A 55,754-nucleotide genomic window follows, 5' to 3' on the forward strand; every position below is an offset into this window, starting at 1 on the left:
GGCGGGTGCACCGCGCCGGGAGCCGTGCTTATAAGCAAACCGGGGGAGGCTGTAAAGCCGGAAATGCGGCTATTTCTCGCCCTCGTCGTCGGCGGGTTCCTCGGTTTCCACACGGTAGACGCCGCCCAGCCAACGGTTGAGATCCACATCGGCGCAGCGCGCGGAACAGAAGGGGCGGCGCTTCGGATCGGACGGCTTGCCGCAGATCGGGCAACGGGTGACGTCGGTGCTCATGCTGGCATCCCGGTGTCTGTGCCGGCGGGCGCCAGGAGGTCGGCCAGCGCCACGCCACGGCGGTTGCGCGTCATCTCCACCAGCCCCAGCTTGGACAGGCCATAGACCTGGGCCTGCGCGGGGTCGTCCTCGACCGCGCGGGCGAGCGCCGTCAACAGCCGCTCGCCGTCGCTGCGTCCCTTCATGTTCACGAAGTCCACCACCACGATGCCACCGACGTTGCGCAGGCGGAGCTGGCGCGCGATCTCCGCCGCCGCCTCCAGGTTCACATCCAGCGCGTTGCCGCGCTCCCCGGCGTTGACGTCGATGACGGTCATCGCCTCCGTCCGCTCGATCACCAGCGACGCGCCGCCACCCAGCGGCACCCGCGTGCCGGCCAGCTCCGCGATGGAGCGGTCGAGGTCGCGCATCTCGAACAGGCCCGGCGGGCCATCATGGCGGCGCAGCAGCGGCGCCAGATCCGGCGCCTCGGACTCGCACCAGCGGACCAGCGCGTCGGCAAGCTCGGGCCCATCGGCCAGGATCACGTCCGGCCGGCTCGCCCCCGCCTCCACCAGCGCGCGGCGCGGAGCGTCGAGGGCCGGGCGCAGGAGCGCCGGAGCGGCACCGAAGACGGCAGCCTCGATCGCCCGCCACGCCACCGCCAGCGAATCCGCCTCCACGGCGATCAGCCCCGGATCGACGGCCGCGGCCCCGGCGCGGACGATCCACCCCTCCCCCACCACGGCCGACTCGATCCGCCGCAGCAGCTCCGCCCGCTGCGGCCCCGCACCCAGCCGCTTCGACACCGTGATGCCACGCCCCAGCGGCGCGTGCACGAGGAAGCGGCCGGGCAGCGTCACGTCCATGGTCAGGGTCGGGCCCTTGGCCCCGAAGGCGTCGGCCTTCACCTGCACGACCACCGGCTGGCCGGTGCGCAGCAGCGTGCCGATGCGCTCCACCCACCCCTTCGGCCCGCGCGCGTCGCGCACGCCGAGCAGCCCGGGCTTGGCGGTGCCGAGATCCACGAAGGCGGCGTCCAGACCGGTGACGATCCGCTCGACCCGGCCGAGGAACACCGCGCCGACCAGCGACGACCGGTCCGCGCGGTCGATGTGCAGGTCGGTCAACCGGCCGCCGGCCAGCACGGCCGCGCGTGTGAAGGGGCCGTCCCGGTCGACCAGAAGCTCCACCGGACCGCCGGTCGCCCGGGTCACGGCAAGCCCACTGGGGGGCGATACCCCACGCCGTGCAGCATGCCCGCGACCTCGTGCAGCGGCAGCCCGACGACGTTGCTGTAGGAGCCGCCCAGCCAGCGCACGAAGGCGCCGGCGCGGCCCTGGATGGCGTAGCCCCCGGCCTTGCCCTGCCACTCGCCGGACGCCAGATAGTCCGCCACCTCCTCATGGGAGAGGGGCTTGAAGGTCACGTCGGTGCGCACCAGTCTCTCCACGACTCGCGGCTCGCCGCCGCCGGGTGCCGGCACCAGCAGGACGACGCCACCGAACACGCGGTGACGGCGGCCCGACAGCAGGGACAGGCAGGTCCGCGCCTGCGATTCGGTTTCGGCCTTGGGCAGGATGCGGCGACCGCAGGCGACCACGGTATCGGCGGCCAGGACCAGCGAGTCGGGGTGGCGCCGGGCCACCGCCGATGCCTTTTCCGCCGCCAGCCGGGCGGCGTGCTGCACCGGCAGCTCGCGCGGGAGGGGTGATTCGTCGATGTCGGCGGGGTCGACCGCCAACGGTGTCACGCCGATCTGGCGCAACAGATCGAGCCGGCGAGGCGAGGCGGAGGCCAGCACAAGCCGGTTCACGAACATGTCTTCCATGTGGAACGTCGCCGTTTCCGGCGGTTACTTGAAGCGGAAGGTGATCCGGCCCTTGGACAGGTCGTACGGCGTCATTTCGACATTGACGCGATCGCCTGCCAGGACGCGAATCCGGTTCTTCCGCATCTTGCCGGACGTGTGCGCGAGAACTTCGTGGTCGTTGTCGAGCTTCACTCGGAACATCGCGTTCGGCAGCAATTCCACAACCGTTCCGGAAAACTCGATCAGATCTTCTTTTGCCATATGCTCCGGGGTCCACTCTTGAGTTCGCGGCAATAACTGACCCTCCGCGCCCGTCGGGTCAAGTGGGATGACGTCCGTCGCGCACAACCGCGTCATGCGCGCGACCGCCGTGGCACGGCGGAGGGTCAGCCCGTGGTGCGTTCGGCGCCGGTCTCGCCGCTGTCCACGGACTGGAAGGGGTTGAGCGGCGACGGTCGGCCGTCGATCACCATCCGCTTCTGATCGGCGCGGTCGATGGCCGCGAACAGCTCCCGCTGATCGTTCTCCATGCGGCGCGCAAGACGGGCCACGGTCTCCTGCGCGGTCAGCGCCCGCCCCGTAGCCTTCTCGTAGAAGAGCGGGCCGTTGGCCTTCGCCGCGGCCGGCAGCAGGTCGGCCGCCGGGGAGTCCGGCTGCGTCTCGGCGGCGCGGATCAGCTTGGCGGCACCGGCCACACCCATCACATAGGCGATCCGGCTTTCCGTCTCGGTCACCGGCCGCTTCAAACGGGCGGCGAGATTCTCCCGCCCTTCGGACAGGTAGCGGGCGGCCATCCCGGCGGCGATGTCCACATCGTGGCGCATGGCCAGGATCTGCTGCCGCACCGCGGCGTTCCTCACCACCGGCGCGCCGTCGCGCAGCTCGACTTGGCGGGCGAGATCGCCCAGCCCATAGGCGGCGCCATGCTGCCGGAACAGGTGCAGCCAAGTCCGCTCCAGGAACTGGAACGGCCCGGCGGCGGAGCTGGTGCGGCTCTTCGCCGCCGGGTCCAGGCCGCTCTCCTGGGTTGCCTGGGCCAGGATGGCGGTGAAGCTGTGGCCGGACAGGCCCGCCACCTGCTGGCTTGCCAGCACGATGCTGTTGGCGGCCGTGCTCTCGGCCGTTTCCACCGGCGGCGGCGCGTCGGGTTTGCGGCCGGGTGGTGGCGGCACCGACTGGCCGTTCGCGATGCGCACCGGCGGCACCTCATTCTCGGCCGTTTCCACCGGCGGCGGTGCGTCGGGCTTGCGGCCGGGCGGCGGCGGTGCCGACTGGCCGTTGGCGATGCGCACCGGCGGCACCTCCGGCTTGCGGGCGGGCACGGGCAGCGTGCCGCTCTCCGACAGCACGGCCTGGAAGTTCGGCCCCATGGCGGCGGGGGCCGGCGGCTCCGGCTTGCGGCCGGGAATCGGGGCGGTGGACGGATCGACGACCTTCATGGACCACCGGCACCGTGTCGCGGTACCGCCTGCGAAAAGGAAAAGGGCACCCTCTTGAATAGCACAGAAGGTTAAGAATGTGCTGAAATCGCGCATGCCGGGCCGGCCCCCGCGGGACGGCGTCAGACCGTCGGCCCCCGCGACAGGGGGAAGCGCTCGCGGATGCGGGTCAGCAGCCCGTCGCGGACCTGGCGGTAGGCCTCCAGCATGGCGTCGCGGCTGCCATCCACCAGCGTCGGGTCGAAGGTGTTCCAGAACTCCACGTCGCAGGCCATGGTGCGGGTCAGTTCCATCGCGCGGTGGTGCGCTTCCGGCGACAGGGTGACGATCAGGTCGAAGTTGTTGTCCTCCAGATCGTCGAAGGTCTTGCAGCGGTGGCGCGACAGGTCGATGCCCAGCTCGTCCATGACCACCACGGCGAAGGGGTCCACCTCGTCCCCGGCGCGCACGCCGGCCGAATCCACATAGATGCGCTGGCCGTGGAAATGCTTCATCAGCGATTCCGCCAGCGGCGAGCGCACCTGATTCATCGTGCAGGCGAACAGCACGCTGGTGACCGGCAGCGGCTGGGTTACCGGCGCCATGCCGTCCGTCCGTCCGTCAGCCGCGGATGTGCAGGACACAGATCAGCGTGAACAGCCGCCGCGCCGTCTGCAGGTCCATCTCGACCTTGCCGGCCAACCGTTCGCGCAGCACCTCCGAGCCTTCGTTGTGCAGACCGCGCCGCCCCATGTCGATCGCCTCGATCTGGGCGGGGGTCGAGCGCTTGATGGCGGCGTAATAGCTCTCGCAGATCATGAAATAGTCGCGGACGATGCTGCGGAAGGGTGTCAGAGGCAGCATGATCTTGGTCAGCCCGCGGTCGTCCTCACACCGGATGTCGAGGACGAGCCGGTTCTCCTCGATCGACAGGTGCAGATGGTACGGCCCGTCGTCGGCGTGGTCGCAGCAGTGGAACTGGTTCTCTTCCAGCAGGTCGAAGATGGCGACGGCGCGCTCATGTTCGACCTCCGGCTTGCGGCGCACGACCGAGCGCTCGTCGAGCGTCACATGGACGATGCGCCGCGTGTGCTGGCTCATGCACGCCCCCCCGGCAGACGCCCCGACAGACGCAGGGACACCGACAGTGCGTGGGCGTCCAGCCCCTCCGCCCGCGCCAGCGTCACCGCCGCCGGCCCGATGGCGGCCAGCGACGCCGCATCGCACCCGACGAAGGTCGTGCGCTTCATGAAATCCAGCACGTTGAGACCGGAGGAGAAGCGCGCGCTGCGCGCCGTCGGCAACACATGGTTGGGGCCGGCGACGTAATCGCCGATGGCCTCCGGCGTGTGGCGGCCGAGGAAGATGGCCCCGGCGTTGCGCACCCGCGCCGCCAGCGCGTCGGGGTCGGCGACCGCCAGTTCCAGATGCTCCGGCGCCAGCCGGTCGACCAGCGCCGGCGCGTCGGCCAGCAGGTCGCGCACCAGGATGATGGCGCCGTGGGTGTGCCAGCTCTCCCCCGCGATGGCCGCGCGCGGCAGGCTGACAAGGTGATCCTCGCACGCCTTTGCCACCCGGTCGGCGAATCCCGCGTCGTCGGTGATCAGGATGGACTGGGCGGAGGTGTCGTGCTCCGCCTGGCTCAGCAGGTCGGCGGCGATCCACACCGGATCGTTCTCGCGGTCAGCCACCACCAGGATTTCCGACGGGCCGGCGATGCTGTCGATGCCGACGGTGCCGTAGACGTGGCGCTTGGCCGCCGCGACGAAGGCGTTGCCGGGGCCGACGATCTTGTCCACCGGCCGGATGGTCGCGGTGCCGTAGGCGAGGGCCGCCACCGCCTGCGCCCCGCCCACCCGGTACATCTCGGTGATGCCGCAGCGGCGGGCGGCGGCCAGCACCAGCGGGTTGACCGTGCCGTCCGGCGTCGGCACCACCATGACGATGCGCTCGACCCCCGCCACCCTGGCCGGCAGTGCGTTCATCAGCACCGAGGACGGGTAGGCAGCGGTACCGCCCGGCACGTAGAGCCCCACCGAACCCACCGCGGTCCAACGGGCACCCAGCCGCACGCCCTGCGCGTCGCGGTAGTCGGTCGTCTCCGGCACCTGCCGGCGGTGGAAGGCCTCGATCCGCTCGGCCGCCATGTCGAGGGCCGCGCGCTGGTCGGCCGGGGCGCGCTCCACCGCGGCGTCGATCTCCGCCTCGGTGACGCGCAGCGTGCCGGGGGTCAGTTCCAGCCGGTCCCAGCGGCGGGTGTAGTCGATCAGCGCCTCGTCGCCGCGGCGGCGGACGTCGTCGATGACGCCGGCCACGGTCGCCTGCACGTCCTCGCTGACCTCGCGCTTGGCGTGCAGCAGCGCCTCGAAGGCGGCGGCGAAGCCGGCGTCGGTGGCATCAAGCCTGAGCGGCATGGGCGGCCTCCCGGAACTTCTCGATCCATCCCGAGATCTCCTCGGGCCGTGTCTTGAACGCCGCGCGGTTGACCACGAGGCGCGAGGTGACGTCGGCGATGTGCTCCACCTCCACCAGCCCGTTCGCCTTCAGCGTGGATCCGGTGGAGACGAGATCGACGATGCGGCGGCACAGCCCCAGGGTCGGGGCCAGCTCCATCGCACCGTTCAGCTTGATGCACTCCGCCTGCACGCCGCGCGCGGCGAAATGACGCCGGGTGATCTCCGGGTATTTGGTGGCGACGCGCACATGGCTCCAGCGTGTCGGGTCGTCCTGCTCCATCATCGCCTTCGGCTCCGCCACCGACAGGCGGCAGCGGCCGATCCCGAGGTCGAGCGGGGCGTAGAGCTCGGGATAGTCGAACTCCATCAGAACGTCGTTCCCCGCGACCCCCAGATGCGCGGCACCGAAGGCGACGAAGGTCGCCACGTCGAACGACCGCACCCGGATGATGCTGAGGTTCGGGATGTTGGTGTCGAACCTGAGGAACCGGCTGTCCTCGTTGTCGAACTCGGCCGACGGCTCGATCCCGGCATGGCGAAGCAACGGCCGCAGTTCCTTCAGGATGCGACCCTTGGGCAGCGCCAGAACCAGCGCGTCGTCGGCCGCCCCTTCGATCCCGTCGCCGGGCACCGGCGCGCCAGGGGCGTGTGTATCGGCGGGCAAAACACTCTCCTCGGCTCTTCCGCGCTCCGGATATAGCACATTCCGCGCCGCCGTCACCCATGCGCCTGCCGCTGAAAAAGAAGCGGCCGCCCCGTGGAGGGGGCGGCCGAAGGCGAAAACAGGGAGGGTTAGAGACGAGACGGAGGATAGGCCGAACGGACGATCGGCGCATTGACGTGCATCAATTCGCCGCAGGCCGAATTATTGGTATACGATCCGTCACGGTGCGGACCGTGGGTCCGGCCATGGCCGCGGTGCGCGCGAGGGGGAAAGGATCATGCCCGACAACCACATCCACGTTCTGGTGGCCGAGGACGAACCGCTGGCGGCCGAGGCGCTGGCCGAGGTGCTGGTCGAAGGCGGCTACCGCGTGACGGTCGCGCGCGACGGCCTCCAGGCGCTCGCCTGCATCGCCGCGGAACGACCCGACGTCCTGATCGCCGATCTGCGCATGCCCGGCCTCAGCGGCACCGAGCTGGTCCGCGGCGCCCGTCTCGCGCGCGCCACCCTGCCCATCGTGATCGTCACCGGCAACCCGGAGATCTGGAACGAGGCCACCGAGCCGGAGGAGCGGGAGGGCGTCACCCTGCTGGAGAAGCCCGTCAACCCCTACCGCGTGCTGGAAGCGGTGGCCGCCGCGGCGGCGACGGCCTGACCGCGGTCAGGCAATGCCGTCGTACACCACCTCCGTCATCATCCCGGTCGCCATGTGCAGCAGGTTGTGGCAGTGGAAGGGCCAGCGGCCGGGATTGTCGGCGTCGAACGCGATGGTGACGGAGCCGTTCAGCGGCACCAGCACCGTATCGCGCACCGCCCCCGCCAGCGGCACCCCGTCCAGCGCCACCACCTGGAAATGATGGCCGTGCAGGTGCATCGGGTGCGCCATCGGGCTGCGGTTCACCATCTCGATCCGCACGCGCTCGCCGCGCACCACGCGGATCGGTGACGCCTCGCCCCACACCTTGCCGTCCATCGACCAGACATAGGGCGCCATGCCGCCGGTCAGCTCCACCCGCAGAACCCGGTCGGCGGAGCGCGGGTCGGGCGGGGTGACCGCGGTCAACCGCCGTTCCAGCGACAGGTCGATCGGTCCCGCGACCTGCTCGGCAAGCCCCGGTACTTTCGCAACCGCGGCACCGGCCGTTGCCAGGATCAGGCCGGTGCGCTGGCGGTCCCCCTCCCGCCGGGCCAGAATCGGCCACGCCCCCTCCCCCGGCAGCGCCAGCAGGATGTCGAGCCGCTGGCCCATCGCCATGGGGAAGACGCGGCCGGCGACCGGCCGCACCGGCGTGCCGTCCACCGCCACCACCGTGCCGTCCAGCGCGCCGAGGTCGATGTGGAAGGCGGTGCTGGTCGCACCGTTGATAAGGCGCAGCCGCACCCGCCCGCCGCGCTCCACCCGCACCACCTCCGGATCGTCGAGGGTGCGGTCGTTGGCGAGATAGGCGTCGTACTCCACGTCGTTCAGGTCCATGGGCACCCCGCCGGACATCGGAGTCGCCATCGGCATGGCGTGACCGGCGTGGACCGAACCCTGGTCCATGGTCGCGTTTCCGCTTCCGTGTCCCATGGCACCGTGGTTCATTGTGCCATGGCTCATCGTGCCGTGGCTGCCATGGGCCATGGCGCCGCCGGTCAGCGCGGCCAGCACCTCCGCCGGGTCGCGGAAGGTGAAGTCGTGCAGCAGCACCGTCACCTCCTGGACGTCGGCGCGGCGGTCCTCCTCGCTGCGCACCACCAGAGGCGCCGCCATCAGGAGCTGCTCCTGCAGGCCGTGGTGGGAGTGCATCCAGTGCGTGCCCGGCCGCGCGGCGAAGTCGTAGGCGCGGGACTCCCCGGCGGCCAGCACGGGCCGGAACCGGTCGGCCACGCCGTCCTGCATCCAGGGCGGGGTCTGGCCGTGCCAGTGGATGATCGTGTCCTCCCCGGCCCGGTTCTCCAACATCACGGAGAACGGGTCGCCGGGCTGCAGCGTCAGGCCGGGCGTGCCGTCCGGCTGGCGGATGCCGAACACGCTGGCGGCGCGGCCCAGCACCTCGATGGCGCGCCGTTCCACGGCGAGGCGGGTCGGGGTCGCCGCAACGGCGCGGGACAGGGCGGGCATGGCGGAAAGTCCGCCCAGCGCGGCGGCCGAGGCGGTGGCCGCCAGGAACTGGCGACGGGTGTGCATGATCATGGGTGATGATCCGTCCGAAGGAATTCCAGGGACATCGGCGCGCCGCGCGGGCAGCGGCGCCGGGCGACCGGTTCCGGTCAGACGGTCAGGCGTGGCGGCGGCAGGGGCGGCGGCCGGTCGAGCCCATGCGGGGCCGGCATCGCCCGGACCGGCTCCAACACGCCGACCACGGCGCGGGGACCGGCCACCCACACCGCCGGCAGCGCGATGTGCATCATGGGACAGGCCGCGACCGTGCAGCAGGCCTTGTCATGGCTGGGGGAATGGCCGGGTGCCGGGGCGGGCGCGGTGACAGGGCCGTCGGCCGCATCCGCCACCGCCGCACCGTGATGCGCGTGCGCGGTTTCGGCCGAAGCCGTGGACGGGGCGACCAGCAGCAGCGCGGCCATGGCGAGACCGAGCCCCGCCAGGAGCATCAGCGCGGCGCGGATCACCCCGCCCCGCATCACGTCACGCCGCCACCGGCAGGGCGTCCCGCACCAGCGTCGACAGCCGCCGGATGCCCTCGCGGATGCGTTCCGGCGGGGTGGCGGAGAAGCTGAGGCGGATGGTGTTCCGCCCGGAGCGATCGGCGAAGAAGGCGGCACCCGGCACGAAGGCCACGTTCACCTCGCGGATGGCGCGCTCCAGCAGCGTCACGCCGCACATGCCCTCGGGCAGCTCGATCCAGACGAACATGCCGCCCTGCGGTCTGGTCCAGGTCACCCCCTCCGGCGCGAAGTCCGCGAGCGCCTGGAGCATGGCGTCGCGCCGCTCCTTGTAGGCGCCGCGCAGGCGCTTGACGTGGCTGTCGAAGATGCTGCCGACGATGTCGTGCATCACGATCTGGTTGATGGTGGAGACGTGCAGGTCGGCCGCCTGCTTCATCAGCACCATGCGCTCGACGGCAGCCTTCGGTGCGGCCACCCAGCCCACGCGCAGCGCGGGCACCATGGTCTTGGAGAAGGACCCGCAGTGGATCACCTGCGTCGGCGACCCGCCGTTGCGGGCGGCGTCGATGCCGGCCAACGACGGCAGGAATTCGCCCTCGTAGCGCAGTTCGGCGTAGGCGGCGTCCTCCACCACCGGCACGCCGTGCGCGGTGCACATCTCCAGGATGGCGTGGCGGCGCTCCAGCGACACGGTGGTGCCGTTGGGGTTCTGGAAGTCGGGAACGAGGTAGAGGAACTTCGGCTTGGCCGCCAGCGCCTCCTCCAGCTCCGCCAGCACCGGGCCGTCCTCGTCCATGGCGATGGAGACGTAGGTCGGCTCGTAGGGCGAGAAGGCCTGGAGCGCGCCGAGATAGGTCGGCTTGGTGACGGCGACGAGGTCGCCCGGCCCGATCAGCAGCTTGCCGATGAACTCCAGCGCCTGCTGCGAGCCGCTGGTGACGAGGATCTCGTCCATGCCGGCGCGCACGCCCTTGCGGGCCATGTAGCCGGCGATCCACTCGCGCAGCGGCCCGTAGCCCTCGCTGATGGTGTATTGCAGGGCGCCGCCGGCCCCGGTGTTGGACTGGAACACCTTCTCGTAGGCGCGCGCGATGGCCGCGGTCGGGAAGAAATCGGGATCGGGGATTCCGCCCGCGAAGGAGATGATCTCCGGCCGGTCGATCAGTTTCAGAAGCTCGCGAATCTCCGATGCGGACATCCCGGCCACCCGGCCGGCGAACGCATGACCCCAATCAACCGTCACGATCGAACTCTCCCTGGCTCAAGCGCGCAACACATGTTCCACCACGCTCAACATCGCATTGCTGTGTGACGCCGCAAAGAGAGAATCGAGAGTATGGCAGCCATGCACGGCACTCCGCGGCGGCCGCCCGGCGAGCTGGTGGCGGAACCAGGTCACCTGCCGCTTGGCGTAGTTCCGCGTGGACTGGCGCGCCTTGGCGACCGCCTCGTCGAGCGACAGGATCCCTTGCAGATGCGCGCGCAGCTCCGGCACGCCCAGCGCCTTCATGGCGGGCAGGCCGGGATCGAGACCCTGTGCGTCGAGGTGCCGCACCTCCTCCAGCGCGCCGCGCTCCATCATCCAGCCGAAGCGCCGGTCGCAGGCGGCGTAGAGCGCGTCGCGCGGCGGGTCGATGACGATGACCAGGAAGGCCAGACCGGGCGGCGCGTCCTCCGCTGCCTCCACCTGCCACGCGGTCAGCGGCCGTCCGGTCGCCTCCAGCACCTCCCACGCGCGGGTCAGGCGGGTGACGTCGCCGGCGTGCAGCTTGGCCGAGGCCGGGTCGCGTGCCACCAGCCCGGCGCGGAAGGCGTCGCCGCCGATCGCCGCGTAACGCTCCCGCGCGGCTTGGCGGATCTCCTCCGGAACCGGGGGAACGTCGCTCAACCCCTGCATCAGCGCGCGCAGGTACAGCCCGGTGCCGCCCACCACCACCGGCAGCCTGCCCTGCCCCAGCGCCTCGTGGATGGCGTCGAGCGCCATGCGCCGCCACGCCGCCGCCGAGCCGCGAACGGCCGCCGGCAGCACGCCGTACAGGCGGTGCGGCGCCAGCGCCAGCTCCTCCGGCGCGGGACGCGCCGTCAGCACCGACAGCTCGGCGTAGAGCTGCATGCTGTCGGCGTTGATGATCGTACCGCCGAAGGCCCGCGCCACGTCGAGCGCCAGCGCCGACTTGCCCGAGGCGGTCGGGCCGCCGATCACCACGACGGGGCTGCCGTGCTTGACCAGATCCATGTCCATGCGCACCCATCCCACCGCCGGAACCGGTCGGTCAAGCCATTGCGCGCGGGGACTTTGCGCGTGGAACGGGGTGTGCTACCCACCCGACGCCGCAACCAGCGCCCGGACCCGCCGCCATGACCGCCTCCTCCGCCGTCGTCACGCTGATCGCCAACCCCGCCGCCCCGGTCCTCGACGGCGACGCCGCGACCGCCGCGCGCTCGGCCCTCCAGAGCCTCGGGGCCGACACCGGCAGGCCGGACTGGCTGGCCCCCGCCGTCGCCTGCGACCTGCCCTTCGACGGGCTGGCCCCGGAGCAGGCGGAGGCTGCCGTGCGGCAGGCGCTGGGCGGCATGGCCATCGACGTGATCGCGCAGCCCACCGCAGACCGCCGCAAGCGGCTGCTGGTCGCCGACATGGAGTCCACCATCATCCGCCAGGAGATGCTGGACGAGCTGGGCGATTATGTCGGGCTGAAGGACCACATCGCCGCCATCACCGCCCGCGCCATGAATGGCGAGATCGACTTCAAGGGCGCGGTGCACGAGCGGGTGGCGCTGCTGAAGGGCCTGCCCGAGACGGTGCTGGACGAGGTGTGGACGCGCGCCGAGCTGATGCCGGGGGCGGCGGCGCTGGTCGCCACCATGCGGGCGAACGGCGCGACCTGCGCGCTGGTGTCCGGCGGCTTCCGCGCCTTCACGTCGCGCGTGCGGGCACTTCTCGGCTTCGACGACGACCAGGGCAACGAGCTGGAGATCGCCGACGGCGCGCTCACCGGCCGTGCGCTGGAGCCGATCCTGGACAAGGACTCCAAGCTCCAGGCGCTGCTGCGCTACGCCGGCGCCGCCCGCATCCGGGCGGAGGAGACGATGGCCGTGGGCGACGGCGCCAACGACCTGCCGATGCTGCTGGCCGCCGGGCTCGGCGTCGCCTACCACGCCAAGCCGGCGGTGGCGGCGCAGGCGCGCGCGCGCGTCGACCACGGCGACCTGACCGCCCTGCTCTACGCCCAGGGATACCGAGCCGGGGACATCGTTCAGACGGCGGCTGCCGCCGGTTGACCCGCCCTACCCCCGCGGTGGTACCCTGTCCGCCGGTGCACCAGGCCGCGAGTGTCCGCCCATGATCCGTTCCGCCCGTTTCCCGATACCGCTCGCCGCGGCGCTGATGGCGTGCGTCGCCCTGCCCGCCCTGGCCGACACGGTGTCGGAGACGCTGCACCGCGAGCCGCTGCTTCCCGTCGAGGAGGTGGTTGTGCCGGCGGCGGAGCCGGACCTGACCCAGCGCATCGGCTCGGCCGCATCCGCGGCCTACGACGCCCTGCCCGCCATGGACCAGGTGACCGGTGCCGCGTCCGACGCGTTCGGTGGCGCCCGCGACACCCTGTCCAACTGGTGGTCGGGCGCGCGGGAGACGCTGAAGCCGGCCACCGACCGGGTGGAGGCGATCGCCGCCCCGGCGATCGAGGCCGCGGCCCCGGCCATCGCCGCCGCGGGCACCCACGCCGACCGCGCCATCGCCGGTGCCGAGGCGTTGGCCACCGATGCCCGGCTGGAAGTGGAACGCCTCGCCGGCGCCTTCCACGAGAGCGCCGCCGAGCTGCGCCACCATCCGGTGGTCGAAGCGGCGGCCGATGTCGGGTTGCTGCTGCGGGTGGTGGAGGCCGTCGGCGTCTCCGCCGTGGTCGGCGGGCTGGCCTGGCGGAAGATCCGCGGGGCTTGACGGCCGTCAACCATCCGCCGCGGCGTCACCGGACGGCGGCGCGATGGCATCCATGATGCGGCGGAGCTCCACCGGCGTCACCGGTTTGTGGATGATGGTAAATCCCGCGCGGTCGGCGTGCAGCCCGGATGTCGCCGCGGTGTCGCCGGTCAGGAGGATCGCCGGCACCGACCACCCGCAGGACCGGCGCACGGCGTCGATCGCGTCCACGCCCGTGCCGCCCTCGCCCAGCCGATAGTCCGCCAGCACCACGCCGGGCCGCCGCCCGATCCGTGCCAGCGCCGCGACGGCCGCCTCCCCCTCCGCCTCGGCAACGACCTCGTAGCCCCAGCTTTCCAGCATGGCCGCCAGCCCCACGCGCACCGTCGCGTCGTCATCGACGACCACGACCAGACGCGCGTCGCCATCACCGCCCGCCGCCTTGGGGGCATCGTCGGCGGTGAACGCCTCCGGTTCGGCGTGCAACGGCACAGTCACCGCGAAGACGGAGCCGCGGCCGGGAATCGAGCGCACGGTCATGGGATGCTGGAGCAGCCGGGCCAGCCGCTTGACGATGGCGAGCCCGAGTCCCAGCCCCTGCGAACGGTCGCGCTCGGGGTTGGCGAGCTGGACGAACTCGTTGAAGATGTCCGTCAGGTGTCCCGGCGCGATGCCGATCCCGGTGTCCCACACCTCCAGCCGCAGCCACCGCCCGCGCCGGCGCGCGGCAACCAGAACGCCGCCGCTCTCGGTGTATTTCAGGGCGTTCTCGACCAGATTGCCGAGGATGCTGCCGAGCAGCGCCGGGTCGGTTTCGACCAGCGCGTCGCTGTGCCGGACCCGCAGGCGCAGGCCCTTGTCGGCGAAGCGCGGCGTGTACTCGGCCCGGATGCGGTTGAGCAGCCCGCCGACCCGCACCGGCTCGACCTGCGGCGTGATGACGCCGGCGTCCAGCCGCGACAGGTCGAGGATGCCGTCGAGCAGGCTCTTCAGCGCGTCCAGCGCCTGCTGCATGGTGCCGACGACCGAGGCCGCCGGGTGGTCGGCCAGCCGCTCCGACAGCACATGGATGAAGAACATCAGCGACTGCACGGGCTGGCGCAGATCGTGGCTGGCGGCGGCGAGGAACTTCGATTTCGCCAGATCCGCCCGCTCCGCCTCCACCTTGGCGTCGTTCAGCTCCTCCTCGATGCGCTTGCGGTCGGTGATGTCGAGATAGAGCCCGGTCAACCGGGTCGGCCGGCCGTCCGGCCCGAGGATGATCCGGGCGATGGCGCCGATCCAGCGCACGGCACCGTCGGGAAGGACGACGCGGTATTCCGCCCGGTAGTCGGCCGCCGACGCGATGGCCGACTGCACACCCGCCAGGAAGCCGGCGCGGTCGTCCGGGTGGATGGCGGCCAGAAGGACGGCCACGGTCGGCTCGCCTTGCGGGCCGTCATGGCCCAGCAGCCGCCACAGGCTGTCGGACCAGGTGAGCCGATCCGTCGGCACCTCCCAGTCCCAGATGCCGGCGTTGGCGAACTCCAGCGCGAAGGCCAGCCGCTCGGCCCCGATCTGGCGCGCGATCTCCGCCTCGCGCAGGTCGGTGATGTCGAGCATCACGCCGTCCCAGATGATGCTGCCGTCCGGCGCGGTCCAGGGCGTGGCGTTGGTGCGGAAGCGGCGTGGCCGGCCGGCCGGGTCGAGGATCTCCCCCTCGACCTGCATCGGCTCCAGCGACAGGGCGGTTTCCGCGAAGGCCGCCTCCAGCCGCGCGGCGGTCTCCGCCGGCATCGCCGCCATCAGGTCGGCGATCACCGCATCGCTGGCCGGCTGCGTGGCCCGCGCCACGCCGAACAGGGCGTTCACGGTGTTGCTGACATAGACGAAGCCGCCGCCGCCGTCCGGGCGGCGCACCCGCCGGTAGATCACCCCCGGGAAGTTGCGGACCATGTCGCTGAGGCGCCGCTCGGCGTCCTTCTTCGCGTCCAGCACGGCCAGCCGCCGTTCGGCGTCCTGACGCCGCTTCAGCGCGCGGATCTGGGTGACCGCGACGATCAGCGCGAGCAGGAGCGCCGCGGCACCGCCGGCCGCCGCGGCCATCTGCGAGTCGCGGACCAGCCCTCCCATCATCGCGGCCGGTACGCCCGCCGCCAGATGCCAGCCCGCCTGAGGCGTCGGCACATGCACCATCACGACCGGCACGCCCTCCAGGCTGACCGCCCCGAACGCCGCGCCGGACGGGCCGTCCAGACCGCCCAGGACGGTGGCCGTCGGCCGTCGGCCGACCGCCTCGTCGTCCGCGCCCACCGCAGCCGCCTCCGCCGAGAGGGTGCGCGCGATGATGCGTCCGTCACGGTCGTACAGGCTGATCCGCCCGCCGGGCACCGCGAGATGCTCGCCCAGCGTGCGCCGGAGGACGCTCGCGGGGAACAGCGCGGACAGCGCGTGGCGCGCCACCCCGTCCCGCACCACCGGGACATGGATGGCGATCATCGGCTGCGGCCAGACACCCCCGCGCTCCAACACCGCCTCGACGACCGGACGACGCCGGTCGAGCACCGTCCGGATGGTCGCGGGGTCCATGATCGACGGCAGCGGCGTGCCGAACGGGACCTGCGTGTCCACCAGGGCCCCGTCGGCATCGCTGAGGATCAGGGCCGCCCAGCCCGCCCCGACCGTCGCCAGCACGCGCCGCGCCTGCCGGTGGAAGCCGGCGTAATCGCCGCCGTCCAGCGCTTCGCCGGCGGCGAGGGTGGACAGCGCCGCCAGCTCCTGGCTCATCCGCCGGTCGACCGCCGCCGCCGCGGTCAACGCCGTCTGGTGAAGCTGGCTTTCCAGCGCGTGTCGCTCCTGCATGCTGTACTGGGCGGTGACCAGCGCAGCAAACACCACCACCGGAAGCAGTGTGGCGGCGACGAGGAAAAGAAGCTGACGGCCACTCAGCACGACGCACCGACGGCGGCAAGAGGATCGACTTTACGGATCCATGACCAGCGCCGGAAACCGGCGGGAGATTGCATGGATTTTATCACGTATATCACGCCATTGCTGCTGCCCAGGCTGCGATTATGAACCGATGTCGGCGCGCGCGGAAGGGGCAGCGAGCCGCCTTGCGGCGAAGCCGGCCCCGCTCTACGGTGACGGGCCGAAACGCAGCCCCCTGGCCGAGACCGACCATGACCACCCAGCCGCTGCCGGAACACGGCGGCTTCTCCGATATCCGCCGTGGCGACTGGATCGACCGGCTGGTGCCGTCCGCGGCACGCCCCTATCTCCGGCTGGCGCGGCTCGACCGGCCGATCGGCACCTGGCTGCTGCTGTTCCCCTGCTGGTGGAGCGCCGCACTCGCGGCGGAAAGCTGGCCGGACCCCTGGCTGATGCTGCTGTTCGCCGTGGGGGCGGTGGTGATGCGGGGGGCCGGCTGCACGGTCAACGACATCCTCGACCGCAAGTTCGACGCCATGGTGGAGCGGACGCGGACGCGGCCGATCCCCTCGGGTCAGGTGTCGGTGCGGCAGGCGCTGGTGTTCCTGGCCTTCCAGCTTCTGGTCGGGCTGGTGATCCTGCTGCAGTTCAACCTCACCGCGGTGGCGCTCGGCGTCCTCTCGCTGCTCCTCGTCTTCACCTATCCCCTGATGAAGAGGATCACCTGGTGGCCGCAGGCCTTTCTCGGGCTGACCTTCAACTGGGGCGCCCTGATGGGCTGGGCGGTGGTGCGGGACGGGCTGGACTGGCCGGCGCTGGCGCTCTACGCCGCCGGCATCGTCTGGACGCTGGGCTACGACACCATCTACGCGCACCAGGACAAGGAGGACGACGCGCGCATCGGCGTCAAATCGACGGCTCTGCGGCTCGGCGAGCAGTCGAAAATCTGGATCTACGGCTTTTACACGCTGACCTGGGCCGGGATTTCGGTGGCGGGCCTGCTGGCCGGGCTGGGTCCGGCGTTCCAGGCGGTGCTGACCCTGGCGGGCCTTCACCTCGCCTGGCAGGTCGCGACCTGGATCCCCGACGACCAGTCGGACTGCCTCGCCAAATTCCGCTCGAACCGCTGGTTCGGCTGGATCGTCCTGGCGGCCATCGTGGCCGGCCGGGTGGTCTGACGGTCGACGTCGCCTGGGGTTTACTTCGCCGCGCTGGCGATCAGTTGGCGGCGCGGGGCCGGCTTGCGCGAGGGTACGGCGACGCTGTGGGCCGGCACCACGGCCGGCTTGCCGACCACCGACTTTTCGGCGACCGTGGCGGCCACCACGGTGGCGGCGATGGCCGCTGCCTGCGGCTTGCGCCGCGGCAGCACCGCGGCCACGGCCTTCGCCGGCATCGTCATGACGGCCGAGGCGGTGTTGCGGTGCATCGAACCGCGCTCGGTGCGGCTCTCGGCCGCACCGGCGACCACCGCGCGGCCTTGGCGCGCGGCGCCGCGGCCGGTGGGGGCGACGCTGAAGGGTGCCGCCGGCGCCGAGGCCTCGATCACGTCGCCGCGACCGCGTTGGCCGGCCGGCAGGATGAAGCCGTAGGTGGGATACACGCGCTGGCCCATCTGGTCGGTCGGCTCATGCCAGACGCGGACCATCGACCAGTCGTTGTTCGGCGACACGTCGGACACCAGCATGCCGCGGCGCAGCCCGCGGCCGTTGATCCAGCTGTGATCGACCTCGATGGTGCGGCGGTCGATCAACGCGCTGACCAGGGAGACATGGCCGCGGCCCATCCGGGGGCTGCGCTTGAACACCAGGACCGAGCCCAGCGCCGGACGGTTGTCGCGCTCATAGCTGTCGGCGGCGCGCTGCCACCACATCCAGGCGTCGCCCTGGATGGTGAAATCGGAGATCGCCCGCACGGTGCGGACGCAGTCGCCAAGCTGGGCATAAGCGGATGACAGGGGAGACATCATCAGGAACGCGGATGCCGCGACACCGATCGCAAATCCCTTCACCCGCATGGATTACCCTCCCCGTTCGTCCATTAACGGTGCGTAACACGACGAATGTCGCATGTCTACCCTGCATGAATTATGTAACCAATCGCCGCAGTTCCCCCGGCAACCCCACCGGTGCCCCAACGATGACCGAAACCGATCCCGTCGCCTTCATCCGCGCCAACACCGTGGTGGCCGCCCCGCCGCTGGTGCCCGAACTGCGGCTGCACCTCGCCACCGAGGTCACACCCCTGTGGGAGGCGACGGAGGCGACGCTGCGGCAGAACAACCTGCCCCCGCCCTACTGGGCCTTCGCCTGGCCCGGCGGGCAGGCGGTGGCGCGCCATGTGCTGGACCATCCCGAGCTGGTCGCCGGCAAACGCGTGCTCGACTTCGCGGCGGGCACCGGGCTGGTCGCCATCGCCGCGGCGCTGCGCGGCGCCACCTGCGTGGCGGCGGAGATCGACCGCTTCGCCGTCGCCGCCATCGAACTCAACGCCGCGCTCAACGGCGTCGCCGTGGAGACGGTGTCGGAGGACCTGATCGGCCACGCCCTGCCCGACATCGATGTGGTCCTGGCCGGCGACGTTTGTTACGAGCGCCCGATGGCCGAGCGCGCCACCACCTGGATGCGTCTGCTGGCCGCCCGCGGCGCCACGGTGATCCTGGGCGATCCCGGCCGCGCCTATCTTCCGCGCCAGGGGCTGGAAGCGCTCGGCCGCCACACGGTGCCGACCTCCCTCGACCTGGAGGACCGGGAGACGCGGGAAACGACGGTCTGGCGCCTGCTGCCGAGCTGACCGCCCGGGATCAGCGCCGCGGCTCCCCCTCGCCCAGCCGTCCGGCCGTGCCGGCGGGGCGGCAGCGGCCGAGCGCCAGATCGACCGCGCGCAACAGATCCGCTTCCGACACCGGTTTCGACAGCACCGCGATGCGGTCGCCGTTGCCGCCAGCCAGCGCCCTCATCTCACGGCCCGGCGGTTCGCCGGTCAGCACCACGATGGGGATCCGCGGCTTGCGCGGCCGCAGCCGACTGATCAGGCCGTAGCCGTCCAGCCGCGGCATGCGCAGATCGGTGATCACCAGATCGAACGGCCGCGCCGTCATCGACTCCAAGGCGGCGAGCCCGTCGGCGGCCTGCGCCACCGCGTGCCCGGCCATCTCCAGCACCAGCGCCAGCGCCTCGCGAATCAGGGCGTCGTCATCGACCACCAGTATGTCCGCCCGCATGTCCATCAAACCATCTTCCACACCGCAAGCCCAGGGCGGAGGTCCGCCCGATTGCGCTCGACGGGTGGTAAACACGCGGAACTCGCGTGAGGTTTCGGCGGCGCTTCGCAATTGCCTCCACCGGTCGGGTGGGCGCTTGACGCCGCCGCCGCATCCGCCATGTTGCCGGACACGACCCACCGCCCCGTCACCGGATGTCCGCCCAATGCCCTACACCTCGCTGCGCGACTTCATCGACCGGCTGGAATCCACCGGACGCCTCGTGGTGGTGCGGGAACCGGTGTCCAGCGTGCTGGAGATGACGGAGATCCAGACCCGCCTGCTGGCCGAGAACGGCCCGGCCGTGCTGTTCCAGAACGTCGTCAAGGCCGACGGCACCCGGTCCGAGATGCCGGTGCTGGTCAATCTGTTCGGCACGGTGGAGCGCGTCGCCTGGGGCATGGACCGCGAGCCCCACGAGCTGCGCGCGGTGGGCGAGACGCTGGCCTTCCTGAAGCAGCCGGAGCCGCCCGGCGGCTTCCGAGAGGCGCTGGAGCTGATCCCGCTCGCCCGCACCGTGCTCGCCATGAAGCCGCGCACCGTCGGTTCCGCCCCCTGCCAGGAGGTGGTGCTGACGGGCGCCGACATCGATCTGGGCCGGCTGCCCGTGCAGTCCTGCTGGCCGGGGGAGCCGGCGCCGCTGATCACTTGGCCGCTGGTGGTCACCAAGGGCCCGGGCGGGAAGCGGGAGGACGGCTTCAACCTCGGCATCTACCGCATGCAGGTGCTGGGGCGCGACCGCGCCATCATGCGCTGGCTGAAGCACCGAGGCGGCGCCCAGCACCACCAGCGCTGGGCCTCGGCCGGCAAGCGCGAGCCGCTGCCCTGCGCGGTGGTGCTGGGGGCCGACCCCGGCACCATCCTCGCCGCCGTCACCCCGGTGCCCGACACCCTGTCGGAATACCAGTTCGCCGGCCTGTTGCGCGGGCGCAAGGTCGATCTGGTGGACTGCCGGACCGTGCCGCTGAAGGTGCCGGCGCAGGCGGAGATCGTGTTGGAGGGCCACGTCAGCCTGGACGACTACGCCGACGAGGGGCCCTACGGCGACCACACCGGCTACTACAACTCGGTGGAGAAGTTCCCGGTCTTCACGGTGAGCTGCATGACCATGCGGCGCAACCCCATCTACCTGTCGACCTTCACCGGCCGCCCGCCCGACGAGCCGTCGGTGCTCGGCGAAGCGCTGAACGAGGTGTTCATCCCCCTGCTGGTCCAGCAATTCCCGGAGATCGTGGATTTCTGGCTGCCGCCGGAGGGCTGTTCCTACCGCATCGCCGTCGTGAGCATGAAGAAGGCCTATCCCGGCCACGCCAAGCGGGTGATGATGGGCGTCTGGTCCTTCCTGCGCCAGTTCATGTACACGAAGTGGGTGATCGTCGTGGACGATGACATCGACGCGCGGAACTGGAAGGACGTGATGTGGGCCATCTCCACCCGTATGGACCCGGCCCGCGACATCACCGTCATCGAAGGCACCCCCATCGACTATCTCGACTTCGCCAGCCCGGAGAGCGGGCTGGGTGGCAAGGTCGGGCTCGACGCCACCAACAAATGGCCGCCCGAAACCAAGCGCGAATGGGGCCAGAAGATCCGCATGAGCGACGGCGTCATCGAGGAGGTGACGCGCAAATGGGCCAGCTACGGCCTGCCCGGCAGCGGCCGGCCGATCTGGAAGTGACCGGCGGATGACCATCGACCAGCCCGACCCGCATTTCACCGAACCCACCCACGGCTACTGGCAGACGCTGGAGCCGCCCGGCATGGATCCGGCGAGGCGGCGTCCACCCTTCCGCTACGGCTACCCGGTGGAGTTGCCGGACGGCCGCTTCCTCGTCCTGCCGATCCGGCGACGGCCGGACCCCGAGCGGGCGGCGGCCTCGCTCATCCCCAACCACGCCTCCTTCGCGGTCATCGACGCGCTGGCCGGCTTCATGGCCGAGCTCGCCCGGCCGCTGGCCCCCGACGTCGTGGTCGGCCTGCCGACGCTGGGGCTGGCCCTGGCCCCGGAGCTGGCGCGCCGTCTCGGCCACACGCGCTACGCCCCGCTCGGCTATTCCCGCAAGGTCTGGTACCGGGAGGAGCTGTCGCAGCCCGTGCGCTCCATCACCTCGCCGGACGCCACCAAGCGCGTCTGGCTCGACCCCAACCTGCTGCCCTGGCTGGCGGGCAAGCGCGTGGTCCTGGTGGACGACACCGTCAGCTCCGGCACCACGGCGGCGGCGGTGCTGCGGCTGTTCGCCGCCGCGGGGGTGACGGTGGCCGGCGTCGTCGCCGCCATGAGCCAGGGCGGCGCCTGGCGCGACCATCTGGCGGCGGAGGATCCGGCATGGCCGGGGCTGGTGCGCTGGGTGTTCGAGACGCCGCTGTTCCGCCGGGTGGAGGAAGGCTGGGAGCCGATCGGCCATCCCTAGGTCTTCCATCGGCCGGCTATGGCGAAGAACCGGATTGCCTTCGTCTCGAATTGCGCGAGACTTCCACCAACCTGTCCGATCCGGAGCCTCGACCGATGACGCCGCGCCTGACCGCCCTCCTCCCGGCCACCCTCCTGCTCACCGCGGGCCTTCTGCCGGGTGCCGCCGCGGCCCAGTCGCCGGGCATGCCCACCGGCTCCTATGAATGCTGGGCCAACGGTGCCGCGCGGATGCTGATGAACTTCCAGGTGACCGCCCCCGGACGCTACACCGACTCCGAAGGAAAGCCTGGCCAGTTCACGCTCGACGCCGGCACGGGCCGGGTGAGTTTCCAGGGAGGGATGCTGGACGGCGCCATGCCCGACGGCTTTGTCGCCGTCTTCCATACGCCGGGCGGCCGGCCGACCGTCAGCTTCCGAAGCCCCCGCGGGGCGGAGGCGGCCTTCTGCGAGCGTGTCTGAGGGGAGCGGATGCGCGTCGTCTTCATCAACCCGAATTCCTCGCACCCCTACGACGCCGCCACGCCGCTGCACTCCCCCCTCGCGGGGTCGGAAACGGCCCAATGCCATCTGGCGGCGGCCGTCGCCGCGCGCGGTCACGACGTCCGGATGGTCACCGCCACGCCGGCTCCGTCCGACGTCCGGGGTGTGTGGTGCCTTCCCCTGCCGGCGGGGCCGGAGGCAATGACGGGGGCCGACGCGGTCGTCGTCACCAGCGATGCCGCGGCGGCGCTCGACCTGCGCCGCACGCTTCCGGCCGCAACGGCGGTGATCGCCTGGGAACACAATTTCTGGCAGGCCAACGCCGCGAGTCACGATGCGGCGCTTCACACGCTGGTGGACATCGACGGTCACGTGCTGTGCGTCAGCGACTGGCACCGGGACAACTACGTCACGGCCGGTGGTCTCGACCCGACGCGGGTGCATGTGCTGCGCAACGCCATCGCGCCGGGCTTCGCCGGGCTGTTCGCCCCCGGCGACCCGATTCTCCGCGCCAAGGCGTGGCCGCCGCTGCTGGCCTTCACCAGCGTGCCCTACAAGGGGCTGGAGGGGGCTCTGTCCTGGTTCGGCCGGCTGCGCGGACGCCAGCCGGCGGTCACGCTGAACGTCTTTTCCAGCTTCGACATCTACCCGTCCGACAACCGGCACCGCCACAACCCGGCCTGGCCGGCGCTCTACGACCGGTGCCGCGCCCAACCGGGCGTCAACTACGTCGGCGCGGTCCCACAGCCCAGGCTGGCCCGCGCGCTCCGCGGCGTCTCGATCCTGTTCTACCCCTGCGCGGTGCCGGAGACCTCGGGCATCGCCGTCATGGAGGCGATGGCCGCCGGCTGCCTCGTGATCACCAACGAGCAGGGAGCCATGCGGGAGACGCTGGCCGGATTCGGCGCGCTGGTCGCCCCACGGGACGGAATGCTGCGGTGCGACGACTTCCTCGCCGCGACGGAATCCGCACTGTCCAGCTTCGCCGACGCCGACGCGCGCCTGGAGGCCCATCTGCGCCGGCAGGTCGACCACATCACCACCTCCGCGCGGTGGGAGCGGCGGGCGGAGGAGTTCGAGGCGCTGCTGGAGCGGATCGCCGGCCCGGGCGCCGGTGCCCGGGCCTGACCGGATCAGCCCCGGCCGGTCAACCCGCACTCCCGCATCACGAAGTCCGCCACCGCCTCCACATCGTCCAGCGGCAGCACCGGTAGCGCGGTCCCCGGCACCGGGCCGTCCGACGCGACGGCGACGATGCTGGGTTCCTCCGGCGCGATCAGCGGCTTGCCGACGGCGGCGCGCCAGACCTCCAGCTTGCGGTGGTCGTGGCGCTTGAAGCCTTCGATGAGCAGCAGGTCCACCGGGGTCATCCGCGCGATCAGCGCCTCCACCCCCGGTTCCTCCTCGTCGCGCAGCTCGTGCATCAGCGCCCAGCGGCGGGGGGAGCCGACCAGCACCTCGGTCGCCCCGGCCATGCGGTGGCTGTGGCTGTCCTTGCCGGGATGGTCGATGTCGAAGCCCTTGTGGGCGTGCTTCATGGTCGACACGGTGATCCCCCGCGCCACCAGCGACGGGATCAGGCGGACCATCAGCGTCGTCTTGCCGCTGCCGCTCCAGCCGGTCAGGCCGAACACCTTCATGGACGCCTCGGCATGATCATTCCCGACCCGTCATGCGGAGCGCGCGGTCTTGGCGTCGCGCGGCTCGCGGCGGGGGCGTTCGGCCAGCATGTGGCGAATGCCGACGCGGGTGTAGTCCCAGCCGGTGATCAGCGTCAGCAGCGCCGCCGCCCACAGCCCGACGATGCCGATGTCGGTCACCGGCAGGGCGCGCGGGCCGTAGTCGCCGACGATCAGGAATCCCAGCGCCACCATCTGGATGGTGGTCTTCCACTTGGCCAGACGCGTCACCGGCACGCCGACGTTCAGCCCCGCCAGATACTCGCGCAGGCCCGACACCAGCACCTCGCGCAGCAGGATCACGACAGCCGGCAGCACCGAGAAGCCGGAGATGCGGTCGAAGGCGACCACCATGAACAGGGTGGCGGCCACCAGCAGCTTGTCGGCGATCGGGTCGAGGAACTTGCCGATCACCGACTCCTGCTCCCACACGCGGGCCAGGTAGCCGTCGAAATAGTCGGTGATGGCAGCGGCGGCGAACAGCCCGCAGGAGGTCCAGGCCGCCCACCCCTCCGGCACGAAGAACAGCCCGACCACCACCGGGATCACCGCGATCCGGGACAGGGTCAGCAGATTCGGCAGGCTGGTCAGCATGGTCGGCGACGGTCCATCGTCACGGGTCGGGGGCTACCTTAAAGCACGGAAAAGGGCCGTCAGTCTAACCATCCGGATGGAAATGATCGTAGATCTTTTTCGCCACGGTGCGGCTGATCCCCTCCACCGACTCCAGGTCGGACAAACCGGCGCGGGCGACCGCGGCGGCGCTGCCGAAATGATGCAGCAGCGCCTTCTTGCGGCTGGGGCCAATTCCGGGGATCTCGTCGATCTGCGAACGGCCCAGCGCCTTGGTGCGCTTGGCGCGGTGGGTGCCGATGGCGAAGCGGTGCGCCTCGTCGCGCAGCCGTTGCAGGAAATAAAGGACGGGGTCGCGCATCTCCATCTGGAAGGGCGCGCGGTCCGGCATGAAGAAGCGCTCGCGCCCGGCGTCGCGGTCCGGCCCCTTGGCGATGGCGACCAGCGGCACGTCGTCGATGCCCAGCTCGGCGAACACCTCCTCCGCCACCGTCAGCTGCCCCTGCCCACCGTCGATCAGCACGAGGTCGGGCCAGTGGCCGAGCGCCCGCTCCGGATCCTCCTTCAGCGCGCGGCCGAAGCGGCGGGTCAGCACCTCGCGCATCATGGCGTAATCGTCGCCGGCGGCCTCGGGTGCCCGGATGTTGAACTTGCGGTAGGCGTTCTTCAGGAAGCCGTCGGGACCGGCCACGATCATGCCGCCGATGGCGTGCGCCCCCTGCACGTGGCTGTTGTCGTAGACCTCGATCCGCTGCGGCGGGCCGTCCAGCCCGAACACCGTGGCCACCCCCTCCAGCAGCTTCGCCTGCGACGAGCTTTCGGCGAGTCGGCGGCCGTGCGCTTCGCGCGCGTTGGTCAGGGCGTGCTCGACGATGCGGCGCTTGTCGCCGCGCTTGGGGGCGGCCAGCTCCACCTTGTGCCCGGCGCGCACGGCCAGCGCCTCCTCAAGCAGGTCATGCTCTGGCAGGTCGTGGCTGACCAGCACCAGCCGGGGGGCCGCCTTGTTCTCGTAGAACTGGGCGATGAAGGCGGCCAGCACCTCCTCCAGCTCCGCGGCCTTGTCGTGACTGGGGAAATAGGCGCGGTTGCCGTAGTTGCGCCCGCCGCGGAAGAAGAAGACCTGGATGCAGGTGCTGCCGCCGTCGGCGTGGGCGGCGATCACGTCGGCGTCGTCGATCACCCCTTCGGCGTTGATGTCCTGGTGCGCCTGCACGGCGGTCAGCGCGCGGATGCGGTCGCGCCAGCGGGCGGCGGCCTCGTAATCCATACGCTCCGACGCCTCGATCATGCGGTCCTTGAACTCGCCCTGGATGTCGCGGCTGCGGCCGGCCAGAAAGGCGCGGGCCTGATCGACCTGGGCCTGGTACTCCGCCGGGCTGACCCGGCCGACGCAGGGCGCCGTGCAGCGCTTGATCTGGTGTTGCAGGCAGGGCCGGGTGCGGCTGGCGAACACCGTGTCGGCGCAGTTGCGCAGCAGGAAGGCGCGCTGCAGCGCGGTGATGGTGCGGTTGACCGCGCCGGCCGACGCGAAGGGGCCGAAATAATCCGCATCCCGTCCGCGCGCGCCGCGGTGCTTGGTGAGCTGCGGGTAGTCGTGGTCCTTGGTGATCATGATGTGCGGGAAGGTCTTGTCGTCCCGCAGCAGCACGTTGTAGCGCGGCATCAGCCGCTTGATCAGGTTCGATTCGAGCAGCAGCGCCTCGACCTCGGTGTGGGTCGTGACGAATTCCATCGTCTCGGTCTCCGCCACCATGCGCTGGAGGCGGACCGGCAGCTTGTTCACCTGGGTGTAGTTGGTGACCCGCCGCCTCAGGTTGCGGGCCTTGCCGACATACAGCACCGTCGCGTCGGCCGCGATCATGCGGTAGACGCCGGGCGTCTGCGGCAGGGTGCGCAGATAGTCGCGGATCACCTCCACCCCGCGGCCGAGATCGGCGGTGCGGCGACGTGTCTTCGTCCCCGGCTCCGGCGGGGTCTGGTCGGTCGGGGGAAGCGTGTCCGGCATGGCGGCACTGTCGCGGATCGGCCCATTCGGGTCAACCGCGGCGCAAGTGCATGATTCGCAAAAGGCGACTCACGGCAAGCCGAGACTATCCACGAAACCTGTGGAAAACTCTGTCGATAACGATCGGGGTACCGACATCCGGGCTAAGCGGCTCAACGGTTTCCGGCTGCTGCATAATTTTTGGGCAAATCAGTTAAGTCATTGAATTTATTGGCATGAGCCCTTGTCAAGGCGACGCTCATGGTGCGTTGCACAAAAGCCCCGGCGGTGCGGAATGCGGGCTTGCGCGGCTTGGCCCGCCTGTGTATAAGGCCCATCCTTCCGGATCAGGTCTGGGCCGCTTCGTTCTATGACGAACGGTTTTCCGGTGCCCGCGCGGGTGTGCGCGCGGGCACCGGAGGTTGCGTCACTGCCCTTGCCCCAGCGAGTATCCGGGCGCACCGTCGAAGGTGCAGAGATTCTCGGTCTTGATGAAGTCCAGCCCGCTGGCCGCCGCCCGCTGCACCAGCCCGGCGAGCTCGGCGTGGGTCACTGTGCCGTCCGCCATGAAGCGGCAGCGCCAATGGTCGGTGGTGAAGGTCTCCGGCAGGCCGCCGGGCCACACCTTGACTCCGCGGTTGGTGATCATCTGGAGCGCGAAACGGTGCCCGGCGATCGGCTGCAGCCGCGCCGCCAGTTCCTCCGCCCCGCCGTCGGCCCACTCGACGAACAGGTCCATGCCGACGATCCGCTTGTCGGCGGCCACCCGCGGCGCCACGGTCGGCACCCGCATCGGCGTCGCCCCGGCGTAGTTCACCGGCTTCAGCCTCGTCGGCCGCCGGCCGAGCCGGGCGATCACCGCGTCGGCGAAGCCTGCGGTGGTGACGGTATCCCCCGCGTCCGGCCCGGTGATGTCGGCGGTGCGCACACCGTCCTCGATGGTGGCGAGCCAGGCGTTGTGCACCCGCTCCGCCACCGCCGTCTGGCCGATGTGGACCAGCATCATCACCCCGCTCAGCAGCAGGCCGGAGGGGTTGGCGATGTTCTGCCCGGCGATCATCGGAGCCGATCCGTGGATCGCCTCGAACATCGCCACGTGTTCGCCAATGTTGGCCGACGCGCCGAGCCCGACCGACCCGGCGATCTCCGCCGCAACATCGGACAGGATGTCGCCATACAGGTTGGGCATGACGATCACGTCGAAGATCTCCGGCGTGTCGGCCAGCCGCGCCGCGCCGATATCGACGATCCAGTGCTCCTGCTCGATCTCCGGGTATTCGGCGCCGATGGCGTCGAACACCTTGTGGAACAGGCCGTCGGTGAGCTTCATGATGTTGTCCTTGGTGAAGCAGCTCACCTTCCGCCGGCCGTTGGCGCGGGCGTACTCGAAGGCGTAGCGGACGATCCGCTCGCACCCCGGCCGGGTGATCAGCTTCAGGCACTGGTAGACGTCCTGGGTCTGCCGGTGTTCGATGCCGGCGTACAGGTCCTCCTCGTTCTCCCGCACGATCACCACGTCCATGCCGGGATGCCGGGTCGGCACGAAGGGGCTGAGCGCCGCGCAGGGCCGCACGTTGGCGAACAGCCCCAGCGTCTTGCGCACGGTCACGTTCAGGCTTTTGAAGCCGCCCCCCTGCGGCGTGGTGATCGGCGCCTTGTAGAAGACCCTGGTGCTCCGCAGGCTGTCCCACGCCTCCGGCCCGATGCCGGCGCTGTTGCCGCGGTGGTAGACCCGCTCGCCGATCTCGATGGTCTCGATGTCCAACCCGGCACCGGCGGCGCGCAGCACGCGCAGGCTGGCCTCCATGATCTCGGGGCCGATGCCGTCGCCGTAGGCGACCGTGATGGGGGTTGCGCTCATGGGTCCAACTCCTCGTGTCCGTGACGGAGCCAGAGCTAGGGCGTGGACGAGCATCGGGGAACTTGATTGTTACAATGCATTGAATTACGATTCTCAATGGTAACATTCGGTACTTCAAGGCCTTGGCTATGACACAAAGGAACCTGGACATTGACCTTTTGCGCAGCTTTGTGACCATAGCCGACGCCGGCAACTTCACCCGCGCGGCGGAGCGGCTGGGCCGGGCGCAATCCACCATCAGCCTTCAGATGAAGCGGCTGGAGGAAACGCTGGGCCGCAGCCTGCTGGAGCGCAACGCCCACGGCGTCCGCATCACCGGCGAGGGGGAGGCGCTGCTGGGCTACGCACGGCGCATCCTGGCGCTCAACGACGAAGCGGTCGGCCGCCTGACCGAGCCGGAGCTGGAAGGCATGGTGCGCCTCGGCACGCCGGAGGATTTCGCCACCACCCACCTGCCGGCGGTCCTGTCGGCCTTCGCCCACAGCCACCCGCGGGTGGCGCTGGAGGTCACCACCGACCTGACGCTCAATCTTCTGGAACGTTTCCAGGGCGGGGAGTTCGATCTGGTGCTGGTCAAGCGGGAGCCGATGGGGCCGATGCAGGGCATGCGCGTCTGGCGCGAGCCGCTGGTGTGGGCGGCGCTCGACCGCCCCTCATCGTGGATGGCCGCATCCCCGGGGGATGCGCTGCCGCTGGTCGTCTCCCCCCACCCCTGCGTCTACCGCAAGCGGGCGCTGGCGGCGCTGGACAGTTGCGGGCGGCGCTGGCGCATCGCCTACACCAGCACCAGCCTCGCCGGGGCCCAGGCGGCGGTGCGCGCCGGGCTGGGGGTGACGGTGCTGCCGCGCGACATGGTGCCCGCCGGTCTGGTCACGCTGGGGGGTGAGGATGGGCTGCCGGTGCTCGACGACACCGAGATCGCCCTGATCGAGGCCCCCGGCACCCGCTCCGTCCCGGCCCGGCGGCTGGCCGGGCACATCGTGTCGTCGCTGGAGCGGGGCATGGGGCCCCACACCTGACCGGCACCCCGCCGGTCCAGGATGTCACTCGGTCGGCACGAACCCGCGGCCCGGCTGCGCCCAGGCCAGATGCTCGCCGCCGTCCAGCGCCAGCATCTGCCCGGTGACCGAGGGCGCTTCGGTAAGGAAGCGGACGGCCGCGGCGATCTCCTCCGGCCGGGCGCCGTGGCCCAGCGGCACGCTGCGCCACTGGGCCTCGAAATGCTCCTCCGACTGGCGGTCGTTGCGCAGGGTCGGCCCCGGCCCGATGCCGTTCACCCGGATGCGCGGCGCCAGCGCCAGCGCCAGGGTCCTGGTCAGCGTCCACAGCGCCGACTTGGCGACCGTGTAGGACACGAAATGCGGGGTCAGGTTCCACACCCGCTGGTCCAGGATGTTCACCACCAGCCCCTCGTCCTGCGGGCCGACCTGCCGGGCGAAGGCCTGGGTCAGCACGAAGGGCGCCCGCAGGTTGGCCTCCAGATGCAGGTCCCACGAGTCGCGGGTCACCGTGTCCCACTCGTCCCGCTCGAAGACGGAGGCGTTGTTGACCAGCAGCGACAGCGGCCCCAGCGCGTCTGCCGCCGCCGGCACCAGCCGCGCCACCTCCGTCTCGCGGGTGAGGTCGGCGCGCAGGGTCACGGCCCGGCCGCCCCCGGCCTCGATCTCCGCCACCACCGCGTCGGCGTCGTCGCGCGAGTGGAAGCAGTGCACCGCCACCGCCCAGCCATGCGCCGCGAGGTCGAGCGCGATGGTGCGCCCGATCCGTTTGCCGGCGCCGGTCACCAGCGCCGCTTTCCGCTTCATCTCTGCCATGCGGCCATTGGCACCCGGCACGCTCCCGCGGTCAAGAACGCCGTGGCGCGGAGGCCGCCGCGGTTGCCAGGACGGTTGAGTTCCGCGCCGCGGCGGGCCACACTCCGCCCCCGCAACCGGCCAGCCCGTCCCAGCCTTCCCCGTCCGTGAGGTCGCCCGATGACGCCACTGCCCGCCCGTGACGCCTTCCAGGCCCTGCCGCACGCCCTGACCCTGCTCGGCATGTCGGGGGTGGGGAAGACCACGCTCGCCAACAAGCTGCGGGAGGAGGACGGCTGGTTCCACTATTCGGCCGACTACCGCATCGGCACCCGCTATCTGGCGGAGCCGATCCTCGACAACATCAAGCGCAAGATCATGGAGAAGGACCGCTTCACCGCGGAATTGCTGCGCTCCGACTCCATCTACATCTGCCACAACATCACCGTCGACAACCTCGCCCCGGTGACCACCTTCCTCGGCATGTACGGCAACGGCGAGGACGAGCTGACCCTGTCGGAGTTCAAGCGGCGGCAGGATCTCTACGGCCGCGGCGAGTGCTGGTCGATGCGCGACGTGCCGGACTTCATCGCCAAGGCGCGCGGCCTCTACCGCTGCCGGAACTTCGTCAACGACGCGTCCGGCTCGCTGTGCGAGATCGAGGAGCTCTATTGCCGCTGCGTGGAGATGGGCGCCCCCGGCCTGTTCGAGCATCTGACGCGCCAGACCCTGCTGATCTATGTGGAGCTGAGCCCCGAGCAGCGGCAGGTGATCATCCAGCGCGCCAAGGACTACCCGAAGCCGCTCTACTACTTCCCGCCGCTCCTGGCCGAGCTGACCGCCGGCCTGCCGGAACGGGCCGACCGGCCGGGGCGGGAGATCGCGCGCGGCTGGGTCGGCCGGCTGATCGAGGACCGCGCCGTCCGCTACCGGAGCATCGCCGAGCGCTGGGGCCTGATCATCCCGGTGGAGCGGCTGTGGGGCATGCTCGACCGCGTCGAGCAGGAGCAGCGGCAGGCCAGCCCCGACAAGGGGCGGCGCACCGGGCTGTTGACGCCGGCATTGCTCGACCTCATCTATGAGGCCGCCCGCGACGAGCTCGACCGCCGGCCGGAAAAGGCGCCCATCCTGCAAGGCTATCTGGACTCCTGCGCCGCCGCCGACAGCGCGCCCGGCCGCTGACCAGCCGCCGCTGACCAGCCACCGTTCCCCCACCCGGAAGACCGTCCCGCCATGCCCATCACCGTCCCGGACAACCTCCCCGCCCGCGTCGTTCTGGAGCAGGAAGGCGTCATGGTCATGGGCCAGGGTGTGGCCGTGCACCAGGACATCCGGCCGCTGCGCATCGCCATCCTCAACCTGATGCCACTGAAGGTGCCGACCGAGACCCAGCTCGTGCGGGTGCTGGGCGCGGGGCCGCTGCAGGTCGAGGTGACGCTGGTCGCCACCGAGAGCTACACGCCCAAGAACACCTCGGCCGAGCATATGGCCGCCTTCTACAAGCCCTGGAGCCGTGTCCGCGAGGAGCGTTTCGACGGCCTGATCATCACCGGCGCCCCCGTCGAGACCCTGCCCTTCGAGGATGTGAAGTACTGGCGGGAGCTGTGCGGCATCTTCGACTGGGCGCGCGAGAACGTGTTCCAGAAGTTCTTCATCTGTTGGGGGGCGCAGGCGGCCCTGTACCATTACCATGGCGTCCCGAAGTTCGAGCTGCCGGCCAAGGCCTTCGGCGTCTTCCCGCACCGCGTGCTGAACCCGGCCAGCCCCCTGTTGCGCGGCTTCGACGACGAGGTCCCCGTCCCCGTCTCCCGCCACACCGAGGTGCGCCGCGCCGACATCGAGCGGGTGCCGCAGCTCGAGATCCTGCTGGAATCCGAGGAGACCGGCGTCTGCCTCGTCCGCGACCGGGTGACGCGCGACGTCTTCATGTTCAACCATCTGGAATACGACTGGTGCACGCTGGGCGACGAGTACCGGCGCGACGCGGGCGAGGGCAAGCCGATCGCGCTCCCGGCCCATTACTTCCCCGGCGACAACCCGGCCCGGAAGCCGCCGAACCGCTGGCGCAGCCACGGCTTCCTGCTCTACGGCAACTGGCTGAACGAGGTCTACCAGGGCACGCCCTACGACCTTTCCCGCCTGCCCGAGGTGAAGGCTGCCAACGGAACCCAGGCGCTGACCTACCGGCTGTATCACACCGCGTGACGGACGGCGCTCACGGTTTCGTCGGCTGTCTCCGCTCCCCCACCTGCGGGTCGGTGTAGGCGACGCGGTGGATAACGCCGTTGGCGTCGTCGCTGACCAGCAGGGCGCCGTCCTTCGCCACCGCCAGCCCGACCGGCCGGCCGAAGGCCGTCCACGACCCGTCGTCCTGGCGGGACAGGAAGCCGCCGACGAAGGGCTCGACGGCAACCGGCTTGCCATCGTCGAACCGCACGCGCACCACCTCGTAGCCGGACGGCATGGCGCGGTTCCATGAGCCGTGCATGGCAACAAAGGCATCGTCGCGGTATTCCGGCGGGAAGCCGTGGCCGTTGTAGAAGACCATCTGCATCGGCGCCGCGTGCGCGGTGTAGTAGAGGATCGGCTGTTCGGTGCCCTTCGCGTAGGCGTCCGGGTTCCGGCCGGGCGGCTTGAGGGCGGGATTGATCTTCCGGTCGGAGAAGACGTACGGCCAGCCGTAATCCTTGCCCTCCTCGATGCGGTTGAACTCCTCGGGCTGCTCGTCGTCGCCCAGCCAGTCGATGCCCTGGTCCATGCCGTAGAGGACCCCGGTCGTGGGTTCCCAGCCGAAGCCGATGGTGTTGCGCAGGCCCTTGGCGACGATCGCACGCCCGCTGCCGTCCGGCTCGACGCGCAGGATGGTGGCGTTCTCCGGGTTGATCTCAGGGCAGGCGTTGCAGGTGCTGCCGACGCCGACATAGAGCTTGCCGTCGGGCCCGACGCCCAGGCTGCGGTTGGGGTGCTGCCCGCCGTCGGGAAGGTCCCCGATGATCCGCACCGGCTCGCCCACAGACCCGTCGGGCTTCAGCTCGGCCCGGAACAGCTCGGTCACCGTCGCCAGATACAGGGTGCGGCCGTGGATCGCGATGCCATGGACCATCGGCAATTCCAACACGGTGCGGGTCTGGTCCGCGCGCCCGTCGCCGTCGGTGTCGCGCAGCATCACCACGTCGCCCGGCGCACGGCGTGTGACATAGACCGCGCCGTCATCGGCGACCGCCATCAGGCGTGGCGCTCCCAGACCGTCGGCGAAGCGGGAGACGGAGAAGCCCGCGGGGTGGGACAGCCCCTCCACCCGCTCGGGCGTGGCCTCCACCATCTCCGGCTTGGTCACGTGCGACACGATCCGCAAGGTGCCCGGCGGCGGGTCCGCGGCCAGCGCCATGGTCGCGGTCAGCGCAAGCGCGGCCGCCCCGGCCGCCAGTTTCGGTCGTGCCATGCCGTGAACACCCTCCCCCTCGGCTCGTGCGATCAACCGGCTGCGGGCCGTTGCGTTCCGCTTACGCTTGTGGAAAAGGCGGCACCGATCGGGACTATGCCGAACGCATCATCCGAACGATGCGCCCCACCGGACCCGGCGGCTAATCCTCTTTCCGCGTTGCCGCCCACTGGTTTCGCCAGCACAGTCTTCACCTGCGGGGGTCCTGATCAGACAATGCACACCGCTAGACGAAACAGCGGTGGCGAGGGGCGAATCCATGAATGCAGCAACCATAGCACGCAGAATCGCGGATGGCGATCTTCACTATGCCTTGGGTCGATTTGAGACCGTTCGTCATATCTATAGCTATGCCCTGGGTCTGATGCGGCCGGCCAACACCGATGCGGCGGCGTCGGTGGAGACCACGCTGTTTCCGGATCTGTCGGTTACCGCGGTGGTCGATGCCGTCCGCCGCGATTCGGTCGCCTACGGGCTGACCCTGCCCGACAACCTCGTGGCCGACCTCGTCCGCTTCGCCGAGGATGCGGAGTGCCACGACCGCACCCTGCCGCACCGGTTCCGCCGGGCCGATGTGGTCGACGGCCATCTGGCCGACGGCACGCCGCTGGTGCACGGCCTGATCCCGTCCGCCAAGGAGTGCGCGACCGTGCAGCGGATCGCCGAGGACCCGCTGCTGGTGCGCGCCGCCGAGCGGTTCCTGGGCTACCGCCCGCGCACCATGAAGCCTTGCCTGTTCTGGAGCTTCCCCAGCCCGGTGAGCGACGACGAGCGACGCCGCCGCGGCCAGACCATCGACTGGCACTTCGACGTCTACGACTTCAACGGCTTCCTGGCGAACTTCTACCTGACCGACGTCGATGCGGATGCGGGTCCGCACGCGCTGGTGCGGGGGTCGCACACGGGCAAGCGTCTGAAGATGCTGCTGGGCTCCGCCCGCACCACGGACGAGGCGGTGCTGAGGCAGTACGGCCCCGACCGCATCACCGTCATCGAGGGCAAGGCCGGCACCGGCTTCTTCGAGGACGCCGCCTGTTACCACCGCGCCATCCCGCCGAGGAGCCGGGAACGGCTGCTTCTTCAGATCTGGTACAGCTGACGCTCCATCGGAGTGGGGGAACGGCCGGTACGGGACCGGCCGTCATCCCTTGGTCAGAAGGTTGCGGGCGATGGCGTCAAGTTCCTCGATCGGCTGGCGGGACAGCCAGGAGGCCACGAAGCTGCGCTCCGCGCCGGACGGATCGAACGGCGGCCGGCGGTACCGGTCGTCGTCACCCTGGGTAGGGCCGCCTTGTCTTTTTTCCATGGACCGATCCGAAAGTCTCACGTGTCGGAAAAAGAATCTGCAGCCTCAGTCGTACGTACGCATACCATAGAGCCGGCGCGGTTTCCAGTGGGATCGCACGAAAATTGCGTATCTCCCCCGAAGATTGAAGGAAAATACTTTGTAGTCGAATTATTGTGCGACGCAGCACACCAATACTCAAGCTGCCGTTTCAACGCTCCGCTGGAAGAGTCGCGGATTTGGAGACCGGGAGCGGCTGTGGTACCGTGCCAGCCATGGTGGACACCAACGCCGACCACGACCTCATCGACGAACCGCAGGGACCCGCCGAAAGCGAGGGGCAGGCGCCCACGCTCAAGGCCTTCTCGCTGCTGCAGGCGGTCGCCCGTTCCGAGCGGCCGCTCAGCATGGCCGAACTGTCCATCCTGCTCGGCATGCCCAAGCCGACCGCCTACCGCATCGCCCGCATGCTCGAACGCGACGGGCTGCTGGAGCGGGAGGCGGGCGGGCGCCGCTACGTCGCCGGCCGCAAGCTGCTGGGCTTCGCCATGGAGATCGTCACCGCGTCGGTGCGCAGCGCGCCGCGCCACGCGATCCTGGAGACGGTGTCCCGCCAGCTCGGCGAGACGGCCAATCTGGGCGTCATGGTCGCCAACCACGTCGTCTACATCGACCGTGTCGAGTCGGCCTGGCCCTTCGGCCTGAGGTTCGAGCCGGGGTCGCGCGTGCCGCTGCACTGCACGGCCATGGGCAAGCTGTTCCTCAGCGCCCAGCCCCGCGCCCGGCAGGAGCAGATCCTGGGCAAGGTCCCGCTGGAGCGCTACACGGAGAACACCATCACCGACCCGCAGCGGCTGCTGCGCGAGCTGGAGTCCATCCGGGCGGCAGGACTCGGCGTCGATAACCAGGAGTTCCTGGCCGGCGTCGTCTGTGTGGCGGCACCGGTGGTCGATGCGTCCGGCGCCACCATCGCCGCCATCGCCATCTCCGCACCCCAGGCGCGCATGAACATGAACCAGGCGGTGCAGCACGCGCCGCTGCTGCGCGCCGCGGCGCAGCGGCTGGCCGAGACGCTGGCCCTGCCCGCTCCCGAACGCTTGGCCCCGGAACGCCAGACCGAGGCGCCCCCCGCCCCCCGCCCCCGCCGCGCCGCCCGCAGGGGGTAGGAACAGCGGGTCAGTCGCGGCCGAACAGGCCCTGGTCGCCGGTCTCCGCGGCGCGGATGCGCTCCAGTTCCTGCGAGTAACGGCGCAGCAGGAACGCCTCCGACACATAGCCGATGACGCGCCGCGCCTCCCGGTCGGACAGCACTGGCAGCGTTTCCATCTCCGCGGTGCAGAAGCGTTGGAAGGCGGTCTGCGCGTCGTCGTTGCCGAGCAGGAAGCCATCGGCGGCGACCGCCATGTCACCGACCGTCCGCCCGGCCTCCTCTTCCCCGACGGCGCCCGGCGCGTGCACCAGCGCCATGTCGAGCTGCCCCGCGTAGCGGCCGCCGGCGTCCACCGCGAACACCTGCTTCGCCGAGCCCAGCGGGTGGCGCCGCCGCAGCTCCTCCAGCGGCAGGGTGGCCGGCACCACCACGGCGTCGCGCCGCATCAGCCGGGCGGCGCTCAGCTCGCGGACCCAGCCGACGTCCTGCGCACCGCGGATCGGCACGCCCTTCAGGTGGAAGCGCCAGGTGGCGAAGGAATAGCCGAAGGCGTGGCGGACCACCGTCGCCGACAGCACCACCCCCATCAGCACGCCCGACGCCGCCCACAGATCCTGCGTCGATTCCAGCACCAGCAGCACCATGGTGACCGGCGCGCCGACGATGCCGGCGGCCACCGATCCCATCCCGACCAGCGTCAGCAGCGTGGTGTCGAACTCCAGCCCTGGCGCCAGCCGGGTGACCAGCTCCGCCAGCACGCTGCCGAACAGGCCGCCCATGAACAGCGACGCGCTGAACAGCCCGCCCCGGAAGCCTGAGCCGAGCGACAGGGCCGAGGCCAGGATCTTGGCCGCCAGCAGCGCCGCCAGCGCCGCGGCGCTGCCCGCCAGCTCCGGCGGGGCCGCACCCGGCCCGGCGCCCAGCACCGCCGGCGCGAACCACGCCACCGCCCCGACGCCCAGCCCGCCCAGCGCCGGCCGCGTCCAGGACGGCACCGGCAGCGCGCGGAACAGCCGCTCCGACAGGCTCACCGCCTGCATCGCCCCGATCGCCAGCCAGCCGGCCAGGAAGCCGACGGCCGCGCAGAGGGCGAAGTCCGTGCCGTCGATGGTGCCGCCATCGCGAAAGGCCATCGGCAGGCCCGGCCCGGCGAACCATTGCGAGGCGGCGACCGCCGTCACCGCCGCCGCCCCAACCGGCGCCAGCACCGGCAGCGTGTAGGCGCCCAACACCAGCTCGAAGGCGTAGAAGGCACCGGCCAGCGGCGCGCCATAGGCCGCGGCGATCGCCGCCGCCGCCCCGCAGCCGACCAGCGTGCGCAGATCGCCGCGGCGCAGCCTCAACCGCTGCCCGATGGCCGAGGCGATGCCGGACCCGGACTGGGTGTAGGCCGCCTCCATCCCCACCGAAGCACCCGCCCCGTTCGACACCAGCGTGTGCAGGGTCAGCCGCGCGCTGTCGACCAGGGACATCTTGCCGCCGTAAAGCGCGTTGGCCTCGATCGGGTCAACCGTCTCCCGCCGCTTCAGCCGGCGCGCCGCCCAGGTCAGCAGCCCCAGCAGCAGCCCGCCCAGCACCGGCACCGCGAACAGGCGCAGCGCGTCGTCCGGTGGCACCTCGCCCAGCCGCGCCCCGTGGTGGAGGCCGAAGGCGGTGACCTGGAGCCATTCCACCGCGTGGTGCAGCAGGGCGACGCCCAGCCCGACGGCGCCGCCGATGAGGGCAGCCAGCAGCACCAGCGACAGCGCGCTGTCGCGCAGGGTTCGGCGCGCCGCGGTGGCCGCGTCGGGTGCCGACCGTCCCGGCGCCCCGCACACGGAATCGGCGGCCGTGGCGTCGATCCGCGTCACGTCTCCGGTCATGCGGTCATCATGGTCGCCGTCGTCGGAGGGTCAACCGTCCGGACGGGGCACCCTATTTCGCGGGCGGCTTGGCTCCCTTGCGCGACACGTCGCGGATGACGCCGGCGATGCTGTCGCGGGCTTTGATCGCGTTCTCCTTCTCCGCCGCCGGCCCCTCGTGGAAGAACACCGTGAACAGGCGGGCGTCCGTCAGGTAGTAGAGCAGCGCGATGTGCAGCGCTCCGTCCTTCATGGTGCAGTCCACCGACCCCGACCGCAGCGTCAGACCCGGCAGCGTCTCCGGCTCGCCCAGCGCCGCGACGGTCTCGCCGGGGCAGCGTTTCTTCAGCCCGTCCGCATACTCGTTGGCGAGCTCGGCCAGCGTGCTGTCGCTGATCACCTGTCGCTCGCGCACGCCGCCGAAGAGGTGGCCGTTGCGCCACGCGAAATCGGCGGGACGCTCGTTCACCGGAACGCCCTCGAAGTTGACCGGCTGCAGCTCGCGGAAGCCGGCGGCGGCGAGCACCGCGGTCAGCGCTTCCGGGAAGGGCGACTTGGCCGGGGCTGCGGCCTTGGTCTCGAAACCCGCACCGGCCTTCTCCGCGCAACTCCGCAGGTCGCCCAGCACCTTCTTCGTGCCCTTGAGCTGGAAGGCGATGCGGTCGGTGTTGGACTGGATGTTCAACTGCCGCCCGGTTCCCAGCAGGCCGTACACCTCCTCGTCGCTGCCGAGCGGCACCACCAGCAGATCCGCCTGCGCCGCCGTGGCCGCCCGGTCGCGGGTGGCCTTGTCATCGACCGAGAGCTTGACGCTCCACCGCTCGTCGGGCGGCAGGCGTGCGCCGGGGATGCCAAGCGCGATGTTCACCTCGCCGGTCTTGGTCCGCGCGATGACCAGCACGTGGCCGCTGTCGAACTTCGACTGGGTGACGCAATAGGAGAACTGGCCGTCCTGCGCCTTCACCGCGCGCAGCTCCCACTCGCCCACCGGGGCCGCCGGCCCCTTCATCGTCTCCGCCGCCTTCGGCCCCTCGCCGGCCGGCTTGGCGGCCTCCGGCGGCTTCGGCGCCTCGGCGCCGGGCTTGGGCTGCGGTTTCGGCTGCTGCGCTGCGGCCGGCGCCGCGGTCAGGGCGAGGGCGGCGAGAACGGCAAGGGCGGCAAGGGAGGTGGAACGGGCGCGGCAGGTCGGAACGGTCATGGCGGAGATCCGGGGGCACGGGGCGAGGTCGGCAGGCTAGCGGCGCGCCCCGGCCATCGCAAGCGCACACATCAGGACATCATCCGGCGGCGTGTGCATCGCCGAGAAAGGCGTCGTGCAGCGCCCCGGCCGGCAACGCTCCGGACGGCCCCTCATGCACCACCCGGCCGAGCGCCAGCAGCACGACGCGCGATGTCGCGGCCAGCGCGCGCGCGGCACTCTGGTCGGCCAGCAGCACCGCCGTCCCGGCGTCCGCCACCGCGCGCACGGCCGCGTACACCTCCCCCGCCAGCAGCGGCGACAGGCCCAGCGACGGCTCGTCCAGCAGCAGCAGCCGCGGCCGGCCCATCAGCGCGCGGCCGATCGCCAGCATCTGCTGCTGCCCGCCGGACAGCCGCCACGCCCGCTCCGCCGCCTTCTGCCGGAGCTGCGGGAACAGCGCGAAGACCCGCTCCAGGTCGTCCCTGCGCCCGGCCCGGCCCTGGCGGCTGGCAACCTCCAGGTTGTCGCGCACGCTCATGCCCGGAAACACCCGCCGCCCCTCCGGCACATAGCCGAGGCCGAGGCGTACGCGGCGGTCGGCCCGCATGCCGGACAGATCGGCGCCGTCGAACAGCACCCGCCCCGCCGCCGCCGGGTGCAGGCCGAGGATGCTGCGCAGGAGCGTGCTCTTGCCGGCACCGTTGGCACCCAGCAGCGCCACCGCCTCCCCCGCCGCGACCGCCAGCGACACCGCGTGGAGCACGCGCAAGCCGCCATGGTCCGCCCCCACTCCCTCGACGCTCAGGAGCGCCGTCATGCCCCGCCCCCCTCGCCCAGATAGGCGGCGACGACGCGCCGGTCCTGCCGCACCCCCTGCGGCGGGCCGTCATACAGCGTCCGCCCCTGGTCCAACACCACCACGCGGGTGGCGAGCGGCAGCAGGAAGCCCATGTCGTGCTCCACCAGCAGGATGCCCAGCCCCTCCCCCGCCAGCGCCCGCAGGTGCGCCGCCAGCTCCCGCTTCTCCGCGTCGGTGAGGCCGGCCGCCGGCTCGTCGAGGAGAAGGACCGCCGGCTGCCGGGCCAGCGCGCGCGCAAGCTCCACCCGCCGGCGCAGCCCCGCGGGCAGTCCGCCGCAGAGGGTCGCGGCGTGGTCCGCGATGCCGAGCCGGTGCAGCACCGCCATGCCCTGCCCCTCCGCCTCGGCCACACCGCGGCTGCGCTCCAGCCGGGCGGCGGCCACCGCCTCCAGCACCGTCGCCGCCGCCGGCAGCGCGCCGGCCTGGAAGCTGCGGGCCACACCGAGTCGGGCGCGGGCGTCGGCGCGCAGCGCGGTGGCGTACCGGCCGGCGACCAGCACCCGACCGGCGTCCGCCCGCTCCAGCCCGCTGACCAGGTTGATCAGGGTGGTCTTGCCCGAGCCGTTGGGGCCGATCAGGCCGAGGATGGCGCCGCGCGGCACCGCCAGCGACACCCCGTCCACCGCCCACACCCCGCCGAACGCCTTGCGCAGACCCTCCACCCGCAACGGCTCGGTATGGGGCGCCGCCGGTTCCGGCAAAGGCCGGGGTGCCGGCAGGGGCCGCGCGCGGGCCGGCAGCAGCCGCTCCACCAGCCCGGTCAGCCCGTGCGGGGCCAGCACGATGGTGAGCAGGAGGGCCGCGCCGTAGACGAGCAGGTAACCGCGCTCCAGCCCGCGCAGCCATTCCGGCAGATGCAGCAGCAGCACCGCCCCCAGCACCGCCCCGGCGACGCGCCCGCGCCCGCCGACCACGGCGACGGTCAGGATGGTGACCATCACCGGGAACTCCAGCACCTCCGGTGACACCACCCGCTGGGTGTGCACGGCCAGCGCTCCCGCCGCCCCGCCGAACAGGGCGCTGAGCGCGAAGGCGCCGAGCCGCAGCCGGCCGACGTCCAGCCCCAGCGTCGCCGCGACCATGGGATCGTCGCGCACCAGGGTGAGCGCCCGCCCCCACCGCCCCACGGACAGCCGCCAGGCCAGCAGCCCACCCACCGCGACGATGCCCCAGACCAGCGCCGCCAGCGGCAGCCCGCGCGGCACCGTTCGGCCGAACAGCACCACCCCCGGCACCCCGGCCAGCCCGTTCGCCCCACCGGTGAGCGCCGGCAGATTGACCGCCGCCAGCAGCAGGATCTGCGCGATCCCCAGCGTCGCCAGGGCGAAGTAATGGGATTCGAGCCGCAGCACCGGCAGCCCGACCACCAGCGCAACGAGCAGCGGCACCGCCAGCGCCGCCGGCAGGGTGGCCGCGAAATCCCAGCCGAACTGGCTCGACAGGATGCCCGAGGCGTAGGCGCCCAGCCCGAAGAAGGCGCCTTGCGCCAGCGACAGCGCACCCGCCAGCCCGAACACGATCTGGAACCCGATGGCCGCCAGCGCGTACACCCCGGCGACCGTCAGCACCCGCAGGCCATAGGGCGTGGCGCCGAACAGCGCGTACAGGCACAAGGCCGCCGCACCCGCCGCGTACAGCAGGCCGGCCCAGGGCAGCCCCCCACCCAATCCCCTACGCACGGCGCCGCGCCGCCTCCCCGAACAGTCCCTGCGGCCGGACCACCAGCACCGCCAGCAAAGTCGCGTACAGGGCCGCCAGCGCCACCGGGTAGGACAGCACGGCCGACACCACCACCTCGAACAGGGCGATCACCAGGGCGCCGGCCACCGCCCCCGGCACCGACCCCCAGCCGCCCAGCGTGACGGCGATGTAGGCCTTGAGGATCAGGTCGCCACCCGACGTCGGCGTCACGAAGAACTGGTTGGCGAGCAGCAGCCCCGCCGCCCCGGCGCAGGCGGTGCCGATGGCGAAGGTCGCCAGCACCATGGCGGTCACCGGGATGCCGCAGGCCCGCGCCATCTCCGGGTCCTGAGCCGTGGCGCGCAGGCGGCGGCCGAACTGGGTGCGGGCGAAGACCCATTGCTGCGCGCCGATCAGCAGCGCCGCCACCACGACGATGGCGGCCGACTGCTCCGCCACCACCAGCCCGCCGATCTCCAGCGTGCCGCCGCCGAACAGCGGCGGGGCGGATTTCGGCTCCGGTCCCGACAGCAGGGTGGCGCCGTTCTGCAGGATGATGCCGACCGCGATGGTGCTGATGAAGACCGACACCGGCGGTCGGTGCCGCAGGGGCAGATAGGCCGCGGCGCAGACCGCCAGCCCCAGCCCCGCCATCACCGCCATGACCGCCGGCAGCAGCAGGATGCCCGGCACCGGCAGATGCGGGGCCAGCGCCGCCGCCAGCAGCCCGCCGGCCATGACCAGATCGCCCTGGGCGAAATTCACCGCCGCGGTGGCGTTCAGCACCAGCACGAAGCCCAGCGCCACCAGGGCGTAGGCGGCCCCCAGCGCCACCCCGTTGACGAGGAGCTGGAGGAGGGTCACTTCAGCACGCCGGTCACGTCGTCGTAGCGCTTGGCGATGGCGGGCACGCGGCTCCTGCCGTCGTAGCAGACGATGACGGCCGAATGCGCCATGTTGCCCTTCCCGTCCGAGCGGTAGGTCATCGCCAGCCCCTCGTGCCGGCCGGCGGACAGGGCCGCGCGCACGGCGTCGGGCGTACGCGCGCCGCCGGCGACCGCGTCCAGCACCATCCGCATCCCGTCATACTGGCCGAGCGCGAAGGCGTCCGGCTCGGTGCCGAAGGCGGCGCGGTACTCCGCCGTGAAGGCCTCGACCGCCGGCGAGCCGCCCGACACCGGCGACGCCGCCGTCTCGGCGCACACGCCCTTCAGCTCGGCCGGGTCCAGCAGGGCGGCGGTGCTCGGCTGGTGCATGGCGGAGCCGGCGACGACGGGCAGCGTCACCCCGTGCGCCGCCGCCTGCCGGATGAACAGGGCCGTCGGTGCCGAATGCAGGTGCAGCACCAGCACGTCCGGCTCCGCCGCCAGCGCCTTGGTGATGACCGGCAGCAGGTCCTTGGCGGACGCGTCCACCCCCTCCTCGAACACCGGGCGCACGCCCAGCCGCTCGAACTCCGCCTTCAGATGCGCCTGCCCGCTCTGGCCGTAGGCCGTGGTCTGGTGGATCACCGCCGGGCGGCGCTTGCCCAACTCCTCCACCACGTAGCGGGCGTGCGCCGCCTTGGTCACGGCGTCGCCGGGGAAGAAGCGGAAGACCCAGGGATTGCCCTGCTCGGTGATCGACGCGGTCCCCGACACGGTGACCAGCGGCACGCCGTATTCCTTCGCCAACGGCAGCATGGCCAGCATCTGCGTGCCCAGCATGCTGGCGGCGACGGCGAGCACGGGGTCCCCGCCGCCCGCCGCGCGGTCGAGCGCGGTCACCGCCGTCTCCGGCGAGGTGCCGGTGTCGATCACCGTGGAGCGCACGCCGATCCCCGCCGGCGCCTTGCGCAGGGCGAGCACGGCGCCGTTGCGCTGGCTGGTGCCCTCCAGCGACAGGAAGCCGGTGACCGGCACCAGCACGGGAAAGCCGAAATCCGCCGCCGTCGCGGGCGTGGCGGCCAAAGCCGCCAGCAGCGCCCCCGTCATCGCCGTCGCGCGGACCGTTCGTCGCAGGATCGTCATGACCGCATCCTCCCTTGCCGGCGGAGGGACCGCCGCGAGGGAAACCGCCGCAAGTTCGACGATCCCCGGACCGGTCGGCTCCCTTCGCTGGCATGACCCAGATCAGGTTCGATGGGTGTTTCTCAGCCCGCACCAATGTCGGGCACCCCAGCCTTCAGACCCAGACCATGGCGTGCCCCGGCCGGTGCGTCAAGCGCGGGCGGTCGGGACATGGACACGCGCGCCGGGCGGCGCACGCAACGCGCGCAGAAGGGGGCGCGGCATTCCACCGCACCCGGTTGCGGCACTCGTTTAGACTCGCTACTGTATAGGCATAATATAGGGGTAAGGAGAGGGTCGATGGACAGCAACTCCCACGTTCATCCCATCCGTCGTTCCGGAACGCCGATCAAGATTCGGCTGAGCGGGCGGATTGTCGCCACCACCATGCCAGACATGGCCGGCCTGCGCATGATGGTCGAGGACTACGCCGGCTCGTCCTTCAACCTGGACCTGGAAGAGGTGGACTTCATCGATGCGACGGGAATCGACTTCCTGCTGGCGCTCCGGGCCGTGGTGCAGGAGCACGGGGGCAGCCTGCGACTCTCGGCCATCTCGCACCGCGTCCGCCACGCGATGGAACGCAGCGGCACCGTGCGCGCCCTGCTGGCGCCGGCTCCGACCTCGCGGCTGCTGGTCGCCTGACCGGCCCCACGGCGTGACGCGGGAAATTCCCGTTGCGTGCGCCACCCGGACGCGCCTTGTGCGGGGTGACATCATGATATAAGCGCGCGGCAACGACATTTTTTCCCACGCCGCGCGTGTTCATGCCGGCGGCCGGGCAGGAGACACCGCGATGACCATGGCCGCCACCGCGCCGGACCCGACCGCCGATCCCGCCCACCGCTTCGACCGCCGCCTCTGGCGCATCGACGCCGCGACCGAGGCGGCCCTGCGCAGCCTTGCTCCGACCGTCCTGCCGGCGCTCGACGGCGCGCTGCGCGACTTCTACGCCTTCATGGCGGGCCTGCCGGAAACGCGATCCCTGCTCGCCGACGCGGGCCGGCGCGAGCGGCTGCGGCAGCTCCACCACGACCAGTGGCGCCGCTTCTTCCAGGCCACCTTCGACGACGCCTACCACGAGCGGGTGCGCGAGCTGGGCGGCGTGCACCAGCGGGTCGGGCTGTCGCCCGCCCATTACATGGCGTCCTACTCCTATCTTCTGGAATCCATGGTCGGCGAGGCGATCCGCCGCAACCGCTTCAGCCGGGACCGCGCCGCGGTGGAGGCCGGTGCCTTGATCCGCACCGTGATGATGGAGGCGGAGCTGGCGCTGTCCGTCTATCTGCGCCAGGCCGTCGATACCGAGATGGCGACGGAGATGGAGGAGTTCGCCGAGGGCTTCGAGCGCGAACTGGGCGAGGCGGTGGACCTCGTCCGCCGCAACGCCGCCACCATGGAGGGTGCGGCCGACGAGGTGCTGGGCGCCGCCAACCATGTGGCGACCGAGGGCGACCACGTGACCGAGGCGTCGGAGCAGACCAACATGAACGCCCGGCTGATCGCGCTGGCCGCCCGCGGCCTGTCCGACAGCTTCGCGGAGATCACGAAGCGCGTGGGCGACGCGACCTCCTCCTCGTCCGACGCCGCGACCCTGTCGCGCGACGCGGAGGTGAACGCCCACACGCTGGCGGAGGCGTCCGCCCGCATCGGCAACGTGGTCACGCTGATCGAGCGGATCGCCAAGGAGACGCGCCTGCTGGCGCTGAACGCCTCGATCGAGGCGGCGCGGGCCGGCGACGCCGGGCGCGGCTTCGCCGTCGTCGCCGCGGAGGTCAAGACGCTGGCCGAGCAGACCAACGACGCCACCGGCAACATCCGCAGCCAGATCGAGCAGATGCAGGAGTCCATCGACCGCACGGTGGCCGCCATCACCGCCGTCGCCGCCCGCATCGGGCAGGTGTCGGGCGACGTGGCGGCGATCACCGACAGCGTCAGCGAACAGTCGGTCGTCACCCGCGACATCGCCGACAACGCCGACGAGATGGCCGCCAGCATGCAGAACGTGCACGAGCGGATCGAGAGCGTGGCGCAGGCGGCCGAACGCTCCACCCGCAAGGCCAGCGAGCTGTGGGAGAACGCGACCGGGCTGGTGAAGCAGATCTTCGGCATCAAGCGCCGCGTCACCGCCAGCCTGCGCGGCACCCGCTTCGGCAACCGCCGGGCGCAGGACCGGGTGGCGGTCGACCTCTCCTGCCAGTGCGTGGTCGATGGCCTGCGCTTCGACAGCCGGCTCGACAACATCTCGGCCGCCGGCTGCCAGGTGCGCGAGCTGCAGCTCGCCAGCGCCGACGGCTACCGCATCCAGCTGGATGTGGAGCAGCTCGGCCGTATGACCGGCACCATCGTGGCGACCGAACGCGACGTCGCGCACGTCCGTTTCGACCCGCTCGCCCCCGACCTCGCGGCCCGGCTGGAGCGCCTGCTGGTGGACTGGAGCGCCGCGGACGGCGACCTGAAGGACACCGCGCAGGACACCGCGGCGGCGATCGGCCGGATGTTCGACCATGCGATCGACCGCGGCGGCATCACCGTCGACCAGCTCTTCTCCACCGATTACCAGCCGGTTCCCGGATCCGATCCGCAGCAGGTGACGACCCCCTTCGTGGAGCTGTGCGACCGCCTGCTCCCGGCGGTGCAGGAGCCGCTGCTGACCCGCTTTCCGCGCGCCGTGTTCTGCGCCGCGGTCGACCGCAACGGCTATCTGCCCACCCACAACGCCGCCTGGTCGCAGCCGCAGCGGCCGGGTGAGCCGGACTGGAACGCCGCCCACAGCCGCAACCGCCGCATGTTCGACGACGCGACCGGGCTGGCCGCGGCGCGCAACCGGCAGCCGGTGCTGGTGCAGACCTACCGCCGCGACATGGGCGGAGGGGTGGTCGCCAGCATGAGGGACATCTCCGCCCCCATCTTCGTGAAGGGCAAGCACTGGGGCGCCTTCCGGATCGGTTGCCGGGCCTGAGCGGCCTTGCCGCTACACCGGCTCCGGGGCGGGCGCGCGGGCGGCGGACGCCTCGCGGCGCAGCAGATACAGGCCGGCGGCGATCACCACGGCACCGCCGGCCAGCAGCCGCGGCCCCGGCACGTCGCCGAAGACCAGCCAGCCGAACAGCACGCCCCACACCATCTGCGTGTACTGGAACGGCGCCACCACCGGTCCCGGCGCGATGCGGAAGGCGGTGAGCAGGCAGCACAGCGCGGTGCCCGAGGTCAGCCCCGACGCCGCCATCAGCGCGAAATCCGCCGGCCCCGGCAGCACGAAGACGAAGGGCAGCACCGGCAGCAGCACCACGATGGCCAGCAGGTTCCCGTAGAAGGGAAAGGAGGGGGCGGTCTCGTCGCGGCCGAGATGGCGCAGCACCAGCGCCGAGCCCGCGAAGCACAGGGCACTGGCGAAGGCCGCCAGCGCGCCGGGGTCGATGATGTCGCCGGTCGGCCGCAGCATGGTCAGCACGCCCGCGAAGCCCGCCAGGATGGCGGCCCAGCGCCGGGCGTCGATGCGTTCCCGGAACAGCAGCGCCGACAGGGCCGCGATGATCAGCGGTGCGGTGAACAGGATCGCGTAGACGTCGGCGATCGGCATGCGGGTGAAGGCGTAGAAGGTGAAATAGCCGGCGCTGACCCCGAACACGCTGCGCAGGACCTGCACCCCCGGCCGCCGCGTCGCCAGCGTGCGCAGCCCACCCTGCCAGAAGGCCAGCCCCAGGATGGGGATCATGCCGAAGACCGTGGTGAAGAACACCGTCTGCGGCAGGGCGTACAGCCCCGACAGGTGCTTCATCAGCGCGTCGGTGACCGAGAACAGGGCGAAGGCGGTGACGATCAGCCCGATGCCCCGCAGATGCGCGCGTTCGTCCGCCCCGACCGGATGTTCCATGACCGGCTGGTCCCGCCCGTGCCGGATCAGGCCGCGATGCGGCGGGCGATCAGCGGCCCGGCCGCGGGCGCGTCGGCACCGATGGTGACGGCGGCGCGCAGCCGCGCCGTGGCCGCCTGCGCCGCGTCCTCGCTGCGGGCGTGGACGATGGCGAGCGGCCGTTCCTGGAGCCCGACCAGCTCGCCCGGCGCCGCCACGTCGGTGAAGCCGACGGCATGGTCCACCGGGTCCTCCACCCGCGTGCGCCCGCCGCCCAGCTCGACCACCGCGACACCCACCGCGCGCACGTCCACGGCCACCACATGGCCGGGCGTCACGGCGAAGACCGGCCGCACCACCGGCGCCGCGGCCAGATGGCGCTCGGGCGCGTCCAGCAGGTCGGACGGCCCGCCCAGCGCCGCCACCATGCGGGCGAAGCGCTCCGCCGCGGCACCGGACGAGATGGCGTGGTCGAAGGCGGCGCGGGCCGCGTCGATGTCGGGTTGCAGGCCGCCCAGCACCAGCATCTCCGCCGACAGGGCGCGCGTCACTTCCAGCAGCCGCCCGTCGCACGGCTCGCCGCGCAGCATGGCGATCGACTCGACCATCTCCACCGCGTTGCCGGCGGTGCGGCCCAGCACCTGGTTCATGTCGGTCAGCAGCGACACGGTGGGCAGCCCCGCCCCGGTCGCCACCGTGGTGATGCTCTCCGCCAGCTCCACCGCCTGCCCGAAATCGGGCAGGAAGGCGCCCGAGCCGAACTTCACGTCCATGGCGAGGCCGTGCAGCCCGGCCGCCAGCTTCTTGGACAGGATGGAGGAGGTCAGCATGCCGATCGACTCGACCGTCGCCGTCACATCGCGCACCGCGTAGATGCGCCGGTCGGCGGGGGCGATGTCGTCGGTGGCGCCGATCACCGCGCAGCCGACCTCCCTCACCACCCGCTCCAGCGTCGGCCGGTCGGGCTTGGCGCGGTAGCCAGGGATGCTCTCGAACTTGTCGAGCGTGCCGCCGGTGTGGCCCAGCCCGCGCCCCGACACCATCGGCACGAAACCGCCGCAGGCGGCCACGGCCGGCGCCAGGATCAGGCTGACCTTGTCCCCCACCCCGCCGGTGGAATGCTTGTCGAGCACCGGCCCCGGCAGCCCCAGCGGGCGCCAGTCCATCACCGAGCCCGACTCCGCCATCGCGCGCGTCAGCGCCACCCGCTCGTCCATCGACAGCCCGCGGAAGAACACCGCCATGGCGAAGGCGGCGATCTGGCCTTCCGTCACCGTGCCGGCGGTGATGCCGCGCACGAACGCCGCGATGTCCGTGCCCGCCAGCTCGTGGCCGTCGCGTTTCCGGCGGATCAGTTCCTGCGGCAGCATGTGGACCTGCGATGCTGTGGCGCCGCCTTCGGCGGCATGGCGGGCATATAGCACGTCCCGGCGTTCAGGCGGAGGGATAGCGACCATAGAGTTTGCGGATCGGGTCGAAGCGACGATAGACGAACCGGCCGTCGATGACCGTGTTCAACTTGTCGATCGCCCCCTGGAACGTCTTCACGGTCAAGGGCTTGGACGCGAATTCGTTGTAGAGGATGGACCAGGCGATGCAGGTGTCGGAGAACCCGATGTCGTCCAGGGCGCCGAACACCGCCCGAACGTTGCTGCCCGTCTTCTGCAGGGCCTTCGAGAAGCCGACATGCCCGCCCATACACGAAGAAATCACGATCATGCGCTGAAGGCTGGCGAACGGCCCGAAGCATCGAGCCAATTCCATCCAATTCAACGAATCCCCATCGGTCAAGCCGATCCCATCACCATTGCCATGACACGACAGGTGGAAGACATCGAATTCACCGGCTGCCGCATCCGCAACGGCCCGGTGAACGTGTTCGATGTCGAACACCATCCGGTATTCGGTGCGCAGGCGCCGAACCTTCAGGACTTCGTTTGCCGCGTAGCCATCGAGGCGACCGTCATAGACGTCCGACGGGTTGTTCGACTCGGCGATGAACACGGATAACATCGATCGGACCCTCATTGCCCATAGCGGACATCGAGCCACCGCCGAACCGCCGCGTCGGCCGCGGTACGAACGGGAAAACGGTGCTCGTCATAGATGAAATACGCGTATCCGGCTTGCGGGTGATCATCCACGAACCCGGCACGGATCGGGCCGCCACGGTAGCCGCCATCCAGCAACGCCTTCTCGATGACGGCCACATTCTCGGTCATGGTCTCCCGGTAGGGAGCGAAATCGTGCTCGTCCGTGACGAAACCCGATCGCTCAAGCTCCGCGATCGCCTTCCGAACGAAATCCGGGGTAAGGAACGACAGGTCCTCCAGATACGACCGTTTCGAGACCGCGAGCACGGCACTCCTCCACATCGCGAAAGGCATCCGAGCCTTAATATGGCGCAGCCCCTTCCGCCGCACCAGCGGGCTTTCCCGCGACCACCGCCAGCAGGGAATCGAGCAGGCCCGATGCGCCGAAGCGGAAGGTCCGCGGGGTGGCCCAGCCCTCCCCCATGATGGCGTCGGCGAGGTGGAGGTAGGCGGCGGCGGTGTCGGCGTCGCGGATGCCGCCGGCGGCCTTCACCCCCACCGGCACCCCCACCGGGCGACCGGCGTCGTGGGCGGCGTCCAGCAGCAGAGCGGTCGTGGGCAGGGTAGCGGCCGGCTGGGTCTTGCCGGTGGAGGTCTTGAGGAAGGCGGCACCGGCGGCGATGGCGTCGCGCGACGCCCAGCTCAGCAGGTCGGCGGTGGGAAACTGCCCGGCTTCCAGGATCACCTTCATCAGCGCGCGCTCGCCGCAGGCATCAAAGCAGGCGCGCAGCAGCGCCTGCGGCTGGGAGCGGGCGCCGTCGATGAAGGCGCGGTAGGGAAGCACCACGTCGATCTCGTCGGCACCGTCGGCGACGGCGTCGCGCGTGTCCTTCGCCACGGTGGCGGTGTCATCGGCGCCACCGGGGAAGTTGACGACGGTGGCGATGCGCACGCCGGTCCCGTCCAGCGCCCTGCGAGCCCCCGCGACGAAGCGCGGCCAGACGCACACGGCGGCGACCGGCCCGGCGGGCGTCACGGCGCGGCGGCACAACGCCTCGACCACATCGCCCGTGTCGTCGTCGTTCAGGCTGGTCAGGTCGAGCAGGCCGATGGCCCGGCGGGCGATGGCGGGCGTCGCCTTCGCACCGGTCGCCTCATCGACGATCGTCTGCAATTCCGCGGACAGCTTCATGGGTGCCCCTCGTCCGGCGTGTCCAGATCGTTCAGGAAGCCGATCAGCAGCCGCTCCAGATCGGCGGCGGCGGCCGAGGCGGCGGCCAGCGTGTGCTCGTGGTTGACTGGCCCGTCGCTCAGGCCGACCCCGAGGTTGGTGATGACGGCACAGCCGGCCACCCGCAGCCCGCAATGGCGGGCGACGATGCATTCCGGCACGGTGGACATGCCCACCGCCTCCGCCCCCAGCCGCCCGAGCATGCGCACCTCCGCCGGCGTCTCGAAGCTGGGGCCGAGATAGGCGGCGTAGACCCCTTCCGAGAAGGGGATGCCCAACCGCTCCGACGCAACCGCGACGCGGCGGCGCAGCGCCGGGTCCCAGGCGTCCTGGAGGCTGGGGAAGCGCGGCCCCACCGCAGAGTCGTTCGGCCCGACCAGCGGGTTGGTGCCGAGCATGTTGATGTGATCGGAGATCGTCACGATCCGCCCCGGCCCGACATCGAGCCGCAGCGATCCCGCGGCGCAGGTCAGGAACAGGATCCCGCAGCCCGCCGCCTTCAGCGCGTGGATGGCGGTGCGCAGCGCCCCGAACCCCGCCCCTTCATAGGCGTGGACCCGGCCCTGCATCACCGCCACCGGCTGCCCGCCGAGACGGCCCAGCACCAGCCGGCCGGCGTGCCCCTCGACGCTCGGCACCGGAAAACCGGGAAGCTCGGTGTAGGGGATGGCGACGGCCCCCTCCACCCGGTCGGCGATGCCGCCCAGGCCGGATCCCAGGATGATGCCGACCCGCGGGGTCAGGCCCGGCGCGCGGCGGGCGATCTCGGCGGCGGCCTGGACGGCAAGCGAGGCGGTCATGCGTCAGAACTCCAGATTGTCGGGGCCGAAGGACTCCGGCAGAAGCTCCGCCAACGTGAACGTCCGGCGCAGCCCTTCGGGTCCACAAACATGAACGGGGGTGTCGGGCGACGCGAATTCCCGGATGCGCTGCCGGCAGCCGCCGCAGGGCGTGCACAGCGCCGGGCTGTCCAGCGGCGCCCCGTCGCGCCAGGGTGCGCCCATCACCGCGATGGCGCGGATGCGCCGGTCGCCGCCCGCGATCATGGCGCCGATGGCGGAGGTCTCGGCACACTGCCCCTGCGGGTAGGCGGCGTTCTCCACATTGGCGCCACTGTGCACCCGCCCGCTCTCCCCCAGGATGGCCGCCCCCACATGGAAGCGCGAATAGGGGGCGTAAGCGCGCTCCATCATGGCGCGGGCAATACAAGTAAGATTTTCAATTTCCACTCCGCTCGCCATCTAGACCTCGGTAACTTGAATTATATGTTTGCGGTTCATGAGAGTTTATAATACCCGCAGCCACTTCGATAGTTTTAAAATCTTCATCATAGCGCGGATTAGTACGGTGTGTTTTTAGCACATTCCTAACAATATTGAATATTTCCTCAGAATTCTTTTCACTTAGCCCCCTATCATTCAACATCTTTCGAACACAGTCCCTCCAGAAACTCAATTCCTTACTGTAATCTGATATCCTCGACAAAAGCAATACTTTGAATTTGGCGAATCGAATCTCTGTTTTCTTTGAGCTTTCTTCTGCCTTTTTCAATTCGGCGTGACTGCTGATCTTTATTTGACTTATCTCTTTCTTCATAGATTCAATTTTTTCTTGCATTCCCTCCATATATTTTCGAGCTTCATCAGCGGATTGCTTCATCTTGTCGGACCTCGACGCAATTCCCAAAAATAGGGAAAAAGATATGAGAGCGTAGATCGTTGAACTTATGATAGTGGTGGCACTCAACAAACTAGTGTTCCCACTAGAATTACCATTATAGACATACTCAATCCCCTTTTCTTTCCAGTTAACAACATCTACAGAATTGGCAGTCGTGCGATTTTCCAACTTGAACAAAATCCTCAGTCGAATACCAGGAGGAATATGCCCAATTTCGATAAGTTTTGATCCATCTGACGACTTTACACCGTCAACAGTCTTTATCAAAACTGGATGTGACACCGCTGACTCCGCAACCAAAACATCCTTCGAAATGCTTAGAATTAATCCATTTAGAGGCGACGACGAGACCACATCAATATCCAGCGGAGCATAAAACGAGCCATTAACCTCAAATCCTCTTCCTATATTCACATATCCATTCTGATCTTTAGATAGTCCGACAAAAAAAGGGAGTACAAGAGACACAAGGAATGTAGCAATCGCCGCACCTATTGATTCAGCATATTTCGACACGACCCATCTCCATCAATAGTTTCATCAAATTGCGATTCCCACTAAATCTTTGATAACATGCCTACCGCTCCTTCACGTACGGAATGCCGATCACCCGCGGCGCCACCGCCTTGCCGACGAAGCCGGCGAGCAGCAGGACCGTCAGCACATAGGGCAGCATCTGGATGAACTGCACCGGGATCACCCCCACCAGCGGCAGCGGCACGCCCTGGAGCCGGATCTGCACCGCGTCGGTGAAGGCGAAGAGCAGGCAGGCGAACAGCGTCGGCCAGGGGCGCCACTTGCCGAAGATCAGCGCCGCCAGCGCCAGATAGCCCTTGCCCGCCGTCATATCGCGCACGAAGCCGGCGCCGAGCCCGGTGGACAGGAAGGCCCCGGCGATGCCGGTCAGCACGCCGCACAGCGCCATCGCCTGGTAGCGCAGCGCAGCGACGGAGATTCCCGCCGTGTCCACCGCCGCCGGGTTCTCCCCCACCGCCCTGAGCCGCAGGCCGAAGCGCGTGCGGTACAGCACCCAGGCGGACCCCACCACCGCGACGGCGGCGATGTAAATGACGACGTTCATGTCGTCGAGCATGATCTCATAGACCGGCCCGATCACCGGCACCTCGCGCACCGTCTCCACCGCCGGCAGACGCACCTGCGGCAGGCGGGCGCCGGCGGGCAGCATCGGCGTCTGGCCGCCCGCCCGGAACCACGCGAAGGCCAGGGTCGGCGCCAGCCCGGCGACCAGGATGTTGATCGCCATCCCCGACACCACCTGGTTGCCGTTGTGGGTGATGCAGGCGTAGCCGTGCACCAGCGCCAGCGCGGTGGAGGCGGCGATGCCGGCCAGCAGCCCCAGCCAAGGGTTGCCGGTCTGGAAGGCGACGGCGGCGGCGAAGAAGGCGCCGGCCAGCATCATCCCCTCCAGCCCGACCGCGACGATGCCCGACCGCTCGCTGAACAGGCCGGCAAAGGCGGCCAGCACCAGCGGCGTCGCGACACGGATCGTGGAGTCGAGGATGGACAGTGCCATCAGGAAAGCATCGGTCACGCCTCCACCCTCCCCCGGCGGCGGAACAGGCCCTCGACCTGCGGGCGGAACAGGTTCTCCAGCGCGCCCGCGAACAGGATGACGAGGCCCTGGATGACCACCACCATCTCCCGGTTGATGGTCGGGAACTCGAAGGACAGCTCCGACCCGCCCTGGTACAGCCCGCCGAACAGCAGGGCCGCCAGCAGGATGCCCACCGGGTGGTTGCGCCCCATCAACGCAACCGCGATGCCGACGAAGCCGTAACCGCCGGTGAAGTTCAGCAGCAGCCGGTGCTGCACGCCCAGGATCTCGTTCACCGCCACGAAACCCGCCAGCGCGCCGGAGATCAGCATGGCGATGATGATGTTGCGGGCCGGGGAGATGCCGGCATAGACCGCCGCCCGCTCGTTCAGCCCCACCGTGCGCAGCTCGTACCCCCAGCGCGTGTGCCAGACGTAACCATGGAACAGCGCGCAGCACACCAGCGCCCACAGGAAGGACAGGTTGAGCGGCGAGGATGGGATGGCGATGCCGAACCAGCCCAGCGCCCGGTCCATGGCCGGCAGCCAGACGCTGGCGTCGAACTCCCGCGACTCGGGCGCCTGCTGGCCCGGCTTGATCAGCACATCGACCAGCAGCCAAGTCATGATCGACGCGGCGATGAAGTTGAACATGATCGTCGTGATGACGATGTGGCTGCCGCGCTTCGCCTGCAGCCAGCCGGGGATGAAGCCCCAGGCGGCGCCGAACAGCGCGGCGGCCAGGATCGCCACCGGTGCCGCCGCCCACCAGGGCCAGCCGGTCAGCCCCAGCCCGACCAGCCCGACACCCAGCCCGGCCATGGTGGCCTGCCCCTCGCCGCCGATGTTGAACAGCCCGCCGTGGAAGGCGACGGCGACCGCAAGCCCGGTGAAGATGAAGTTGGTGGCGTAGTAGAGGGTGAAACCCACCGCCTCCGGATAGCCGAAGGCGCCGTACAGCAGCACCTCAAGCGCCGCCAGCGGATTCTCCCCGATCAGCAGGATCACCACGCCGGACAGCAGGAACGCGGCGGCCAGGTTCAGCAGCGGCAGCAGCAGGTATCCCACCCAGCCCGGCACCTCCGCCGGCATGCCGAGCCCCTTGCCGTCCGTCACCGTCGCCATGCCGCCCAGCACCCGCCTGCCTGAACCGCGGCCAGGGTGCACCGCCGCGGGAACTGGCGCAAGCGCGACCGCGGCCGCTCCGGCGGATCGACCTATGCCGGTCGCCACAGCTCCCGCGGTCGGCCTATCACGCACGAGAGTCCGACAGACCTCTTCAACATCGGCTACGCCTTCCCATTGATAAGCTCAAACAAACGGGGGCACTGCACAAACATTCATCATACATTCCTTCGCATCTGTGACCAAAGAGGGGCACGGCGTCGAAGGAAAATGACGGGAGATGCGAATGACAATCGAGCCTTGTTGCCCGATATGCGACACATCCGATTGGGAACATTTGGATGAGAGGACATACCGGGCGGCCGACCGCGACAGCGCGGACGGCTATGTGGCACCACGCTACGACGTGATGTTCCGGGTCTGGTGGCCCGGCCGGACGGAGGTCACGATCACCTACGTGATGTGCCGCGACTGCGGTTTCGTCATGTACACGCCGCGCCCGAGCGAGGCCGACGTGGCCGCCAAATACGCCTTCCTGTCCCGCCGCGGCGGCGCGGTGGGGCATGCCCTGTCCGACGACGGTGCCGACCGCGTCCGGGCGGCCGGGCTGTACCGGACGCTGAAGCCGCTGCTGCCGGAGGCCGGTGCGCGCATCCTCGATCTGGGCGGCGGCGACGGGCGGATGCTGCGCCCCTTCGTGGAGGCGGGGCAGCATGGTGTCGTGGTGGATCACAACCGCAAC

At 70.5% G+C, this 55,754-nt stretch carries 56 protein-coding genes and 1 riboswitch (1 of these 57 running past the window's edge); of the genes, 17 read left to right on the forward strand and 39 right to left on the reverse strand.

Annotation, left to right across the window (positions count from 1 at the left end):
* Positions 1-69 precede the first annotated feature (69 nt).
* The 9 genes from HL658_RS32960 to hisG all read right to left on the reverse strand — a co-directional run bounded on the left by HL658_RS32960 (position 70) and on the right by hisG (position 6,531).
* Positions 70-234, reverse strand: a complete 165-nt coding sequence (locus tag HL658_RS32960) for a DNA gyrase inhibitor YacG (protein ID WP_180286534.1) — start codon at positions 232-234, stop codon at positions 70-72.
* The gene (locus HL658_RS32965; protein ID WP_343055408.1) at positions 231-1,430 is read right to left on the reverse strand and encodes a ribonuclease E/G; all 1,200 of its coding nucleotides are present in this window, start codon (positions 1,428-1,430) and stop codon (positions 231-233) included. Before HL658_RS32965 ends, HL658_RS32960 begins: the two co-directional genes overlap by 4 nt.
* Complete coding sequence (locus HL658_RS32970) at positions 1,427-2,044, reverse strand: Maf family protein (RefSeq protein ID WP_180286535.1); 618 nt, start codon at positions 2,042-2,044, stop codon at positions 1,427-1,429. The genes HL658_RS32965 and HL658_RS32970 overlap by 4 nt, the downstream gene beginning before the upstream one ends.
* Before the next feature lie 24 nt (positions 2,045-2,068).
* The gene (infA, locus tag HL658_RS32975) at positions 2,069-2,287 is read right to left on the reverse strand and encodes a translation initiation factor IF-1 (protein ID WP_126618956.1); all 219 of its coding nucleotides are present in this window, start codon (positions 2,285-2,287) and stop codon (positions 2,069-2,071) included.
* A 125-nt stretch (positions 2,288-2,412) separates the two neighbouring features.
* Positions 2,413-3,465: a lytic transglycosylase domain-containing protein gene (locus tag HL658_RS32980; protein ID WP_180286536.1), complete on the reverse strand. Its 1,053-nt coding sequence runs from the start codon at positions 3,463-3,465 to the stop codon at positions 2,413-2,415.
* A 122-nt stretch (positions 3,466-3,587) separates the two neighbouring features.
* The gene (locus HL658_RS32985) at positions 3,588-4,049 is read right to left on the reverse strand and encodes an arsenate-mycothiol transferase ArsC (RefSeq protein WP_180286537.1); all 462 of its coding nucleotides are present in this window, start codon (positions 4,047-4,049) and stop codon (positions 3,588-3,590) included.
* 16 nt (positions 4,050-4,065) lie between these two features.
* Positions 4,066-4,545 (reverse strand): UPF0262 family protein, encoded by a 480-nt coding sequence (locus HL658_RS32990; protein WP_180286538.1) that lies wholly within the window; start codon positions 4,543-4,545, stop codon positions 4,066-4,068.
* The gene (gene hisD, locus HL658_RS32995) at positions 4,542-5,858 is read right to left on the reverse strand and encodes a histidinol dehydrogenase (RefSeq protein ID WP_180286539.1); all 1,317 of its coding nucleotides are present in this window, start codon (positions 5,856-5,858) and stop codon (positions 4,542-4,544) included. Before hisD ends, HL658_RS32990 begins: the two co-directional genes overlap by 4 nt.
* Positions 5,842-6,531, reverse strand: coding sequence for an ATP phosphoribosyltransferase (hisG, locus tag HL658_RS33000; protein ID WP_425485407.1), 690 nt, complete (start codon positions 6,529-6,531; stop codon positions 5,842-5,844). Before hisG ends, hisD begins: the two co-directional genes overlap by 17 nt.
* 310 nt (positions 6,532-6,841) lie before the next feature.
* Here hisG and HL658_RS33005 point away from each other — a divergent pair, with 310 nt between their 5' ends.
* The gene (locus HL658_RS33005; protein WP_180286540.1) at positions 6,842-7,219 is read left to right on the forward strand and encodes a response regulator; all 378 of its coding nucleotides are present in this window, start codon (positions 6,842-6,844) and stop codon (positions 7,217-7,219) included.
* Positions 7,220-7,225: 6 nt separating this feature from the next.
* Here HL658_RS33005 and HL658_RS33010 read toward each other — a convergent pair whose 3' ends face one another.
* The 4 genes from HL658_RS33010 to miaA all read right to left on the reverse strand — a co-directional run bounded on the left by HL658_RS33010 (position 7,226) and on the right by miaA (position 11,413).
* Positions 7,226-8,740 (reverse strand): multicopper oxidase family protein, encoded by a 1,515-nt coding sequence (locus HL658_RS33010; protein ID WP_180286541.1) that lies wholly within the window; start codon positions 8,738-8,740, stop codon positions 7,226-7,228.
* A 77-nt stretch (positions 8,741-8,817) separates the two neighbouring features.
* Positions 8,818-9,189, reverse strand: coding sequence for a hypothetical protein (locus tag HL658_RS33015; RefSeq protein ID WP_180286542.1), 372 nt, complete (start codon positions 9,187-9,189; stop codon positions 8,818-8,820).
* 1 nt (position 9,190) lies between these two features.
* A complete protein-coding gene (locus HL658_RS33020) occupies positions 9,191-10,414 on the reverse strand; it encodes an aminotransferase-like domain-containing protein (RefSeq protein WP_343055409.1) in 1,224 nt (407 codons plus the stop codon).
* An 18-nt stretch (positions 10,415-10,432) separates the two neighbouring features.
* Positions 10,433-11,413 (reverse strand): tRNA (adenosine(37)-N6)-dimethylallyltransferase MiaA, encoded by a 981-nt coding sequence (miaA, locus tag HL658_RS33025; RefSeq protein WP_246338168.1) that lies wholly within the window; start codon positions 11,411-11,413, stop codon positions 10,433-10,435.
* A gap of 116 nt (positions 11,414-11,529) precedes the next feature.
* Here miaA and serB point away from each other — a divergent pair, with 116 nt between their 5' ends.
* Both serB and HL658_RS33035 read left to right on the forward strand, forming a co-directional pair.
* Positions 11,530-12,453, forward strand: a complete 924-nt coding sequence (serB, locus tag HL658_RS33030; protein WP_180286543.1) for a phosphoserine phosphatase SerB — start codon at positions 11,530-11,532, stop codon at positions 12,451-12,453.
* 61 nt (positions 12,454-12,514) lie between these two features.
* Positions 12,515-13,114: a hypothetical protein gene (locus HL658_RS33035; protein WP_180286544.1), complete on the forward strand. Its 600-nt coding sequence runs from the start codon at positions 12,515-12,517 to the stop codon at positions 13,112-13,114.
* Between the two features lie 6 nt (positions 13,115-13,120).
* Here the strand turns inward: HL658_RS33035 and HL658_RS33040 are convergent, their stop codons facing one another.
* Positions 13,121-16,024, reverse strand: a complete 2,904-nt coding sequence (locus HL658_RS33040) for an ATP-binding protein (protein WP_180286545.1) — start codon at positions 16,022-16,024, stop codon at positions 13,121-13,123.
* A gap of 230 nt (positions 16,025-16,254) precedes the next feature.
* Between HL658_RS33040 and ubiA the strand changes: the two genes are divergently transcribed.
* Positions 16,255-17,181 carry a 4-hydroxybenzoate octaprenyltransferase gene (gene ubiA / locus HL658_RS33045; RefSeq protein ID WP_180286546.1) on the forward strand — a complete coding sequence of 309 codons (927 nt, stop codon included), beginning with the start codon at positions 16,255-16,257 and terminating at the stop codon, positions 17,179-17,181.
* A gap of 20 nt (positions 17,182-17,201) precedes the next feature.
* Here ubiA and HL658_RS33050 read toward each other — a convergent pair whose 3' ends face one another.
* A complete protein-coding gene (locus HL658_RS33050) occupies positions 17,202-18,020 on the reverse strand; it encodes a CHAP domain-containing protein (RefSeq protein WP_180286547.1) in 819 nt (272 codons plus the stop codon).
* A gap of 122 nt (positions 18,021-18,142) precedes the next feature.
* Here HL658_RS33050 and HL658_RS33055 point away from each other — a divergent pair, with 122 nt between their 5' ends.
* The gene (locus HL658_RS33055; protein WP_180286548.1) at positions 18,143-18,796 is read left to right on the forward strand and encodes a class I SAM-dependent methyltransferase; all 654 of its coding nucleotides are present in this window, start codon (positions 18,143-18,145) and stop codon (positions 18,794-18,796) included.
* 10 nt (positions 18,797-18,806) lie between these two features.
* Here HL658_RS33055 and HL658_RS33060 read toward each other — a convergent pair whose 3' ends face one another.
* On the reverse strand, positions 18,807-19,232 hold the full coding sequence (locus tag HL658_RS33060; protein ID WP_180286549.1) for a response regulator: 426 nt from the start codon (positions 19,230-19,232) through the stop codon (positions 18,807-18,809).
* A gap of 199 nt (positions 19,233-19,431) precedes the next feature.
* Here HL658_RS33060 and HL658_RS33065 point away from each other — a divergent pair, with 199 nt between their 5' ends.
* From HL658_RS33065 to HL658_RS33080, 4 genes are all read left to right on the forward strand, one after another.
* A complete protein-coding gene (locus HL658_RS33065) occupies positions 19,432-20,943 on the forward strand; it encodes a UbiD family decarboxylase (RefSeq protein WP_180286550.1) in 1,512 nt (503 codons plus the stop codon).
* 7 nt (positions 20,944-20,950) lie between these two features.
* Positions 20,951-21,676, forward strand: coding sequence for a phosphoribosyltransferase (locus HL658_RS33070; RefSeq protein WP_180286551.1), 726 nt, complete (start codon positions 20,951-20,953; stop codon positions 21,674-21,676).
* A gap of 95 nt (positions 21,677-21,771) precedes the next feature.
* A complete protein-coding gene (locus HL658_RS33075; protein ID WP_180286552.1) occupies positions 21,772-22,137 on the forward strand; it encodes a hypothetical protein in 366 nt (121 codons plus the stop codon).
* Positions 22,138-22,146: 9 nt separating this feature from the next.
* On the forward strand, positions 22,147-23,286 hold the full coding sequence (locus HL658_RS33080; protein WP_180286553.1) for a glycosyltransferase family 4 protein: 1,140 nt from the start codon (positions 22,147-22,149) through the stop codon (positions 23,284-23,286).
* A gap of 5 nt (positions 23,287-23,291) precedes the next feature.
* Here HL658_RS33080 and mobB read toward each other — a convergent pair whose 3' ends face one another.
* From mobB to HL658_RS33100, 4 genes are all read right to left on the reverse strand, one after another.
* Positions 23,292-23,798 (reverse strand): molybdopterin-guanine dinucleotide biosynthesis protein B, encoded by a 507-nt coding sequence (gene mobB, locus HL658_RS33085; RefSeq protein WP_180286554.1) that lies wholly within the window; start codon positions 23,796-23,798, stop codon positions 23,292-23,294.
* Between the two features lie 30 nt (positions 23,799-23,828).
* Complete coding sequence (gene pgsA / locus HL658_RS33090) at positions 23,829-24,431, reverse strand: CDP-diacylglycerol--glycerol-3-phosphate 3-phosphatidyltransferase (protein WP_180286555.1); 603 nt, start codon at positions 24,429-24,431, stop codon at positions 23,829-23,831.
* Between the two features lie 64 nt (positions 24,432-24,495).
* The gene (uvrC, locus tag HL658_RS33095) at positions 24,496-26,415 is read right to left on the reverse strand and encodes an excinuclease ABC subunit UvrC (RefSeq protein WP_180286556.1); all 1,920 of its coding nucleotides are present in this window, start codon (positions 26,413-26,415) and stop codon (positions 24,496-24,498) included.
* 406 nt (positions 26,416-26,821) lie between these two features.
* Positions 26,822-28,255 (reverse strand): NADP-dependent isocitrate dehydrogenase, encoded by a 1,434-nt coding sequence (locus HL658_RS33100; protein ID WP_180286557.1) that lies wholly within the window; start codon positions 28,253-28,255, stop codon positions 26,822-26,824.
* Between the two features lie 158 nt (positions 28,256-28,413).
* On the opposite strand from HL658_RS33100, the gene HL658_RS33105 reads away from it, so the two are divergent.
* Positions 28,414-29,274, forward strand: coding sequence for a LysR substrate-binding domain-containing protein (locus HL658_RS33105; protein ID WP_246338170.1), 861 nt, complete (start codon positions 28,414-28,416; stop codon positions 29,272-29,274).
* Between the two features lie 24 nt (positions 29,275-29,298).
* Here HL658_RS33105 and HL658_RS33110 read toward each other — a convergent pair whose 3' ends face one another.
* Positions 29,299-30,069, reverse strand: a complete 771-nt coding sequence (locus HL658_RS33110; RefSeq protein ID WP_180286559.1) for an SDR family oxidoreductase — start codon at positions 30,067-30,069, stop codon at positions 29,299-29,301.
* Positions 30,070-30,228: 159 nt separating this feature from the next.
* On the opposite strand from HL658_RS33110, the gene HL658_RS33115 reads away from it, so the two are divergent.
* Entirely contained in the window at positions 30,229-31,230 is a 1,002-nt protein-coding gene (locus HL658_RS33115) for an ATPase (RefSeq protein WP_180286560.1), read from the forward strand.
* A gap of 51 nt (positions 31,231-31,281) precedes the next feature.
* Positions 31,282-32,253: a homoserine O-succinyltransferase gene (locus HL658_RS33120; protein ID WP_180286561.1), complete on the forward strand. Its 972-nt coding sequence runs from the start codon at positions 31,282-31,284 to the stop codon at positions 32,251-32,253.
* Positions 32,254-32,263: 10 nt separating this feature from the next.
* On the opposite strand, the gene HL658_RS33125 is transcribed toward HL658_RS33120, so the two are convergent.
* Positions 32,264-33,490, reverse strand: a complete 1,227-nt coding sequence (locus tag HL658_RS33125; RefSeq protein WP_211109914.1) for a PQQ-dependent sugar dehydrogenase — start codon at positions 33,488-33,490, stop codon at positions 32,264-32,266.
* A gap of 364 nt (positions 33,491-33,854) precedes the next feature.
* On the opposite strand from HL658_RS33125, the gene HL658_RS33130 reads away from it, so the two are divergent.
* Positions 33,855-34,589 carry a phytanoyl-CoA dioxygenase family protein gene (locus HL658_RS33130; protein WP_246338172.1) on the forward strand — a complete coding sequence of 245 codons (735 nt, stop codon included), beginning with the start codon at positions 33,855-33,857 and terminating at the stop codon, positions 34,587-34,589.
* A gap of 42 nt (positions 34,590-34,631) precedes the next feature.
* Here HL658_RS33130 and HL658_RS33135 read toward each other — a convergent pair whose 3' ends face one another.
* Positions 34,632-34,796 (reverse strand): hypothetical protein, encoded by a 165-nt coding sequence (locus tag HL658_RS33135; RefSeq protein WP_180286563.1) that lies wholly within the window; start codon positions 34,794-34,796, stop codon positions 34,632-34,634.
* 254 nt (positions 34,797-35,050) lie between these two features.
* Between HL658_RS33135 and HL658_RS33140 the strand changes: the two genes are divergently transcribed.
* Complete coding sequence (locus tag HL658_RS33140; RefSeq protein WP_180286564.1) at positions 35,051-35,941, forward strand: IclR family transcriptional regulator; 891 nt, start codon at positions 35,051-35,053, stop codon at positions 35,939-35,941.
* Between the two features lie 10 nt (positions 35,942-35,951).
* Here the strand turns inward: HL658_RS33140 and HL658_RS33145 are convergent, their stop codons facing one another.
* From HL658_RS33145 to HL658_RS33170, 6 genes are all read right to left on the reverse strand, one after another.
* A complete protein-coding gene (locus HL658_RS33145; protein WP_180286565.1) occupies positions 35,952-37,787 on the reverse strand; it encodes a chloride channel protein in 1,836 nt (611 codons plus the stop codon).
* Between the two features lie 52 nt (positions 37,788-37,839).
* The gene (locus HL658_RS33150) at positions 37,840-38,964 is read right to left on the reverse strand and encodes a hypothetical protein (RefSeq protein ID WP_180286566.1); all 1,125 of its coding nucleotides are present in this window, start codon (positions 38,962-38,964) and stop codon (positions 37,840-37,842) included.
* A gap of 79 nt (positions 38,965-39,043) precedes the next feature.
* Positions 39,044-39,763: an ABC transporter ATP-binding protein gene (locus tag HL658_RS33155; protein WP_180286567.1), complete on the reverse strand. Its 720-nt coding sequence runs from the start codon at positions 39,761-39,763 to the stop codon at positions 39,044-39,046.
* The gene (locus tag HL658_RS33160; RefSeq protein WP_343055410.1) at positions 39,760-41,484 is read right to left on the reverse strand and encodes a branched-chain amino acid ABC transporter ATP-binding protein/permease; all 1,725 of its coding nucleotides are present in this window, start codon (positions 41,482-41,484) and stop codon (positions 39,760-39,762) included. Before HL658_RS33160 ends, HL658_RS33155 begins: the two co-directional genes overlap by 4 nt.
* Positions 41,477-42,349, reverse strand: a complete 873-nt coding sequence (locus HL658_RS33165) for a branched-chain amino acid ABC transporter permease (protein ID WP_180286568.1) — start codon at positions 42,347-42,349, stop codon at positions 41,477-41,479. Before HL658_RS33165 ends, HL658_RS33160 begins: the two co-directional genes overlap by 8 nt.
* Positions 42,346-43,494 carry an ABC transporter substrate-binding protein gene (locus HL658_RS33170; RefSeq protein WP_180286569.1) on the reverse strand — a complete coding sequence of 383 codons (1,149 nt, stop codon included), beginning with the start codon at positions 43,492-43,494 and terminating at the stop codon, positions 42,346-42,348. Before HL658_RS33170 ends, HL658_RS33165 begins: the two co-directional genes overlap by 4 nt.
* Before the next feature lie 62 nt (positions 43,495-43,556).
* Positions 43,557-43,654, reverse strand: a riboswitch (TPP riboswitch).
* Positions 43,655-43,833: 179 nt separating this feature from the next.
* On the opposite strand from HL658_RS33170, the gene HL658_RS33175 reads away from it, so the two are divergent.
* A complete protein-coding gene (locus HL658_RS33175; RefSeq protein WP_180286570.1) occupies positions 43,834-44,178 on the forward strand; it encodes an STAS domain-containing protein in 345 nt (114 codons plus the stop codon).
* A gap of 151 nt (positions 44,179-44,329) precedes the next feature.
* Entirely contained in the window at positions 44,330-46,495 is a 2,166-nt protein-coding gene (locus HL658_RS33180) for a methyl-accepting chemotaxis protein (protein WP_180286571.1), read from the forward strand.
* A gap of 12 nt (positions 46,496-46,507) precedes the next feature.
* On the opposite strand, the gene HL658_RS33185 is transcribed toward HL658_RS33180, so the two are convergent.
* The 10 genes from HL658_RS33185 to HL658_RS33230 all read right to left on the reverse strand — a co-directional run bounded on the left by HL658_RS33185 (position 46,508) and on the right by HL658_RS33230 (position 55,012).
* Complete coding sequence (locus tag HL658_RS33185; protein WP_180286572.1) at positions 46,508-47,410, reverse strand: DMT family transporter; 903 nt, start codon at positions 47,408-47,410, stop codon at positions 46,508-46,510.
* Between the two features lie 26 nt (positions 47,411-47,436).
* Positions 47,437-48,759 (reverse strand): thymidine phosphorylase, encoded by a 1,323-nt coding sequence (gene deoA, locus HL658_RS33190; RefSeq protein ID WP_180286573.1) that lies wholly within the window; start codon positions 48,757-48,759, stop codon positions 47,437-47,439.
* Between the two features lie 64 nt (positions 48,760-48,823).
* Positions 48,824-49,393 (reverse strand): hypothetical protein, encoded by a 570-nt coding sequence (locus HL658_RS33195; protein WP_180286574.1) that lies wholly within the window; start codon positions 49,391-49,393, stop codon positions 48,824-48,826.
* A gap of 20 nt (positions 49,394-49,413) precedes the next feature.
* Positions 49,414-49,749, reverse strand: a complete 336-nt coding sequence (locus HL658_RS33200; protein ID WP_180286575.1) for a hypothetical protein — start codon at positions 49,747-49,749, stop codon at positions 49,414-49,416.
* 34 nt (positions 49,750-49,783) lie between these two features.
* Entirely contained in the window at positions 49,784-50,614 is an 831-nt protein-coding gene (gene deoC / locus HL658_RS33205) for a deoxyribose-phosphate aldolase (RefSeq protein WP_180286576.1), read from the reverse strand.
* The gene (locus tag HL658_RS33210) at positions 50,611-51,453 is read right to left on the reverse strand and encodes a purine-nucleoside phosphorylase (protein WP_180286577.1); all 843 of its coding nucleotides are present in this window, start codon (positions 51,451-51,453) and stop codon (positions 50,611-50,613) included. Before HL658_RS33210 ends, deoC begins: the two co-directional genes overlap by 4 nt.
* Positions 51,454-51,456: 3 nt before the next feature.
* Positions 51,457-51,894, reverse strand: coding sequence for a cytidine deaminase (cdd, locus tag HL658_RS33215; protein ID WP_180286578.1), 438 nt, complete (start codon positions 51,892-51,894; stop codon positions 51,457-51,459).
* Positions 51,872-52,849, reverse strand: coding sequence for a hypothetical protein (locus tag HL658_RS33220; protein WP_180286579.1), 978 nt, complete (start codon positions 52,847-52,849; stop codon positions 51,872-51,874). Before HL658_RS33220 ends, cdd begins: the two co-directional genes overlap by 23 nt.
* Before the next feature lie 61 nt (positions 52,850-52,910).
* Positions 52,911-53,885 carry an ABC transporter permease gene (locus HL658_RS33225; RefSeq protein WP_180286580.1) on the reverse strand — a complete coding sequence of 325 codons (975 nt, stop codon included), beginning with the start codon at positions 53,883-53,885 and terminating at the stop codon, positions 52,911-52,913.
* A complete protein-coding gene (locus tag HL658_RS33230; RefSeq protein WP_246338175.1) occupies positions 53,882-55,012 on the reverse strand; it encodes an ABC transporter permease in 1,131 nt (376 codons plus the stop codon). The genes HL658_RS33225 and HL658_RS33230 overlap by 4 nt, the downstream gene beginning before the upstream one ends.
* 337 nt (positions 55,013-55,349) lie before the next feature.
* Here HL658_RS33230 and HL658_RS33235 point away from each other — a divergent pair, with 337 nt between their 5' ends.
* Positions 55,350-55,754, forward strand: partial view of a class I SAM-dependent methyltransferase gene (locus HL658_RS33235; protein ID WP_180286581.1) — the 5' portion only. 528 nt of this gene lie beyond the right edge of the window; only the first 405 of its 933 coding nucleotides appear in the window; its start codon is at positions 55,350-55,352; its stop codon lies beyond the right edge, outside the window.

The organism is Azospirillum oleiclasticum (genome assembly GCF_013423485.1).
Lineage (GTDB): Bacteria > Pseudomonadota > Alphaproteobacteria > Azospirillales > Azospirillaceae > Azospirillum > Azospirillum oleiclasticum.

What these genes read in the sequence shown, in the direction of transcription:
- HL658_RS32990 (WP_180286538.1), bottom strand. Translation starts at nt 4,545, where the DNA reads ATGAGCCAGCACACGCGGCGCATCGTCCATGTGACGCTCGACGAGCGC.
- mobB (WP_180286554.1), bottom strand. Translation starts at nt 23,798, where the DNA reads ATGAAGGTGTTCGGCCTGACCGGCTGGAGCGGCAGCGGCAAGACGACG.
- HL658_RS33055 (WP_180286548.1), top strand. Translation starts at nt 18,143, where the DNA reads ATGACCGAAACCGATCCCGTCGCCTTCATCCGCGCCAACACCGTGGTG.
- HL658_RS33050 (WP_180286547.1), bottom strand. Translation starts at nt 18,020, where the DNA reads ATGCGGGTGAAGGGATTTGCGATCGGTGTCGCGGCATCCGCGTTCCTG.
- HL658_RS33065 (WP_180286550.1), top strand. Translation starts at nt 19,432, where the DNA reads ATGCCCTACACCTCGCTGCGCGACTTCATCGACCGGCTGGAATCCACC.
- HL658_RS33135 (WP_180286563.1), bottom strand. Translation starts at nt 34,796, where the DNA reads ATGGAAAAAAGACAAGGCGGCCCTACCCAGGGTGACGACGACCGGTAC.
- HL658_RS32970 (WP_180286535.1), bottom strand. Translation starts at nt 2,044, where the DNA reads ATGGAAGACATGTTCGTGAACCGGCTTGTGCTGGCCTCCGCCTCGCCT.
- HL658_RS33005 (WP_180286540.1), top strand. Translation starts at nt 6,842, where the DNA reads ATGCCCGACAACCACATCCACGTTCTGGTGGCCGAGGACGAACCGCTG.
- HL658_RS33075 (WP_180286552.1), top strand. Translation starts at nt 21,772, where the DNA reads ATGACGCCGCGCCTGACCGCCCTCCTCCCGGCCACCCTCCTGCTCACC.
- HL658_RS33140 (WP_180286564.1), top strand. Translation starts at nt 35,051, where the DNA reads ATGGTGGACACCAACGCCGACCACGACCTCATCGACGAACCGCAGGGA.
- HL658_RS33110 (WP_180286559.1), bottom strand. Translation starts at nt 30,069, where the DNA reads ATGGCAGAGATGAAGCGGAAAGCGGCGCTGGTGACCGGCGCCGGCAAA.
- HL658_RS33180 (WP_180286571.1), top strand. Translation starts at nt 44,330, where the DNA reads ATGACCATGGCCGCCACCGCGCCGGACCCGACCGCCGATCCCGCCCAC.
- HL658_RS33175 (WP_180286570.1), top strand. Translation starts at nt 43,834, where the DNA reads ATGGACAGCAACTCCCACGTTCATCCCATCCGTCGTTCCGGAACGCCG.
- pgsA (WP_180286555.1), bottom strand. Translation starts at nt 24,431, where the DNA reads ATGCTGACCAGCCTGCCGAATCTGCTGACCCTGTCCCGGATCGCGGTG.
- deoA (WP_180286573.1), bottom strand. Translation starts at nt 48,759, where the DNA reads ATGCTGCCGCAGGAACTGATCCGCCGGAAACGCGACGGCCACGAGCTG.
- infA (WP_126618956.1), bottom strand. Translation starts at nt 2,287, where the DNA reads ATGGCAAAAGAAGATCTGATCGAGTTTTCCGGAACGGTTGTGGAATTG.
- HL658_RS33070 (WP_180286551.1), top strand. Translation starts at nt 20,951, where the DNA reads ATGACCATCGACCAGCCCGACCCGCATTTCACCGAACCCACCCACGGC.
- HL658_RS33115 (WP_180286560.1), top strand. Translation starts at nt 30,229, where the DNA reads ATGACGCCACTGCCCGCCCGTGACGCCTTCCAGGCCCTGCCGCACGCC.
- hisD (WP_180286539.1), bottom strand. Translation starts at nt 5,858, where the DNA reads ATGCCGCTCAGGCTTGATGCCACCGACGCCGGCTTCGCCGCCGCCTTC.
- HL658_RS32980 (WP_180286536.1), bottom strand. Translation starts at nt 3,465, where the DNA reads ATGAAGGTCGTCGATCCGTCCACCGCCCCGATTCCCGGCCGCAAGCCG.
- HL658_RS33120 (WP_180286561.1), top strand. Translation starts at nt 31,282, where the DNA reads ATGCCCATCACCGTCCCGGACAACCTCCCCGCCCGCGTCGTTCTGGAG.
- HL658_RS33170 (WP_180286569.1), bottom strand. Translation starts at nt 43,494, where the DNA reads ATGACGATCCTGCGACGAACGGTCCGCGCGACGGCGATGACGGGGGCG.
- HL658_RS33150 (WP_180286566.1), bottom strand. Translation starts at nt 38,964, where the DNA reads ATGACCGTTCCGACCTGCCGCGCCCGTTCCACCTCCCTTGCCGCCCTT.
- HL658_RS33100 (WP_180286557.1), bottom strand. Translation starts at nt 28,255, where the DNA reads ATGAGCGCAACCCCCATCACGGTCGCCTACGGCGACGGCATCGGCCCC.
- HL658_RS33155 (WP_180286567.1), bottom strand. Translation starts at nt 39,763, where the DNA reads ATGACGGCGCTCCTGAGCGTCGAGGGAGTGGGGGCGGACCATGGCGGC.
- HL658_RS33080 (WP_180286553.1), top strand. Translation starts at nt 22,147, where the DNA reads ATGCGCGTCGTCTTCATCAACCCGAATTCCTCGCACCCCTACGACGCC.
- deoC (WP_180286576.1), bottom strand. Translation starts at nt 50,614, where the DNA reads ATGAAGCTGTCCGCGGAATTGCAGACGATCGTCGATGAGGCGACCGGT.
- HL658_RS32985 (WP_180286537.1), bottom strand. Translation starts at nt 4,049, where the DNA reads ATGGCGCCGGTAACCCAGCCGCTGCCGGTCACCAGCGTGCTGTTCGCC.
- uvrC (WP_180286556.1), bottom strand. Translation starts at nt 26,415, where the DNA reads ATGCCGGACACGCTTCCCCCGACCGACCAGACCCCGCCGGAGCCGGGG.
- miaA (WP_246338168.1), bottom strand. Translation starts at nt 11,413, where the DNA reads ATGGACATGGATCTGGTCAAGCACGGCAGCCCCGTCGTGGTGATCGGC.
- HL658_RS33185 (WP_180286572.1), bottom strand. Translation starts at nt 47,410, where the DNA reads ATGGAACATCCGGTCGGGGCGGACGAACGCGCGCATCTGCGGGGCATC.
- HL658_RS33145 (WP_180286565.1), bottom strand. Translation starts at nt 37,787, where the DNA reads ATGACCGGAGACGTGACGCGGATCGACGCCACGGCCGCCGATTCCGTG.
- HL658_RS33060 (WP_180286549.1), bottom strand. Translation starts at nt 19,232, where the DNA reads ATGGACATGCGGGCGGACATACTGGTGGTCGATGACGACGCCCTGATT.
- ubiA (WP_180286546.1), top strand. Translation starts at nt 16,255, where the DNA reads ATGACCACCCAGCCGCTGCCGGAACACGGCGGCTTCTCCGATATCCGC.
- HL658_RS33210 (WP_180286577.1), bottom strand. Translation starts at nt 51,453, where the DNA reads ATGACCGCCTCGCTTGCCGTCCAGGCCGCCGCCGAGATCGCCCGCCGC.
- HL658_RS33035 (WP_180286544.1), top strand. Translation starts at nt 12,515, where the DNA reads ATGATCCGTTCCGCCCGTTTCCCGATACCGCTCGCCGCGGCGCTGATG.
- cdd (WP_180286578.1), bottom strand. Translation starts at nt 51,894, where the DNA reads ATGGCGAGCGGAGTGGAAATTGAAAATCTTACTTGTATTGCCCGCGCC.
- HL658_RS33130 (WP_246338172.1), top strand. Translation starts at nt 33,855, where the DNA reads ATGCGGCCGGCCAACACCGATGCGGCGGCGTCGGTGGAGACCACGCTG.
- HL658_RS33125 (WP_211109914.1), bottom strand. Translation starts at nt 33,490, where the DNA reads ATGGCACGACCGAAACTGGCGGCCGGGGCGGCCGCGCTTGCGCTGACC.
- HL658_RS33230 (WP_246338175.1), bottom strand. Translation starts at nt 55,012, where the DNA reads ATGGCGACGGTGACGGACGGCAAGGGGCTCGGCATGCCGGCGGAGGTG.
- serB (WP_180286543.1), top strand. Translation starts at nt 11,530, where the DNA reads ATGACCGCCTCCTCCGCCGTCGTCACGCTGATCGCCAACCCCGCCGCC.
- HL658_RS33010 (WP_180286541.1), bottom strand. Translation starts at nt 8,740, where the DNA reads ATGATCATGCACACCCGTCGCCAGTTCCTGGCGGCCACCGCCTCGGCC.
- HL658_RS32960 (WP_180286534.1), bottom strand. Translation starts at nt 234, where the DNA reads ATGAGCACCGACGTCACCCGTTGCCCGATCTGCGGCAAGCCGTCCGAT.